This is a genomic window from Lysinibacillus composti, from assembly GCF_016908465.1.
Classification (GTDB): Bacteria; Bacillota; Bacilli; order Bacillales_A; family Planococcaceae; genus Ureibacillus; species Ureibacillus composti_A.
Genome location: NZ_JAFBDY010000020.1, coordinates 1 through 57,671, shown reverse-complemented (window position 1 = coordinate 57,671; position 57,671 = coordinate 1). Strand labels below are relative to the sequence as shown.

50 protein-coding genes, 1 tRNA gene, 1 rRNA gene, 1 pseudogene and 1 riboswitch (1 of these 54 running past the window's edge) are annotated in these 57,671 nt (G+C 35.1%); of the genes and pseudogenes, 10 read left to right on the top strand and 43 right to left on the bottom strand.

From position 1 onward, the window contains the following. The 5 genes from JOD29_RS16270 to JOD29_RS16250 all read right to left on the bottom strand — a co-directional run. On the bottom strand, positions 1-551 hold the start of the coding sequence (locus JOD29_RS16270) for a DUF58 domain-containing protein (protein ID WP_124766516.1). It extends 649 nt beyond the left edge of the window; the window shows 551 of its 1,200 coding nt (coding positions 1-551); the start codon lies at positions 549-551; its stop codon lies beyond the left edge, outside the window. Beyond that, a complete protein-coding gene (locus tag JOD29_RS16265; RefSeq protein ID WP_124766515.1) occupies positions 548-1,492 on the bottom strand; it encodes an AAA family ATPase in 945 nt (314 codons plus the stop codon). The genes JOD29_RS16270 and JOD29_RS16265 overlap by 4 nt, the downstream gene beginning before the upstream one ends. Positions 1,493-1,788: 296 nt before the next feature. Further along, entirely contained in the window at positions 1,789-2,127 is a 339-nt protein-coding gene (locus JOD29_RS16260; RefSeq protein ID WP_124766514.1) for a hypothetical protein, read from the bottom strand. A 134-nt stretch (positions 2,128-2,261) separates the two neighbouring features. Beyond that, entirely contained in the window at positions 2,262-3,089 is an 828-nt protein-coding gene (nadE, locus tag JOD29_RS16255; RefSeq protein ID WP_124766513.1) for an ammonia-dependent NAD(+) synthetase, read from the bottom strand. Between the two features lie 12 nt (positions 3,090-3,101). After that, complete coding sequence (locus JOD29_RS16250) at positions 3,102-4,571, bottom strand: nicotinate phosphoribosyltransferase (RefSeq protein WP_124766512.1); 1,470 nt, start codon at positions 4,569-4,571, stop codon at positions 3,102-3,104. Positions 4,572-4,802: 231 nt separating this feature from the next. Here JOD29_RS16250 and JOD29_RS16245 point away from each other — a divergent pair. Then, positions 4,803-5,333: pseudogene (locus tag JOD29_RS16245) on the top strand (ABC transporter permease); the annotation flags it as partial. Positions 5,334-5,418: 85 nt separating this feature from the next. After that, complete coding sequence (locus JOD29_RS16240) at positions 5,419-6,396, top strand: proline dehydrogenase family protein (RefSeq protein ID WP_124766510.1); 978 nt, start codon at positions 5,419-5,421, stop codon at positions 6,394-6,396. 192 nt (positions 6,397-6,588) lie between these two features. On the opposite strand, the gene JOD29_RS16235 is transcribed toward JOD29_RS16240, so the two are convergent. The 10 genes from JOD29_RS16235 to JOD29_RS16190 all read right to left on the bottom strand — a co-directional run bounded on the left by JOD29_RS16235 (position 6,589) and on the right by JOD29_RS16190 (position 20,688). Continuing rightward, complete coding sequence (locus JOD29_RS16235; RefSeq protein ID WP_124766509.1) at positions 6,589-7,200, bottom strand: response regulator transcription factor; 612 nt, start codon at positions 7,198-7,200, stop codon at positions 6,589-6,591. Position 7,201: 1 nt separating this feature from the next. Further along, positions 7,202-8,332: a sensor histidine kinase gene (locus JOD29_RS16230; protein WP_124766508.1), complete on the bottom strand. Its 1,131-nt coding sequence runs from the start codon at positions 8,330-8,332 to the stop codon at positions 7,202-7,204. Between the two features lie 131 nt (positions 8,333-8,463). After that, a complete protein-coding gene (gene desA / locus JOD29_RS16225; RefSeq protein WP_192894254.1) occupies positions 8,464-9,513 on the bottom strand; it encodes a Delta(5) desaturase DesA in 1,050 nt (349 codons plus the stop codon). 193 nt (positions 9,514-9,706) lie between these two features. Next, positions 9,707-10,219, bottom strand: coding sequence for a GNAT family N-acetyltransferase (locus JOD29_RS16220; RefSeq protein ID WP_124766522.1), 513 nt, complete (start codon positions 10,217-10,219; stop codon positions 9,707-9,709). Between the two features lie 41 nt (positions 10,220-10,260). Then, on the bottom strand, positions 10,261-11,397 hold the full coding sequence (locus JOD29_RS16215) for a M20 family metallopeptidase (RefSeq protein WP_124766506.1): 1,137 nt from the start codon (positions 11,395-11,397) through the stop codon (positions 10,261-10,263). Between the two features lie 292 nt (positions 11,398-11,689). Beyond that, complete coding sequence (gene metH, locus JOD29_RS16210; RefSeq protein WP_124766505.1) at positions 11,690-15,121, bottom strand: methionine synthase; 3,432 nt, start codon at positions 15,119-15,121, stop codon at positions 11,690-11,692. Then, positions 15,114-16,961, bottom strand: a complete 1,848-nt coding sequence (locus JOD29_RS16205) for a bifunctional homocysteine S-methyltransferase/methylenetetrahydrofolate reductase (RefSeq protein ID WP_124766504.1) — start codon at positions 16,959-16,961, stop codon at positions 15,114-15,116. The genes metH and JOD29_RS16205 overlap by 8 nt, the downstream gene beginning before the upstream one ends. 110 nt (positions 16,962-17,071) lie before the next feature. After that, positions 17,072-17,171: riboswitch (SAM riboswitch) on the bottom strand. A gap of 78 nt (positions 17,172-17,249) precedes the next feature. Continuing rightward, positions 17,250-18,647: a protoporphyrinogen oxidase gene (gene hemG / locus JOD29_RS16200; protein ID WP_124766503.1), complete on the bottom strand. Its 1,398-nt coding sequence runs from the start codon at positions 18,645-18,647 to the stop codon at positions 17,250-17,252. Positions 18,648-18,893: 246 nt separating this feature from the next. Continuing rightward, positions 18,894-19,766: a tetratricopeptide repeat protein gene (locus tag JOD29_RS16195; protein WP_124766502.1), complete on the bottom strand. Its 873-nt coding sequence runs from the start codon at positions 19,764-19,766 to the stop codon at positions 18,894-18,896. A gap of 37 nt (positions 19,767-19,803) precedes the next feature. Further along, positions 19,804-20,688, bottom strand: a complete 885-nt coding sequence (locus JOD29_RS16190; protein ID WP_124766501.1) for a LysR family transcriptional regulator — start codon at positions 20,686-20,688, stop codon at positions 19,804-19,806. 193 nt (positions 20,689-20,881) lie between these two features. Between JOD29_RS16190 and JOD29_RS16185 the strand changes: the two genes are divergently transcribed. Continuing rightward, on the top strand, positions 20,882-21,628 hold the full coding sequence (locus tag JOD29_RS16185) for an alpha/beta hydrolase (protein ID WP_124766500.1): 747 nt from the start codon (positions 20,882-20,884) through the stop codon (positions 21,626-21,628). 276 nt (positions 21,629-21,904) lie between these two features. On the opposite strand, the gene JOD29_RS16180 is transcribed toward JOD29_RS16185, so the two are convergent. From JOD29_RS16180 to JOD29_RS16165, 4 genes are all read right to left on the bottom strand, one after another. Further along, a complete protein-coding gene (locus tag JOD29_RS16180; RefSeq protein WP_124766521.1) occupies positions 21,905-23,068 on the bottom strand; it encodes an endonuclease Q family protein in 1,164 nt (387 codons plus the stop codon). A gap of 276 nt (positions 23,069-23,344) precedes the next feature. Next, positions 23,345-23,716, bottom strand: a complete 372-nt coding sequence (locus JOD29_RS16175; protein ID WP_124766499.1) for a DUF423 domain-containing protein — start codon at positions 23,714-23,716, stop codon at positions 23,345-23,347. 148 nt (positions 23,717-23,864) lie between these two features. Beyond that, positions 23,865-24,407 carry a YusW family protein gene (locus JOD29_RS16170; protein ID WP_124766498.1) on the bottom strand — a complete coding sequence of 181 codons (543 nt, stop codon included), beginning with the start codon at positions 24,405-24,407 and terminating at the stop codon, positions 23,865-23,867. Between the two features lie 169 nt (positions 24,408-24,576). Next, positions 24,577-25,200: a GntR family transcriptional regulator gene (locus tag JOD29_RS16165; RefSeq protein WP_124766497.1), complete on the bottom strand. Its 624-nt coding sequence runs from the start codon at positions 25,198-25,200 to the stop codon at positions 24,577-24,579. Positions 25,201-25,443: 243 nt separating this feature from the next. On the opposite strand from JOD29_RS16165, the gene JOD29_RS16160 reads away from it, so the two are divergent. Continuing rightward, entirely contained in the window at positions 25,444-26,481 is a 1,038-nt protein-coding gene (locus JOD29_RS16160; protein ID WP_124766496.1) for a PTS sugar transporter subunit IIC, read from the top strand. Between the two features lie 428 nt (positions 26,482-26,909). Here the strand turns inward: JOD29_RS16160 and ku are convergent, their stop codons facing one another. Further along, positions 26,910-27,746, bottom strand: a complete 837-nt coding sequence (gene ku / locus JOD29_RS16155) for a non-homologous end joining protein Ku (protein ID WP_124766495.1) — start codon at positions 27,744-27,746, stop codon at positions 26,910-26,912. 168 nt (positions 27,747-27,914) lie between these two features. Between ku and JOD29_RS16150 the strand changes: the two genes are divergently transcribed. After that, the gene (locus JOD29_RS16150; protein ID WP_124766494.1) at positions 27,915-29,750 is read left to right on the top strand and encodes a DNA ligase D; all 1,836 of its coding nucleotides are present in this window, start codon (positions 27,915-27,917) and stop codon (positions 29,748-29,750) included. A 68-nt stretch (positions 29,751-29,818) separates the two neighbouring features. Here JOD29_RS16150 and JOD29_RS16145 read toward each other — a convergent pair whose 3' ends face one another. From JOD29_RS16145 to JOD29_RS16105, 9 genes are all read right to left on the bottom strand, one after another. After that, entirely contained in the window at positions 29,819-30,619 is an 801-nt protein-coding gene (locus tag JOD29_RS16145) for a cytochrome c oxidase assembly protein (protein ID WP_420844560.1), read from the bottom strand. After that, on the bottom strand, positions 30,597-31,067 hold the full coding sequence (locus JOD29_RS16140; RefSeq protein WP_124766492.1) for a DUF2243 domain-containing protein: 471 nt from the start codon (positions 31,065-31,067) through the stop codon (positions 30,597-30,599). The genes JOD29_RS16145 and JOD29_RS16140 overlap by 23 nt, the downstream gene beginning before the upstream one ends. 116 nt (positions 31,068-31,183) lie before the next feature. Then, positions 31,184-32,146 (bottom strand): cation diffusion facilitator family transporter, encoded by a 963-nt coding sequence (locus JOD29_RS16135; RefSeq protein ID WP_124766491.1) that lies wholly within the window; start codon positions 32,144-32,146, stop codon positions 31,184-31,186. Positions 32,147-32,213: 67 nt separating this feature from the next. Continuing rightward, entirely contained in the window at positions 32,214-32,537 is a 324-nt protein-coding gene (locus JOD29_RS16130; protein ID WP_124766490.1) for an ArsR/SmtB family transcription factor, read from the bottom strand. A 241-nt stretch (positions 32,538-32,778) separates the two neighbouring features. Next, a complete protein-coding gene (locus JOD29_RS16125) occupies positions 32,779-35,028 on the bottom strand; it encodes an S-layer homology domain-containing protein (protein ID WP_124766489.1) in 2,250 nt (749 codons plus the stop codon). Positions 35,029-35,354: 326 nt separating this feature from the next. After that, a complete protein-coding gene (locus JOD29_RS16120; RefSeq protein ID WP_124766488.1) occupies positions 35,355-36,644 on the bottom strand; it encodes a LysM peptidoglycan-binding domain-containing protein in 1,290 nt (429 codons plus the stop codon). A gap of 144 nt (positions 36,645-36,788) precedes the next feature. Continuing rightward, positions 36,789-37,982: an EAL-associated domain-containing protein gene (locus JOD29_RS16115; protein WP_124766487.1), complete on the bottom strand. Its 1,194-nt coding sequence runs from the start codon at positions 37,980-37,982 to the stop codon at positions 36,789-36,791. A gap of 212 nt (positions 37,983-38,194) precedes the next feature. Continuing rightward, entirely contained in the window at positions 38,195-38,506 is a 312-nt protein-coding gene (locus JOD29_RS16110; protein WP_124766486.1) for an MGMT family protein, read from the bottom strand. 283 nt (positions 38,507-38,789) lie between these two features. Then, complete coding sequence (locus JOD29_RS16105) at positions 38,790-40,166, bottom strand: LLM class flavin-dependent oxidoreductase (protein WP_124766485.1); 1,377 nt, start codon at positions 40,164-40,166, stop codon at positions 38,790-38,792. A 401-nt stretch (positions 40,167-40,567) separates the two neighbouring features. Here JOD29_RS16105 and JOD29_RS16100 point away from each other — a divergent pair, with 401 nt between their 5' ends. The 3 genes from JOD29_RS16100 to JOD29_RS16090 all read left to right on the top strand — a co-directional run bounded on the left by JOD29_RS16100 (position 40,568) and on the right by JOD29_RS16090 (position 43,988). After that, positions 40,568-41,620: an LLM class flavin-dependent oxidoreductase gene (locus JOD29_RS16100; RefSeq protein ID WP_124766484.1), complete on the top strand. Its 1,053-nt coding sequence runs from the start codon at positions 40,568-40,570 to the stop codon at positions 41,618-41,620. A gap of 19 nt (positions 41,621-41,639) precedes the next feature. After that, positions 41,640-42,590 carry an ATP-grasp domain-containing protein gene (locus tag JOD29_RS16095; protein ID WP_124766483.1) on the top strand — a complete coding sequence of 317 codons (951 nt, stop codon included), beginning with the start codon at positions 41,640-41,642 and terminating at the stop codon, positions 42,588-42,590. A gap of 93 nt (positions 42,591-42,683) precedes the next feature. Beyond that, positions 42,684-43,988, top strand: coding sequence for an O-acetylhomoserine aminocarboxypropyltransferase/cysteine synthase family protein (locus JOD29_RS16090; RefSeq protein ID WP_124766482.1), 1,305 nt, complete (start codon positions 42,684-42,686; stop codon positions 43,986-43,988). Positions 43,989-44,498: 510 nt separating this feature from the next. Here JOD29_RS16090 and JOD29_RS16085 read toward each other — a convergent pair. The 4 genes from JOD29_RS16085 to groES form a co-directional block, all read right to left on the bottom strand. Next, positions 44,499-45,086 carry a 50S ribosomal protein L25 gene (locus JOD29_RS16085; RefSeq protein WP_124766481.1) on the bottom strand — a complete coding sequence of 196 codons (588 nt, stop codon included), beginning with the start codon at positions 45,084-45,086 and terminating at the stop codon, positions 44,499-44,501. A 344-nt stretch (positions 45,087-45,430) separates the two neighbouring features. Continuing rightward, a complete protein-coding gene (locus JOD29_RS16080) occupies positions 45,431-46,189 on the bottom strand; it encodes an SDR family NAD(P)-dependent oxidoreductase (RefSeq protein ID WP_124766480.1) in 759 nt (252 codons plus the stop codon). 341 nt (positions 46,190-46,530) lie between these two features. Continuing rightward, positions 46,531-48,159, bottom strand: coding sequence for a chaperonin GroEL (gene groL, locus JOD29_RS16075; RefSeq protein ID WP_124766479.1), 1,629 nt, complete (start codon positions 48,157-48,159; stop codon positions 46,531-46,533). A 107-nt stretch (positions 48,160-48,266) separates the two neighbouring features. Further along, positions 48,267-48,551 (bottom strand): co-chaperone GroES, encoded by a 285-nt coding sequence (gene groES / locus JOD29_RS16070; RefSeq protein ID WP_124766478.1) that lies wholly within the window; start codon positions 48,549-48,551, stop codon positions 48,267-48,269. Between the two features lie 248 nt (positions 48,552-48,799). On the opposite strand from groES, the gene JOD29_RS16065 reads away from it, so the two are divergent. Further along, on the top strand, positions 48,800-49,537 hold the full coding sequence (locus JOD29_RS16065; RefSeq protein ID WP_124766477.1) for a CPBP family intramembrane glutamic endopeptidase: 738 nt from the start codon (positions 48,800-48,802) through the stop codon (positions 49,535-49,537). A 130-nt stretch (positions 49,538-49,667) separates the two neighbouring features. On the opposite strand, the gene tatC is transcribed toward JOD29_RS16065, so the two are convergent. From tatC to JOD29_RS16050, 3 genes are all read right to left on the bottom strand, one after another. Next, positions 49,668-50,501: a twin-arginine translocase subunit TatC gene (tatC, locus tag JOD29_RS16060; protein WP_124766476.1), complete on the bottom strand. Its 834-nt coding sequence runs from the start codon at positions 50,499-50,501 to the stop codon at positions 49,668-49,670. A gap of 19 nt (positions 50,502-50,520) precedes the next feature. Further along, positions 50,521-50,739: a twin-arginine translocase TatA/TatE family subunit gene (locus JOD29_RS16055; RefSeq protein ID WP_124766475.1), complete on the bottom strand. Its 219-nt coding sequence runs from the start codon at positions 50,737-50,739 to the stop codon at positions 50,521-50,523. Between the two features lie 79 nt (positions 50,740-50,818). Then, positions 50,819-51,454 carry a redox-sensing transcriptional repressor Rex gene (locus JOD29_RS16050; RefSeq protein ID WP_124766474.1) on the bottom strand — a complete coding sequence of 212 codons (636 nt, stop codon included), beginning with the start codon at positions 51,452-51,454 and terminating at the stop codon, positions 50,819-50,821. A 130-nt stretch (positions 51,455-51,584) separates the two neighbouring features. Between JOD29_RS16050 and JOD29_RS16045 the strand changes: the two genes are divergently transcribed. After that, a complete protein-coding gene (locus JOD29_RS16045) occupies positions 51,585-53,531 on the top strand; it encodes an ABC-F family ATP-binding cassette domain-containing protein (protein ID WP_124766473.1) in 1,947 nt (648 codons plus the stop codon). Positions 53,532-54,085: 554 nt separating this feature from the next. On the opposite strand, the gene tsaD is transcribed toward JOD29_RS16045, so the two are convergent. The 7 genes from tsaD to rrf form a co-directional block, all read right to left on the bottom strand. Then, a complete protein-coding gene (tsaD, locus tag JOD29_RS16040; protein ID WP_124766472.1) occupies positions 54,086-55,102 on the bottom strand; it encodes a tRNA (adenosine(37)-N6)-threonylcarbamoyltransferase complex transferase subunit TsaD in 1,017 nt (338 codons plus the stop codon). Further along, entirely contained in the window at positions 55,095-55,544 is a 450-nt protein-coding gene (gene rimI, locus JOD29_RS16035; protein ID WP_124766520.1) for a ribosomal protein S18-alanine N-acetyltransferase, read from the bottom strand. The genes tsaD and rimI overlap by 8 nt, the downstream gene beginning before the upstream one ends. Position 55,545: 1 nt before the next feature. Further along, positions 55,546-56,250 (bottom strand): tRNA (adenosine(37)-N6)-threonylcarbamoyltransferase complex dimerization subunit type 1 TsaB, encoded by a 705-nt coding sequence (tsaB, locus tag JOD29_RS16030; RefSeq protein WP_124766471.1) that lies wholly within the window; start codon positions 56,248-56,250, stop codon positions 55,546-55,548. Further along, the gene (gene tsaE, locus JOD29_RS16025; protein WP_124766470.1) at positions 56,247-56,699 is read right to left on the bottom strand and encodes a tRNA (adenosine(37)-N6)-threonylcarbamoyltransferase complex ATPase subunit type 1 TsaE; all 453 of its coding nucleotides are present in this window, start codon (positions 56,697-56,699) and stop codon (positions 56,247-56,249) included. Before tsaE ends, tsaB begins: the two co-directional genes overlap by 4 nt. A gap of 157 nt (positions 56,700-56,856) precedes the next feature. After that, entirely contained in the window at positions 56,857-57,210 is a 354-nt protein-coding gene (locus JOD29_RS16020; protein ID WP_124766469.1) for a hypothetical protein, read from the bottom strand. A 194-nt stretch (positions 57,211-57,404) separates the two neighbouring features. Further along, a tRNA-Asp gene (locus JOD29_RS16015) sits at positions 57,405-57,480 on the bottom strand. A 98-nt stretch (positions 57,481-57,578) separates the two neighbouring features. After that, a 5S ribosomal RNA gene (gene rrf, locus JOD29_RS16010) occupies positions 57,579-57,671 on the bottom strand; the annotation flags it as partial.

The following is a 57,671-nucleotide window of genomic DNA, read 5'->3' as shown; positions in this document are numbered from 1 at the left end:
AATTGAAGTGGTTTGTAGTTAACCTCCGTCATTTTAGGATAAATAAGGACAGTTTGTTGAACTTGATGAACTTTACGGCGAACAGTCCATCCGAAAAAATCTGTGAATGTAAATAAAAAGCCATTAAACCGCAACTCGCCACGTTCTAATTTAGAAAGTTCATATGTCCATTCAAAATTCCTTCTCCATCCTACAAAGAAGATATTACTAGAACGACCATTTGTTTTTTCGTAAAATCGCTGGTCCATCCCCATTTCTTGAATCGTAACAAAGATGAGTGGAAACCATGTTTTATTACGGAAACTCACTTTCACCGAAGCGGAATCACCACGGGTAAGAGTCAGTGGGAGAATTTCACGATGAACATTCGAAATGTTGATTGGTAGGAATGCTAATAACAAAGAATAAAGTAAAAATGGAATCAATGTGAAAAAGAGAAACCAACTAACAAACCCCCCCTGAAACATTGCAAATGAAAAAGTTGCAGCGATTAGAAGGAGAATTAAAGTAAGACGGCCACTATTACTTAAAAAAGCTTTTATTCTATTCATTCTTGAGCATACCTTTTAATAGGCACAACAGCTTTTTCAATAATATTTCCTAAGATTCCATCAGTCGTAATTCCTTCGTACCTAGCTTCAGGCTTTAAAATGATGCGATGTCCAAAAACAAACGGGGCTAAATATTGAACATCGTCAGGTTTCACAAAATCTCGATCTTGCATTTTGGCGTAGGCCTGCGATGCTTTCATCAGTGCAATTGAAGCTCTAGGGCTAACCCCCAAGTAAATATGTTGAATGCTTCTAGTGGCTCTAGCAATTTGTACAATATAGCTTTTAACTGAATCATCTACATAAACACTCTTTACCTCTTCTTGCAACTCTAAAAGATCTTCAATTGAAATAACAGGAGATAATTGATGAATGGCTTCATTATGCTGTGTGCGACGTAGAACCTCAACTTCTTCTTGTGCTGTTGGGTAGCCCATTTTGATTTTTAATAAGAATCGGTCAAGTTGCGCTTCAGGTAATGGATATGTACCTTCATACTCAATTGGATTTTGTGTCGCCATTACAAAAAACGGCTTAGTGATTTGTAATGTTTCACCATCGATCGTGACAGAGGCCTCCTCCATACTTTCTAATAAAGCAGATTGTGTTTTGGGTGAAGTACGATTGATTTCATCCGCTAAGATAATATTTCCTAAAATGGGGCCAGGTCTGAATTCAAATTGAAGTGTCTTTGGATTATATACGGATACACCAATTACATCAGATGGTAGTAAATCTGGTGTAAATTGAATCCGTTTAAACTGAGCGCTTACAGATTTAGCAAGCGCACGTACCATCATCGTTTTCCCGACTCCGGGTACATCTTCTAATAAGACGTGCCCTCCAGCAAGTAATGCAACAACACTCAATTCAGCAACTTCACGTTTTCCTATCATTACTTTTTCTATATTCTCAATAATTGCCTCTATTTGTTTATGCATACTCGTACAACCTCCAGATTCAAACCAACTACGGTAATCAGAATTTACATAATACTTCTTCAAGCATAAACGATAATCAATTATGAATACAAATAATTCAAATACCTAATGTTAATATTTGTAATCCCCAGTCCCCTATTATTCTATTTAATGCTTACTTCAAATCTATTTGCAAACTTTTCATGACTTTGGTGGTAGGCTATGCTTTTTAAGTAAGGTCAGTTTTTTTGTAATTCATAGTTTAATTCCCTTTAGAATAATAAAAAAAACGAAGGATTCCCTTCATTTTAGGTTCTTTAAATAGAAGTACGGTAAGTGTCAATACGTGATATTCTATTTTGGCTCATTTTTATTTTCCTTGAATATTCAACTAGTGACTTTTGGGTTAACATAATAGAATCCCCATCCATTAAAATCCCCTTTACAATCAAATGCCCACTACTATTTTTTAATACACTATTCTTTTTCTCTCGATTATTTTTAATATTTTTGGAGCTTTTTCTTTGTTGTTGACCGGAGGAGTACGACCTCCCCCCATCATGCATCACACGGTAAAATTGGTCGTTTGCATGTAAGTACTGCCGCGAATTACGAAATATGCTACTAGTAGTCGGATTGACTCGGGATGTTTTCATTCAATACTCACCTCTACAATTCATTAAACAAATTCACAACTATTTACCCATTACACTACCATTTAAATGGTAGTGTATGTGTATAAGAAAACCAGACAATAAGCAAATCGTCTGGTTTCCTACCGTATTGGTTATTATTTCCAAAAGTCATCAAAAATAGTAATAGGTAAATGGCGTTTATGCTGAGAGCGTAAATAATGACCTTCAATTACTTTTCGTAATTCTTCAGGCACTTCTTTTCCTTCTAAATAATCATCAATTACTTCATAAGAAACTCCTAAAGCTGATTCGTCAGGCAATGATGGACGTTCTTCTTCTAAATCTGCTGTTGGAGTTTTTAAGTATAGATGCTCAGGACAACCTAAATACGCTAATATTTGTTTACCCTGTCTTTTATTCAGACGGAATATCGGCGTCAAATCTACACCACCGTCGCCGTATTTTGTATAAAAACCAGTGATTGCCTCGGCTGCATGGTCCGTACCGACAACTACTCCACCGTTCATGGCTGCGATAGAGTACTGTGCCTTCATTCGTTCTCTCGCTTTTTCATTGCCTTTTGCAAAGTCACTCAATTCGATGCCAGCTTCTTTCAGCGTCTGTACACTTGCATCTACTGCTTTTTTTATATTAATTGTATAAACTTTTGTTGGTTTGATAAATTCAAGAGCATCCTGACAATCTTGCTCATCTGCTTGTGTACCATAAGGAAGTCGGACTGCCCATAGCGAATATCGCCCTTGTCCATGCTCTTGATTTAATTCATCAACCGCAAGCTGACATAGTTTACCCGTTAGCGTTGAATCTTGTCCTCCACTTACTCCAAGTACAAAACCTTTAACGAAGCTATGTTTAGCAGCGTATTCTTTAAGAAAATCCACAGATTTACGAACTTCATCTTCTGGGTTAATTTCAGGTAGTACTTTTAACTCTTCAATAATTTGCTTTTGTAGCTCTTCCATATTACCCACTCCTTAACGACGTCTGATTTCTTCAACCATATCACGCACTTCTTGAATATTACTCATTTTGTTATCCCAACATTTTTGACTGAGGTCAACCGGATATTCTTCAGGATTTAATGAGCGTTTGTATTCATCCCATAATAGATCTAAGGTAGAAGTTGCATATTTTTGCATATCCAAAACAGAAGGACTTTCGTATATAACGTTTCCATCTTCAATCACTTTACGATGTAATTCTCTCGCTTCAAAGTTTGTGACAAATTTAGAAATAAATGTATGAATTGGGTGGAACATTTTAATGCGTTCTTCCGCTTCTGGTCTTTCATCAGCTAATGCAATGTAATCGCCTTCTGCTTTCCCATTATCACGGTTGATAATACGATAAACTTTCTTCAGACCTGGAGTTGTAACTTTTTCAGCATTGGCGGATATTTTAATTGTGTCTTCCATCTCACCGTGTTCATTTTCGATTGAGACCATTTTATAAACCGCTCCTAAAGCCGGTTGATCATATGCTGTAATGAGCTTTGTTCCAATGCCCCAAGAATCCACTTTAGCTCCTTGTGATTTAAGATTTAAAATTGTATATTCATCTAAATCATTTGAAACAACGATTTTAGCATTCGGAAAACCTGCTTCATCTAACATGCGTCTAGCTTCTTTTGATAGAAACGAAATGTCCCCACTGTCTAAACGAATCCCAATAAAGTTAATTTTATCTCCCAATTCTTTTGCAACGCGTATTGCTGTTGGCACACCTGATTTCAACGTATCATATGTGTCTACTAAAAATACGCAATCTTTATGTCTTCTAGCATAGGAATGAAAAGCATCGTAATCATTTTTGAACGTTTGAACTAATGCATGTGCATGAGTTCCTGCAACTGGAATATCAAATAGTTTACCTGCTCTTACATTTGAAGTAGAATCGAATCCTCCGATAATTGCTGCACGCGCCCCCCAAATCGCTGCGTCCATCTCTTGTGCACGGCGCGTACCAAATTCCATTGCTATTTCATCCTTAATGATTTGCTTAATTCTGCTTGCTTTTGTTGCAATAAGTGTTTGGAAATTGACGATATTTAAAATAGCTGTTTCAACTAATTGTGCTTCCGCTAAGGGAGCTTCTATTCTGATTAGCGGCTCATTTGAGAAAACCACTTCTCCTTCAACCACAGAGTAAACAGATCCAGTGAAACGAACCCCTTTTAAATAGTCTATAAAATCATCCGAATAGCCTACTTCTTCTTTCAAATATGTAATATCAGATTCACTAAAACGGAAATTTTTTAAATAATCCAACACTCTGTCTAGCCCTGCAAAAATTGCATAACCATTGCCAAAGGGCATTTTTCTAAAATAAACTTCAAACACCGATTTACGGTTGTGTAATCCATCTGCCCAATAACTTTCTGCCATATTGATTTGATAAAGGTCAGTGTGTAAAGTTAAGCTGTCATCTGTGAATTTCGATTTCATTACTAGGCACCCTCTTCTTCGGTTTCATAATTTAGTATAGTATACACCATTTACCATGTAGACGTATCAATTGGTGTCTTAGCGCTCTATACCCCCTGAGTTTTTTCATCTCTTAACACCGTTAGCAATCTCTTTGTCTTTACATTTTCATCGTTATAATTATTAGTAGTATTCAATTCTTTTATAGGAGATAAACATGACACAAATAAATGAAACTACCGCTATTCGTTTGCTCGAAAGAAAGGAAGGGAAATTGGGGGTATTACTTGGAAAATTGCGGTTACACTTATAATTGTTGAGTTGGTGACACAGGGAATTTTACTCGGTCTACATATAGTTCCACCCACAGCTCAATACATTATCCCGATTAGCGGTATGTTAATAAGGAATGCCATGATATTATCTATACTATTCTTAAATAGATTTTCCGCAGAAATTAATTCTAGCAATGATGAAATTGAGCCTCTTCTGTCAATTGGAAGAACACCAAAACAGGCTATTCATAAACAATTAACATGTTGTATTCGAGCAAGTATGATTCCCACGATTGAAAGCCAAAAGACAATTGGTTTAGTTCAATTACCTGGGATGATGAGATGTCAAATAATTGGAGGAGCAGACCCAATTCAAGCCGTCCAATTTCAAATATTAATCATCTTCGCACTTCTAACAACTGCTGCGTTATCAAGCATTTTAATTGAATTTTTAAGTTATCAAACTCTATTTAATGAACGAATGCAGCTTATAAATGCTCGAAAATGACAATATTTTAACTATTGTTAATTTACCACAAATTGATTATAGTGTATGATATAAGCACTTCATAAAGAGGAAAGAGGAGTCAACTATGCCTTTATTACGTGACATTTTTATTAACTTATCTGAAAACCAATTACTAAACAGTGCAGCACAAAAATACGGTTTAAGACTCGGAGCTCAAAGCGTTGTGGCTGGAACAAATATTCCTGAAGTAATTAAAAGTATGAAAGAGTTAAATGCTCAAGGTATCTCTTGTACTGTAGATAACTTAGGTGAATTTGTATATGAAAAATCTGAAGCAACAAAAGCAAAAGAAAATATCCTAGCAGTTATTGAAGCTATTCATGAAAATGATGTAGATGCACATATTTCATTAAAACCTTCACAGCTTGGTTTAGATATTGACTATGATTTCTGTTACGAAAACTTGGTGGAAATCGTAGCAAAAGCTGCAGAATATAATATGCATGTTAACTTTGATATGGAAGACTATGCGCGTCTTCAACCATCATTCGATTTATTAGAAACAATTTCTCAAGAATATAATAATGTTGGTACAGTAATTCAAGCATACTTCTTCAACGCAAAAGAAAATATTGAGAAATTTAAAGATTATCGTTTACGTATCGTTAAAGGTGCTTATAAAGAACCTGCAGATGTTGCTTATCAGGACAAGCATGATATTGATTTAAACTTCATCGAGTTAATTGAATATCACTTATTAAATGGTAAATTTACATCGATTGCAACACACGACCATAACGTAATCAATCATGTTAAGCAATTTGCAAAAGAGCATGATATTCCTACTGATAAGTTTGAATTCCAAATGCTTTACGGATTCCGTAAAGAAATGCAATTAGAACTTGCAAGAGAAGGCTATAATTTCTGTACTTATGTACCATTCGGTAGTGACTGGTACGGCTACTTCATGCGTCGTTTAGCAGAACGTCCACAAAACCTAAACTTAGTGACAAAACAAGTATTCACTAAGAAAAACAATACAGTAATCGGTTTAGCAGCTGCTGCATTCGCTCTTGGCCGTTTAACAAAAAAATCTAAATAATAAAAAGAAGGAACCTCGTGCAATGCATAAGGTTCCTTCTTTTTATTTAAACAACTCTGCTAAGACTAAGCCCAACGAAATGTTCAACTCCTGCGGTTACTTATCAAAGAAAACATTGCAACCGTTGCCACAGGACGTGGCGTTCTTAGGTTGCTTCCTTAATGTCTAGTTGCGGCGGCTAGCTGCTCTTTTCTATTTATTCCATCCCTTCTCTTTAAAACGCGAGATGGCTTCGATACGATTTCCTACTCCAAGTTTATCTAAGATTGTGGAGATGTAATTACGAACAGTACCTGCTGATAAATATAACTCCGCTGCAATTTCTTTTGTTGTCTTGCCTTCTGCTACTAATTCTAGTACCTGACTTTCACGTTCAGTTAAAGGGTTTTCACTGTCATCTTCGTAAACAGAGTCAACAAGTTCGGGTGCGTAAATTCTTCGCCCATCCATAATGACACGAATGGAATGAACTAATTCTTCAATCGGACTATCCTTTAATAAATAGCCGCGCACCCCCGCCTTTCGCGCACGTTCAAAGTATCCTGGTCTTGCAAACGTTGTAAGGATTATGATCTTGCATTCGCTACTTGCTGCATGGATTACTTCAGCAGCATCTAATCCCGTTTTTACAGGCATTTCAATATCCATGATACATATATCCGGGTTAAACTCTTCCACTAGTTTAATTGCTTCCTCACCATTTTTAGCTAAGCCGACTACTTCCATATCGTCTTCCATATTTAACAATGACTTCATTGCACCAAGTAACATTCCTTGATCTTCCGCAATAACTATTCGAATCATTTTAATGATCCCCCTTCTGATGGGTAATTGCTAAAGGTATTTTTATAACAAGTTTCATTCCCTTATTATTTTCGAACGTAACTGTACCGTTAATAAAATCCAATCTTTCATTCATTCCTTTAAGGCCATTGCCAGTAAAGTCCGACTTACTTTCCTCTATCCCTTTTCCATTATCTTCTATGATCAATACTACTTCATTATCATTTCGTTTAATTTCAATTATGCATTTCTTTGCATTACTATGTTTCACGACATTTGTTACCGCTTCTTTCAAACACATACTAAGCACATTTTCAACTAGAACAGGAACAACTAATTGATTGGAATCCCCTTTAATTTCGACATCAATTTGCGCTGCACACAATATTTGTTTAACTCTTAACAACTCTTCTTTTAACTTTACAGCACGCATATCAGTAACTAGTTCTCTAACCTCTTTCAAAGCAATGCTAGCTGTATGACGAATATCTTTAATTTCTTGTATTGCAAGTTCAGGATTTTTCGTTACAAGGCGACTTGCTAAATCACTCTTTAAACCAATCATTGACAACTTTTGGCCAAGTGTATCATGTAAATCACGAGCAATTCGTTGACGCTCTTCGTAAATCACAAGTTCTGCAATACGTTCTTTAGCGGTTTCAAGTTCACCCTCGAGATTCTCTCGCTTATTTCTGCTATATAATGTAAACGGAAGCAGCACTACCCCTACTACCGTTATAATGATAAAAGGTGTTTGTGAAATAAATAAGTCTAAGTCAATAAAATATCCTCCAACAATTGATACAATGGTAAATCCAATATGTAACCCATACATAATGAAGAACCCAACTGTGTTTCTTATATTACCAATGAAAAATGCTGTAAATAGCGATAAATAAACATAACCAAACATTAATGTCATCGCGATGTTTAACACCATTTCAAAGCTGATCCACATATATACTAATCCGTTTTTAGATTGAAATGAAAAACGATGCGACAAAAAGTAAAGAAGGATCATGACAACACCAATGATGATTTGTACAAATGAATATGATTTTATAATAAAGTAAAAAGGCATTATACAGAAAATAACCCAAACATAAATACTTATCCATGGGTTTTTTGGTAAGATTGTATACCAACTATGCATGTAAACTCCTCACTGCTCTCATGTTTTCTTTTTATTATAACAGAGTACAATTTCACTTCCCTTAACCTCGGTTACCAAAAATAAAGGAGTGTGACAAACATAAATGTCACAACTCCTTTATTAGTCCCTACTTAGAATGTCTCTTTCGATCGTGACTTCAATGGGATTGACTTATTTCTTACAAGTATACTTTTCTCAACTTCTTTAAATGAAACAAATTTCTTATTTTTTGGGTCATATAATTTATAACGAACCGATTCAAGGCTAGTCTTTAAAGTAATTGTAGTTGCTTGCTGTAAAGGTGGGATTGATTCATGCGCTGCTTCCAAATTATAATTTGGTACTCTTGGCGCTAAATGGTGAACATGGTGATACCCAATGTTACCAGTCACCCATTGTAAAAGCTTCGGTAATTTATAGAAAGAACTGCCCTCAACAGCAGCTTTCACATAATCCCACTCTGGGTCAAACTCAAAATAAGAGTCTTCATACGTATGTTGGATATAGAATAACCAAATCCCTAATGCACCTGCAACAAATAAAGTTATTCCATGCACTAGTAAAAATGTCTGCCATCCGAAAATTAAAATCAGTGTTGCACAGATTACGATTAAAGCAACATTAGTGAAATACGTATTCAAACGTTCTTTCTTCTTTGCATCCTTACGGTTCATTCGATTTAATACTAACACCAAAAATAGTGGTCCTAAACCAAACATAACAATCGGGTTACGATATAAACGATAGCCTAATCGACCCAATTTAGACTTTTCTAAATACTCATCAACTGTTAACATATCGATATCACCGATACCACGTTTGTCTAAATTTGAACTTGAGGCATGATGGATCAGATGTTCACGTCTCCATTTTGCATAAGGGAAGGAAGTTAAAATTCCCGTAATATTACCAACAAGATCATTAGCTTTTTTGCTTTTGAAAAAAGAACCATGTGTACAATCGTGGAATATAATAAATGTTCTTACTACAAATCCAGCGGCAATTACGCTACATGCAACTGTCCACCATGGTGAAAATTGTAGTAAATAATAACCTGCCCCCCATATAAGGAAGAGCGGAATAATTGTGTTAAATATTTGTATGATACTAGCTTTTAGTTCAGATTTAGCAAATGGTTGGACTTCTTTTCTAAGCATTTTTGTTTTTTCTGCATCAGTCATCGTCAAAGTAAACCCTCTTTTCACGTGCTATTTGATAGTACTATCATAAGTAAATTTTCAGAATTCAACTAGAAGCAAACATCACTACTTTCATATTACATATGTCATATGACAGCAATGGAATAATGTGATAATGCAATTCGCAAAAAAAGCTATCCTGATAATAATATTTTTCAGGATAGCTTTTCTTATACTATTTTTCCATAGGATTTGTCGGGCCTTTAAAATCAAGTTGGTAAAACACCAAATCTAACCATCGCCCAAATTTATAACCTGTATTTTTGAGAGTGCCACGATACGTAAAACCAAGTTTTTCATGTATTATAATACTGCCTTTATTTTCAGCGTCAATACAAGCAATCATTGTTTTTACTTCACGTTGTTTAGCTTCCTCGATTAGGAACTTCATAAGCTTGGAGCCAATACCTTTTCGATGGTGATTATTATGAATATAAACAGAATGTTCAACAGCATATTGGTATGCAGGATAGGGTTTAAATTGGCCATATGTAGCATAACCAACTACTTCTCCATCTTCCTCGTACACAAAAAGCGGCTCCCCATTCTCATGCTTGTTTTTAAACCATTGTTGTTTTTCTTCCAAAGTTTCAGGTTGATATTTATAGATTGCAGTAGTATGTAGTATTGCATCATTATATATTTCTAAGATCTTTTTTACATCTTCTAATTTCATTTCTCTTATCATCATTAATTTCCCTTCATCAAACATGTTGCACTTAACTAGCTTCATTCACTTAATTTTTTAATTACTTTTGCTAACAATAATGCTCTTTCAACTAGTGAGGGTATTTCAATATATTCGTCCTCACTATGTGCATTCCCTCCAATAGGTCCTAGCCCATCTATAGTAGCTACACCTACAGTTGAAGTAAAAGAAGCATCTGAATTTCCACCTGTCGAAACATCTTTTATTTGAATTCCGATTTCTTCACCAGCTTCTTGAATTACATTAAGAAGTCGAACCGTTCCTTCATCTTTAACCATTGGATTTCGATTAATGCTACCTTGCAATTCTAAGATTGCTCCAGGTACATTTGCAGTTGCACAGATTTTACGAATTTCTTGATCAATAAGTATGCCTTGTTCCATTTTATCAATTCGCACATCAATATAAGCTTCTGCATATGGACAAATAACATTTGCTGATTCTCCCGCTCGGACGATCCCTACATTCACATTAACCCCATTCATAAACTGATTTAATTGTTGAAGTTTTATAATTTTATGCGAAATTTCTTCAATAGCACTAATTCCATCCTCAGGAGAGATCCCAGCGTGGGCTGCTTTACCATATACTCTTAACGCGTAATTTCCACCACCCCTTCTACTACTTACAATCGATCCGTCCGGGCGGGCTGGTTCCATTACAAGCGCATAACGTTTACCTAAAGCCATATTTTCAATAAGTACATTGGAAGTAGTAGAGCCTATTTCTTCATCACTATTTAGTAAGATGTGCACATTATGATAAGCTTTTTCTTCTCCAACTTCAATTAAAGCCTTTAGTGCATAAAGAAGAGTAACTAGGCTCCCTTTCATATCAATTACTCCAGGACCATACGCTCTTGAACCACGAATGGTAAAATGCCGATCCTTAGCCGTTCCTTCACTAAAAACTGTATCCAAATGACACAAAATAATAATTTGGGGTGTTTTTGCTTCTTGATGTCGAATTAATAAATGATTACCTACTTCAGTTTGTTCAACAGTATTCACAACAAAATTTAACAGTTTATACTCATGGCTTAATATTTTCCCGATGGCATCTACACCTTTTTTATAATGACTACCGGAATCCTTGTTAACAAGCCTCTCCAACAGAAATAACATTTCTTGTTCCTTCGATTGCAAATACTCTAACAAAGAACCAAATCCCTTCCGTATATTGAAAATCCACTTACCATTGTAAAAATTCCCCTATGTTAATCCCCTTTTCTTTACTTTTAACTATTATTTGTATGTCTACGTACTCGTTCACTTAAAAATTCATTGATCCGACAATAACTCTAATTAGAACTAAGTAAAAATTGGTGAGAAGTGCCATTAGTCATGTTCTATCGTTTAGGGTTAACCCATAATAAAAAAATCTCCGTAGAATAAGAATTTCTTCTTAAATCTACAGAGATATCGTCAATCTTATGGAATGAGTATACTTTTAAACATTAAAGTATCTTGCTTGAGGATGGGCAAATACGATAGCTGATACACTTGCCTCAGGTTGCATCATAAACCCATCTGTTAGTTCAACACCAATTTGTTCTGGCTTTAATAATTTAAATAGCTTTTCTTGGTCTTCTAAATTTGGACAGGCAGGATAGCCAAATGAGAATCGTTGCCCTTGGTATTTCGCTGCAAAACGATCACGCATTGTGAAATCAGTTGCATCTGGGAAGCCCCATGCGTCACGAATTTCTTGGTGAATTCGTTCTGCAAAACCTTCCGCTAATTCAAGTGCAGTTGCCTGTAATGCATGGCTTTCTAAAAACTTCCCATCATTTTTATATTGTTCCGCTTTTGTCTTCACACCATGACCAGCCGTCACAACCATTAATGCTACATAATCCATTTCACCGCTATCAACAGATTTTAAGAAATCTGCTAAACATAAAAACGGCGCTTCTTGTTGTCGTGGGAAGTGGAATCTTTCAATCTCCGTTTTTGAATCTTCTGGATCATAAATGATTACGTCATCCCCGTCAGCTTGTGCTGGGAAGAATCTGTACATTCCAGCAGGATTCAAAATATTCGACTCTAGGAAACCAGTAACTAATTCATGCAGTTCTGTTGCACGTTGATCGCCTTCTGACAGAAGTTTTTCCACACTTCCTTTTAACCCTAAATGATGTCCAATTAAAGTTCTCATATTTACATAAGGATGTAAGTGGGATACTGAATATTGTTTGTGAACATGACTTCTCAAATCCTTTGGTACGTAAACAGATGCATCTTCAACAGTTCTTACAGCTCTTTCAGCTACATCTTTTTTCGGACGTGCTGCTCGTTTTTCATCTGCTAACAAGCGTTTTTCGCGTGACTCATTTAATTCTTGAATTAATAGTTCACGCTCATTCGGATCCATTAGTCGGTTCGCTTGCTCTAATCCTTGCATTGCATCTTTGGAATAAATGACTGGTCCATCATACTCTGCTGCAATTTTTGTTTCTGTAAAACGCTTTGATAATGCCGCACCACCAACTAAAATTGGTACATCGATATCCGCAGCTTTAAAATCTTGAGCTGTTAGCACCATTTGTTGAGCTGATTTAACCAGTAGACCAGATAACCCTACAAAATCCGGCTTTTCTTTTCGAATTGCTTCGATTAATTGAGCAGGTGTTACTTTGATCCCTAGGTCAACAACTTTAAATCCATTATTACTTAAAATAATGTCAACTAAGTTTTTCCCGATATCATGTACGTCACCTTTAACGGTTGCAAGTACAATTTTCCCCTTACCAGCACTATCATCTGATACTTCCATGTACTGTTCAAGATGAGCAACAGCTGCTTTCATTACTCCTGCACTTTGCAATACTTCAGCAACAATTAATTGATTGTCATTAAATAGTCGACCTACTTCTGACATACCATCCATCAATGGACCATTAATAATATCTAAAGGAGTATCAAAGATTTTTCGTGCTTCCTCTAAATCAGGAATCAACCCTTCTTTAGTTCCTTCCACAATGTAGTAAGCTAGACGTTCTTCTACCGTGTCAGGGATATTAGCCACTTTCTTTTCTTTTTTCATATCACGATAAAAATCAGTAAACTTCGCAAGTGTTTCATCGTTGGTATTAAAAATCAAATCATTAGCTAATTGGATTTCTTCTTCAGGAATTGAAGCATAACGTTCTAACTTCTCAGTATTTACAATGGCATAGTCTAAACCAGCCTGAGTACAATGATATAAATATACAGCATTTAAGACTTCACGCCCTACTGGAGGTAGTCCAAATGAAACATTACTAACACCAAGAACAGTTAATGTTTTTGGGAACTTTTGTTTAATTAATCGAATTCCTTCAATTGTTTCCTCAGCCGCACCGATATATTGTTCATCCCCTGTTCCAACTGGGAAAACAAGTGGATCGAAAATAATATCTTCTGGTGCTAATCCCCATTTTTCTGTCAGCAGTTTATAAGAACGCTCTGCAACTTCTAATTTCTTTTCTCGTGTTACGCCCATTCCTTGTTCATCGATTGTTCCAACTACAACAGAAGCCCCATATTTTTTCACAATCGGCATAACTGCCTCAAAACGTTCTTCTCCATCTTCTAGATTAATAGAGTTGATGACAGCTTTCCCTTGTGAATATTTTAATGCTTCTTCTATTACACGTTCATCCGTTGAATCAATAACAAGAGGAACCTTTACTTTTTTAACAACCTCTTGCATAAAGTTCCGCATATCTTCTAGTTCATCACGGTCTGGATTTGCTAAACAAATATCTATAACATGTGCACCATTTTTCACTTGTGCTCTTGCTATTTCTGCCGCTTCCTCAAACTTTCCATCGATAATTAACTGTTTAAATTTACGCGAACCAATTACATTAGTTCGTTCCCCAATAAATAGTGGGCGCATTGAATCATCATAAACTAATGGATCAATACCGGAAACGACATGACCATGTGTAGCCTGTGGACGTGGTCTTGGTGCATGGTCTTTCACAGCTTCACGGATTGCTTGGATGTGGTCTGGAGTTGTTCCACAACAACCACCAACAATATTTAACCAACCCTTTTCGGCAAAACCTTTTAATTTTTTTGATAATGATTCTGGCGATTCATGATAGTGCCCTTCTTCATCTGGTAATCCAGCATTTGGATAACAACTAATAAAACTTGTTGAAAGCTCAGATAAAGAACGAATATGATCCGTCATAAACTCTGGGCCGGTTGCACAGTTTAACCCGATTGAAATCGGTTGAATATGTTCAATTGAAATATAGAAAGCTTCAATTGTTTGTCCAGCAAGTGTTGTCCCCATCGGTTCAATGGTAGCAGAAATCATTACAGGTAGTTTTTTGCCTGTTTCATTAAAGGCACGGTTCACCCCAAGTGATGCTGCCTTTACGTTCAACATATCTTGGCTTGTTTCTAATAATAGAAGGTCTGCTCCCCCTTCAATAAGTGCTTTTGCTTGGACATAGAAGTTTTCTGATAGTTCATCGAATGTAATACCACCAGTTACAGATAGTGTTTTCGTTGTTGGTCCAATAGCCCCTGCAACAAAGCGTGGCCAATCACTCGTAGAATAATCTTTCGCAGCAGCAATGGCTAACTCAACTGCTGTTTTATTAATTTCTTCTGCTTTTGATCCTAAACCATATTCGTTTAATACAAGTGGCGTTCCACCAAATGTATTCGTACAAATAATATCTGCACCTGCCTCTAAATATTGACGGTGTATTTTAGAAATTACATCAGGACGAGTTAAAACTAAATTTTCATTACAGCCTTCCAGTTCTTCTCCACCGAAGTCGCGAGCACTTAAATCTTCTCTTTGAAGCATTGTCCCCATTGCACCATCGATAACTAGTATTCTCTTTTGCAATTGTTGTTCTATCGAATGGTTATACATTTACATTTACTCCTTTATTCTGCTCATCAAGTAACTTGATATATTGCATTAATTGAACTGTCATATCGTAACGTAAAAACGGTGTAATTAAGTAAATACCGTTAAAGTGTTGAGCTGCTGTATCAAGTAGCTCTTTAGCAATGGCCACTCCTTCTTCAGCTTCACGTGCTTTATCACCTTCACAAGCCTTCATTCTTTCTAACACTTCATCAGAAAGCTTGATACCTGGAACTTCATGGTGTAAAAACTCAGCGCTTCTAAAGCTTGTTAACGGCATAATTCCAATATAAATTGGTGCTGATAAGTGTTTTGTAGCTTCTGCAATCTCTTTAATTTTTTCCTTTGAATAAACCGGTTGGGAGATAAAGTAATCTGCCCCATGTTCGATTTTCTTTTCAAGACGACTTACCGCTCTGTCTAGCACTCGAACATTCGGGTTAAAAGCACCTGCAACAGAGAAGTTTGCCTTTTTACGCAATGTTTTTCCTGAGAATGAAATTCCCTCATTTAATTGTTTTATTAATGAAATTAATTCCATCGATGAAACATCATATACGCTAGTCGCACCAGGGAAATCCCCCACTTTTGTTGGGTCTCCTGTTACAGCTAAAATATCATGTAGCTCTAAAGCATTAAGCCCCATTAAATGTGATTGCAAGCCAATTAAATTTCGATCACGGCATGTAATATGTGGCATTGTCCGGATACCATATTGCAATTTTAAAATCGAACCCATTGCAATATTACTAATGCGTGGAGATGCTAATGAGTTATCCGCCATCATAATTATATCGGCACCCTCGTCGTAAAGAGTTTTTGCTCCTTCGACAAATGCAGCAATTTCTAAATGACGTGGAGTATCAAGTTCAACGATGATTGAACGTTCGCGTTTTACCTTTTCATGAAGTGGTTCTAAATTTCTAGGCTCGGGTTCACGAATTTGAATTGCTTCTTGTAGTTTTGCCTCTTTTTTCTCAACTGGCTGTAATTTTGAAAGGCGATTTTTTACTTCCTTAATATGTTTAGGAGTCGTGCCACAACAGCCACCAATTAAACGCACACCTTGATCTCGCAACTCAACAGCTGCACGTGCAAAATAATCAACCTCAGATTCATAAATAACGCGACCCTCTTCAATATCTAATAGGGATGCATTTGGATATGCAGACATAAATGAGTTTTCTGGAAGTTCCACTCCTTCAAACGCTTGAATTGTATGGTAAGGACCTAGTCTACAGTTCACCCCTACAACATCTGCACCTAATCTCTCTAATTCTTGTAATGCTGCATTTAGAGACAATCCATTTTGCAATACACCAGGCTCATGCATAGAGACTTGGGCAACAATCGGCATATCCGTTAATGTTCGTATCATTTTAATTGTTTCAGTTAGCTCTTCGAAGTCATAGTACGTTTCAAGAAGTAATCCATCTAATTCTCCTTCAATTAAAAGTTCTACTTGCTCCCTAATAGCAATTAATATCTCATCAAGTGTAAGATCAGTTTTTCGTACACCTCGTATACCACCAATAGAGCCAAGAATAAATTGTCCACCTTGTGATACTGCCTCTTTAGCTAATTGAATTGCTGCTTTATTAAACTGGGCGACACGTGATTCATGTCCGTAGCGGGCAAGCTTGATGGCATTCGCCCCATATGTATTTGTCTGAATGATATCTGCTCCAGCATCAATATACTCTTTATGAATTTTTTTAATGATTTCTGGTTTACTAACATTCATTTCTTCATGACAATAATCAAGACCATATGAATATAACAGTGTCCCCATGGCTCCATCGGCTGTTAATACTTTTGTCTTTAATGATTCTAGTAGCCCCATTTAATTCTTCCTCTCTATTGGCTCTTCTAATTTACTCTATTTTCAGTCTATTTCACTAATATAAAAAGCCTTCTTTTGATAGAAGGCTTAGCATTTGCATACAGATTCCCTTCTCATCTTTAGGCCTACGCCTACTGGATTTAGCACCTTACATACTAGTTGGTTGCTGAAGCTTCATCGGGCCAGTCCCTCAACTTCTCTTGATAAGAATTTTTAAAATATTTTTTTTATTATGTTGAATCATATCTTGAAAAGGGGCTTTAGTCAACACTATTAAAAGATTTTACTTCATAGATTTTCATTATTTACAAGGTTTATTATTTGATTTGCCGTATTTTTTCCATTTTCAATGCAAGCACCGATTCCAACCCCAAAATAAGAGCATCCAGCAAGTATTAAGCCAGGATACTTATTATTCATTTGATTTAATACCACCTGTAAAGCTTCTTTATGCGCGAGGTCATACTTTGGCATAGCATTAATCCATTTCGTTACATTGAATATTTCTGGCTGTTCATCAATGTTTAAGCTTAATTTAACATCTTGAATTGCAACGCTCTTTAACTCATCATTACTCATTTCAGCTAGCTCTTCATACTTTGGATTAATACTTTTATAAAATAATCGTACGAGTAGATTACCGTTTGCCGAAGTATGCTTCCATTTACGGCTTGTCCACGTAGAGGCATTACATACTAAATCACTATTTTTAGATACGATAAAACCAGTACCGTCAGCTGGAAGTACTTCATCTGGTACATTAAACCCTAAATACATAGTAATAGCTGAAGCATTTGTAAACTTCTCTAATTGCTTTTCAAGATTTTGATCTTTTAACAGCTTGCGTACAACATTGTTTGGTACAGCTAGAACAACGACATCTGCTTGTATTTTTTTGCCATTGTCAAAAGTCACATCGTAATATTCTCCATTTTTCGTTACGTTTGTTGTTTCTGTATTTTTATAAAACTCAACTTCAGGCAATAGCTCTTCAAGTCGGTCAATTAAAGAGGATAATCCTTTTCGGAATGAAATAAATTTTTTATTGGCTGTTTTTTCAAATTGCTCGCGATTTGCTTCAAATCCTTTCATAATGCTTCCATATTTATCTTTATAATCAACTAAATAAGGGAGCGTTGAAGCAAGAGATAAATCATAAAGGTTACCTGAATAAACTCCAGAAAGAACAGGGGTAATTTGCTTTTCAACAATTTCTTTACCTAAAAAGTATTCCAAAAACTCACCAATTGAGCTTTCTTTTGTAAATTTTGTATTTGGTATTTCAGAATCTTGTAGTACTCGTCTTTTTGCTTCATCCGAAATTAATGTACTTGCGTTTAATGAGGCTAAACTCATTGGAATTCCAAAAGTTGAACCTGCAGGAATTGCATGTAATTCGTTATTTGTATGAATGTAAGAAATACCCGTTTCGTTATATACCAATTCTGATTCAAAATCCAGTTCCTTTACAAGGTTAAGTACACCTGGGTGACGTGCAACTATTGAATCCGCCCCCGTCTCCATAATGAATCCATTTTCATGTGTACTATGAATTTTTCCACCTAAATAAGCATTCTTTTCGACTAATACAAGACGTAAAGGCACATCTTCTTTCATGTGTCTTTTTAAGTAATGCATCGTACATAAACCTGTAATGCCTCCGCCAACTACGACAACTGTTTTCATATGGACAACTCCTATCAATGCCATTTAACTAAATATAGAGGATCATTTATATTCTTAGTATAATCCTTTTCATTCTATATGAACTGTACGGTCTTTTACAAAATTCGCAAATAATACTTTCACTTAATTTAAACGTTTACATAAGAAGGTTACAATATTTTAATTTCCTAAACAAAACAAAAAGACAAACCCCTGTAGAGTTTGCCTTTAATCCAATATTCATAAAAATGGTATGGTATTAAAAACTTAATCTAAGCCGTTCATTTGTCGCATTGCTGCGTTACGCCATCTAGCAGCTTCTTTTTTATTCTTTTCTATATCAATTCCATTTTCATAAATATATGCAATATTTAATTTAGCCTGATAGTCACCTAGAAGTGCTGCTTGTTTATAATAATGTAGTGCTTTTTTTCCGTTTCGAGGAACTCCAAGTCCACTCTCATATAAAAAACCTAAATTATAAATGGAATCTACATGATGTCCTTTTGCCGCTTTTTCAAAATAGTTGATTGCTTTTCTAATGTCTTTCTGCTGACCTAAAAACCCTTCTAAGTAAATCGTACCTAGTCTAAATAACGCATCACCATAGTCACCTTCAGCAGACTGTTTATAATATTCATAGGCTTTTTCTTCATCTATTTCAGTACCAATTCCTTGTTCATACATTATTCCCAAGGTAAACATCGCTTCCACTACATGTTTGTCAGCAGCGATTGTGAACCATTTTAATGCTTCTTCTTCGTTTACATCGACACTTTCACCATTTAAATACATGTCAGCTAAATTATTCGCTGCATCCGCATGACCCTGTTCAGCTGCGGATTTATAAAGTTGAAATGCTTTTGCCTCGTCTTCCTCAACTCCAAGTCCTTCTATTAAGCAATTGGCAAGTTCATATTGCGCCGTACAATTGCCTAAATCCACACCCTTTTTCAACCAGTAAACAGATTGTTCATAATGCTCTACTTTTCTGTAAATACTAGCAATATGGATGATTGCTTCTTGTTGTTCTTGAAGTGCAAGCTGATAAAATCTTACCCCTTTAAGAATTTCCTCTTCATTAAATACATGTGAATGCTCTCGCAGTAATTGTTCAAATTTTTCATGATCTTTTACCAATCACATCTACACCTTTTTTAATTTATTTTAACTCCGACTATTGTTTTTTAAAGTATTCTACCAAGTAATTTTTAAACTGATTTGCCGCTGGAGAAATGTATCGTCCCCCTACCCAAGAGACACCTATTTTACGTTCACATATTGGTTCACTCACTCGTATTTTACAAACATTATATTCATTAATCCCTTTAATATTTGGAATAAGGGAAACACCAAGTCCAGCTCCAACGAAGCCAGCAACTGTATGCATTTCTTCTCCAGCGAAAGTAGTATTTGTCGTCACGCCTGATTGTTTTAATAATTCATCGACAATTTTACGCAATGCATTTCCTCTTTTAATAGAAATAAACGGTTCATCTTTTATTTCCTCTAGACGAATCGATTCACGATTTGCAAAGCGATGTGTTTTAGGCACAATGACAAACAACTCTTCACTCCAGAGTTCAATCCATTGGATATCCACAACTTTTGACTGAAGTTTTTGTGCTAAACATAAATCAATTGTTCCTTCTTCTAACCCTTTCGATAAATTGTAAGATGTGGCTTGAGTTAAAGAAAATTTCATATTAGGGTATTTGTTTGGAACATGAGCCATCAATTCGGGTACCACTTCCATTCCAAGTGTATGAATAAAGCCAAATGCTACATCACCAAAACCTGGCATGACAAGCCCTACTATTTCTTCTTTTGCTTTCTCATATTCATTTAAAATAATATTTACACTTTCTAAAAAAAGCTTACCATAACGATTTAAACTAATTGAGCGGCCTTGTCGGTCAAAAAGAGGAACTCCAATTTCTTGTTCTATATTTGAAACTGACTTACTTAAAGCCGGTTGTGAAATATTCAGTGTTTCTGCTGCTTGTGTCATATGTTGCATCTCTGCAACAATTTTAAAATACTCAAGTTGTTGAATTTCCATTTACTTACCTCTCTTTTTCAATTGATAACCTTTTGGAATGGAAATGATAGAAATAATAAATTGTACTTATTTATCTTTATCACTATAATAAGCTTAAACCTTAAGACTTCATATCAAAATTTAAATAAAATTACAACGGTTTTCAAAAAACATTCTTAATTTTGTCACTAAAATAAAAAGGGGTTCATTAACAATGAAAATCATTCCTCCAAAACCATTTACAATCGAAAAGGGTAACCGTGCTGTATTATTGCTCCATGGGTTTACTGGAAATACAAACGATGTAAAGCGTTTAGGTCGATATTTATCAGAGCGTAATTATACAGTACACGCTCCATTATATAAGGGTCATGGCGGCGATCCGAAAACTTTAATTTCAACTAATCCAATTGAATGGTGGAATAGCGTTTTAGAGGGTTATGATGAGCTTCGTAAACTTGGCTATGATGAAATTGCTGTTGCTGGAGTTTCTCTTGGAGGAATTTTCTCTTTAAAACTTGGAGAAGAGCGTCCAATTAAAGCAATCGTTGCAATGTCTGCACCCGCTTTAGCAAAAAGTGTTGATAGTCTACAGGACCGTATCGTAGATTATACAATTAAATACAAAAAATTATCTGGTACTTTTGATGAGCAAAATGACAGTCCATCAACAATTGCAGATAGTGTGCGCATGCCAGCACTTCAATATTTGCAAGGTATGATTAATGATACTAGTGCAAAATTAAATCAACTTGAAACACCAGTTCACATTTTACGTGGATTACGTGATGATGATTATTACTGTAAAAGTGCCGATTTAATATATAACGCTGTAAATTCACGTATTAAGTCTGTAAAAAGTTTCATTAACTCTGGTCATATTTTAACTCTTGACCAAGAAAAGGAACTTGTTTTCGAAGAAGTATATCGTTTCTTTGAAGGACTTCAGTGGAAAGAATAAACAATACACCTTGGCGTAATTGTGCATTCATAACAGAGCTCTATAAATGAATGCAGATAAATTTAATAAATGAAGTATGAAACAACTTTAAGTTGGTCATATTATTAGTGTATCCCCTAGCAAATTTTGTAGCAAAGGCAATAGCCAGTAGCTGCATATTCCCCAATTTGCTATAAAATATGTCCTTGTGACATTACATCCCTTTTAAACAAGCTACGGTTAAGATCCCCGTCTTAATTTGTAGCTTGTTTTTTTATGCCAACGAATAAAGGAGAATTACGTAGTAAATTTCCCGTAAACTCCACCACCACCTACTTTAATCGCTAGTTCCCCTCTCCTTGCCAAATCAAGTGTATGGGCAATCTTCTCTGGTACTACTTGTTCCAATTGTTCAACTGAAGTTGCATGTAGTATGTTCATTTCAGTACCAAATGCATTTAATAATCGCTCAATCGTTTTAGGTCCAACTCCCGGGATAAAGTCTAAGGGTACCTGGTGAATATACGGTGGTCGTTTTCTTGTTGGTTCATTTAAATTCGAAAGCTCTTCAATACGTAAAGACACACCTTTTACAAGATGCTTTCCCCCACAATTTGGGCATTCGGTCAATTGCCCAACTACTTGTTCACCACAGTCGGGACAAGCAGTTTGGTGGTACTTACCTAAAAGCGGATTTAACCCAAAATTAGTTTCAATTCCTCTTCCTTCTTTTTCGTGTAATGCTAATTGAAGCTCTTTAAAGTTTGCATCAGCAAGAACCATTTTTTGATACTCTCTTGCTAACTTTCCTAACGAATGGGCATCTGAATTTGTCACAAAAGTATATTGTTCCAGTTCCCCAATCCTTTTTACCATATTCGTATCAGAACTTAGGCCAAGCTCAATCCCATCAATTAAATCAGGGTTAAATACTTCAGTTAAACTTCTTTTCACTCCCTTACCATACAAACTTTTAAACGGAGTAAACACATGGGCCGGAATAAAGAGTCCACCTAGTTCGTATACTTTATTTTGTAACACAACACCTTCACAATAAATTCTTTGTGAACTTAATTGTATATTTTTCAAATGAGAACTCATCCAACTTGAAAATTGCTTCATTAATGAAATCGTCGGAAAGTAAGCAAGCACATGAATAGGTCCATGACAATTCTCATCGTAAATTTCAATTTCCGAACCAGGAATAAGCGTCGTATTTTGGTAACGTAACCCTCCATCCGGTAGTTCTCTTATTTGTTCATCATTAATTAACTGCTCAATTTCAACAATCACTTCCGGTGAGTGGCAATCAATAATGCCTATAATGTCCAAACCTTTTTTACTACTAGCCGTTTCTAAAATGTTTTTCAGCGTAAGATTTCGACTACCTGTAATCTTTACTGGTTTTCCACTTTCTGTTCTTCCAATGTGAATATGTAAATCAACAAAATAATGCTGCAACAACAATGATGTTCACTTCCTTTATTATTTACATTACCTGTTTAGGATGAGCTGAAACTTCAAAAAAAAATCGTAGATATTCACCTTTAAATTAATAATAGTTTAACTATTGAAGGTGTCGGCCTATGGATGAATTTAATACGCCGATAGATGCTATCCCAAGACACAAAACTTACAATAAAATTAGAACAGTTTGTCCAACGCTTAAAATTCAAGATGCAAATAAAAATAAATAAGCCTATCAAAAGTTTCATCTCTTGATAGGCTTTTCTTATACTATAATGCTGCAACAAACACTAATACCCAAGCGATTAAGAATAATAATCCACCAATTGGCGTAATCGCACCTAATTTTTTTACTCCTGTTATAGAGAGGACATATAAGCTTCCAGAGAAAAAAATGACCCCTGTAAACATTAAATACCCTGCCCATGCTAATAAATTAGACGCTCCTAATAGTTGGTCCATCGACAAAATCGAAATAATTAACATTCCTATTGCATGATACATCTGATATTGAACTGCTGTATTCCAAATTTGTTCATATCGGGGTTCAGGGAATTTTTCTTTTAATGCATGTGCACCAAAAGCTCCTAATACCACACCTGAAAACGCTAAAAATGCCCCAATTAACAATATGACATTCATAATATAACGCTCCTTCTATGTATTTACATTTCCTACTATATAGTTCAATAAAAGGAGTTGCAACTTATACTTGTACTTTTTGCCGCTCCATTAAAGAAACATAAAAGCTGTAGAATAAGGAGCAATGATCCTTTTCTACAGCTTTTTATTAGCCCTTAAAGTTATATTCCTTTACTTCTCCATTCGTAAATCGGACTTCAAGGTCAAATTCAGTAAAGTTTTCATCTAAATCAAATGCTGAAATTACTTGACTTCTAATTTCTTCAGGGTCAGAATTTGCATCAAATGTTAGTAATTCTAAATACTTTTCGATTTTATTCATTGCATCATCGCCTGTTAAATGTTCTCCATTTATTTCATCATCGTATTCTGCAGACATTCCTTTTTCATTATTTGCAAACTCAACGTCATATGATTTGTCATTGGCATACTCAACATCTAAATCAAAGTGAGTGAAGTTAGAGGGTGTATCAACATTGGCCCCTGCATTTTGATCTGTTGCTCCATTTGATTCATCTTTTAGAGTTTGGCCTTCGGTTTGAGTATCAATACCCTTATCATCCTCCGTACCATCAGTTTGCTCATTTTCCTTATTATCAATGGTTACCTGATCACCTTCATTTGGATTACATCCATATAGTAAACCAATTAATAAGGATACACTAAAAATTCCCTTTAGGTACTTTTTCATCTTTTACACTCCTTCAACAACTTGTTAATTACTATTATTTTCTCAATGTTGAGGAATAATTCATTTTAAACAAGGAGTATTAATATTTGTATATAGATTAGATAAAAGCAAAATGAAGGTATCTATAATTTAAATGTTCTGTGAGTTCTACTCCAATATGTATAACTTTCTATAATACCAGCTTACTTAATTCACTTATTGTAAAGTCCGTATCTCTTTCTAAATGTTTTACCATCAATTCACTTGCTAGTGCTTCATTTCGATCCTTAATGGCCATATAAATAGCTTCATGCTCATCTATTATTTGAGGCCGTTTATAAAAATCAATTGATAAACTAACTAAATAAAAGACAGTACGAACTCTAAGTAATGTCTCCGTTATTACTGGGTTTTGACACTCATTGGTAATTAGATCATGGAAACGTTGATTTGCAATATATATACTCTCACCCTGTGCTTGGCGAGCTTTTTCAATTGTCTTCTTTAATTCATTTAATGTTTCATTTGACATATTTCTTGCTGCCTTTTTAGCAGTATAGCTTTCTAATAAAACACGCATTTCATACAAATATAGTAAATCTTGTTTGGTCGGTTTATATATACGCTTATTCTTTATCAAACCTTCTTGCTCTAACCTTCTAACAGCTTCTCGAATCGGCGTACGACTAACACCTATTTCCTCAGCAAGACGTTCTTCAACTAATTTTATACCACCCTTATAAGAACCATCCAATATTCGATTACGAATATATTCATATGCATAATTATGTGCATTTTTCGCTTCTAAAGTCATATGTTCACCTCAACAGTTGTATAACATTTACCGCATTTAACATTATCATTAAACCTTAATAATTTTAACACTTAAGTTAGTAAATTTACTTTTCTCTTATTATTCAAATATCTTGTAGAAATTGCACAAATTTTTTAAACACTATACTTCACCGCGTTGAATCACTAAAATTCTTATTGCTTCGACAATTCTATCACTATATAATGACACTACAAAATAAACGTATGAAAGAGGTACCTGATAATGAAAGACTTCTTCAGTAAACTTTTAAACGGTATGAGCATTGCAATTGTAGTTGCACTTATTCCAAATGCATTACTAGGTGAAATACTAAAACTAATCATTCCATCTGTGCCTGCATTGCAACATTTATTAGATGCTACCGTAATTGTTATGAGTATGTTACCAATTTTAGCAGGTGTATTAATTGCAATGCAGTTTAAATTAACACAAATTCAAACAGCAAGTGTTGGGATTGCAGCAATGGTAGGTAGTGGGGTTATAAACAAAACTGCTGAAGGAATTTTTACAATTGGTGGAATAGGTGTTGTTATTAATACTGGCATTACTGCTGCATTAGCAGTCATCTTTGTTCAATTAGTTGGAGAAAAATTAAGAGAGTATTCTATTTTAGTTATTCCAATGTTAACGGTATTAATTCCAGGGATGATTGGTTTTATGATTTTACCTTATGTGAAAACAGGTGCAGGATTAATTGGTAATGGCGTTGCTTACTTAACAAACTTACAACCAATTCTGATGGGTGCATTAATAGCAGTTGTATTTGGAATTATTATTCTCTCGCCGATTTCTACCGTTGGAGTTGCAACAGTTATTATGTTATCAGGTATCGGATCTGGTGCGGCAAACTTAGGTATCGTTGCTGTGGGTATGGGATTATGTTTCGCTAGTTATAAAGCAAATTCTCTAGGCACTGCTCTAGCGCATGTTTTAGGATCACCTAAAATTCAGATGCGTAATTTCTTTATGAAACCCAAAATTGCACTCCCAATGTTAATTACGGCTGCAATACTTGGTGGACTAGCAGGTGCGTTAAATATACAAGGGACTCCATACAGTGCTGGGTTTGGCTTATCCGGTTTAGTTGGACCGCTTAACTTCATTAACTTAGCTGACGGTGGATGGTCAGCAAAAAATATATCCATTATGTTAGGTATGTTCTTGATATTCCCTTTAATTTTGAATCTATTCTTTATCTACTTATTTAAAAATAGACTTAAAGTGATTAAAGACGAAGATTATAAATTGGAGTTTGAATAATTAAATAAACGACTCGTAAATTAACTTTTACGAGTCGTTTCACTCTATATTAATAAAACAATCGACTATTGTTAGTGAACTTTATAAATATAATTTACATTTTTAACAGTAACTCTTCCTATCCGTATAACTTCTGCTCCTCAACTACACTTTTTCGTCAATTCAGTTTACATAAAGCTATTTCTTTTATTTATAAGAATAGTCAACCATATTGACAAAAAATTAAAACTTCCCCTCTTGTTTCACAAGATGAAACAGATTCCTTTGTTATAAAATTGAAATAAAAAATACCAATATCTTTCATTTAAATTTTATTTTTTATAAATTAACCAAAAACAGTGTAAAGATTTATTCTAATAAAACTCTTTTGTTTCAGTATTCAGTTAAAAAAGCAGACTCCTAAATCATAGGAATCTGCTTTAATTTTTTTATGCTTCTTTCTTTTCTTTCGTTTTACGTTTCCGTGTCGTTGTTTTCTTTTTAGGTGTAGCTGTTTTATCAAGCGACGCTTGCAGTGCAGCCATTAAATCTGTCATGTCCGAAGGTATTACAGGATCCTTTTCGGTTGCGGTTACAGTTGCCTCGCCATTTTTCTTTTGTTCAATTAATTCTAATAATGCTGTACGGTAATCGTCAGTATACTTTTCTGGATTAAATTCAGTCGTTAGTTGGTCAATTAATAAAAGAGCAGTATCTAATTCCTGCTGCACTAACTTTTCATCACTAGGAATATTTGGGACCTCACTGTGACTTCGAACTTCATCAGGAAAATGTATGGTCTCCATTAGCAATGTATCCTTATAAACACGAACTATGGCTAATTGTTCTTTAGAACGGATTGTGATTTTCGCAACACCAATTTTACCTGAATCACTAAGAGCTTTTCTTAATAGGGCATAGGCTTTTCCTCCACCACTATCAGGTGCCAAAAAGTAACTTCTTTCAAAGTAAATAGGATCAATTTCCTCTAGTTTTACGAATTCAATAATTTCAACGGCTTTATCTTCATTCTCTTTTTTTAGTTTTTCTAACTCCTCATCATCTAACACCACAAATTTATTCTTACTGTATTCATAAGCTTTCACAATTTCCTCATTCTTTACTTCTTTATCGCAGACAGGACAAGTTTTTTCATAATTGATTGGACTATGACATTCTTTATGCAATTGTCTAAGCTTGATATCTTTATTTTCCGTCGCTGTATGGAGTTTAACAGGTATATTAACAAGGCCAAAACTAATACTACCTTTCCAAACTGTATGCATATCATCACCCGCTTTTTTCTTATTATGTAACAACCATATCGTTCTATGTATAACTAAAAAATTTACTCAAAAAATAAGAAAAGCAAAAGAGCGCCGTTTAGCTTCGCAATGTCACAATACGTTATTGATGGCATTCCCAACAACTCTGTAAAAAAAGAGGTTTAAATTATGAAACCGATGTTACTGACTCCTGCTGAAACTGTTCCAGTAGGAAATGATTGGATTTACGAAACAAAGTATGATGGTTTTCGATGTTTGTTAGTTTGGGAAAAGGAAATTCCTAAATTAATTAGTCGTAACGAAAAAGAACTTACTCCATACTTTCCTGAAATTATTGAATCTTGTTCCGAAATCTATGAGGACATAAAACCTTTCCTTCCTATAATGCTTGATAGTGAAATGGTTTATTTATCAAATGATTTTAAAAGCGAGTTTTCTATTGTTCAAACACGGGGTAGAACGAAAACAAAGCAAAATGTAAAAGTATCAAGTGAAAAGTATCCATGCAATTTAGTTGTTTTTGATCTCCTTCAATTAAATGGAAAAGACTTAACTCAAACCCCCTTGGTAAAAAGAAAGGAAAAGCTTCATCAACTATTTGAGCAAATCAACCTCCCCACAACAATTGATGGTGCAAGAAAAGGGCAAATTCAAACTATAGATGTTTTTGAAGACGAACAAAAAATTTGGAACCTCGTTTACAAAAACCACGGAGAGGGCGTCATTGCAAAAAGAAAATCAAGTATATGGGAAAGTGGCACTCGCTCAGGTCAATGGTTAAAAGTTAAAAACTGGCGATTTATATCCGTTATTTTGACTAGTTATGACCAGGTGAATGGCTATTTTAACGGAGCTGTTTATTTAAATAAGGATTTAGTAGAAATTACAATATTCCGTCATGGGCTATCAGAAGAGGAGCTAACCACTTTAGTATCCTTTTTTCAAACAAAGGGGAACCAAGAAACCAAGAATATTTGGACTATACCGCCTTCAATCTGCGTGGATATAGCTTGTATTGATTTTGATGGAAAAAAACTTCGTGAGCCGCGCTTCCATCAATTTAGGTTTGATTTGTCGCCAAGTGATGTCACTTGGAAAAGTATGATCAAACAGCTCCATCCTTTGCCCGAAAGCATACAAATAACTCATCCGGATAAACCTATTTTCCCAGCCATAGATATTAATAAAGATGATTATTTGCTTTATTTACAGGAAATTGCTCCTCAATTTCTACCCTTTTTAAAAAATCGTTTATTAACAAATATTCGTTTTCCCCATGGAGTTCCTGGAGAAAGTTTTTATCAGAAAAATGCACCAGACTATACACCTGATTTTGTTTTAACTAAACAGGAGGAAGATATTCATTATATTGTTTGCAACGACATCGAGACGTTACTTTGGTTAGGAAATCAGCTAGCTATTGAATTTCATATTCCTTTCCAAACAATTGATACAAACTGCCCTACAGAAATTGTAATGGACCTCGATCCTCCATCTGTTGAGGAATTTTCGTTAGCTGTCGAGGCTGCCATCAGAATGAAGGCCATTTTTGATAGTTTCAAATTAAAGTCTTTTGTGAAAACTTCGGGAGGAAAAGGACTACAAATCTATATACCTTTACCTAAAAACAGGTTTACGTATGATGATACGCGGATCTTTACAGAATTTATTTGTAAGTTTATAATTCAGCAGGAACCACAGTGGTTTACGATTGAACGTCTAAAGAAAAATAGAAATAATAAGCTCTATTTGGATTATATTCAACATGCAGAAGGCAAAACAATCATCTCTCCCTATTCCCCACGAGGTAATGAAAATGGGCTGATTGCAACACCGTTATATTGGGATGAAGTAAATGACAAATTAACACCACGCCAATTTCCAATTCCGGCCGTATTAGAAAGAATAAAAAACAAAGGTGATCCATTTAAGGACTACTTTGATGTGGGTGAACAACAAAATTTTGAACCTGTTCTTACTAAATTAAAAGAATTGATAAAATAGACTAACAAGTAAAAAACATACTAACTTTAGGACTGACAAAATTACTCGCCATCCAAGTTAGTATGTTTTTATCGTACAATCGATTTTTCAACCATCGTTTGTTTGTTTCTAAAATATTGATAACACAATGCGATTACCATAACTAAATCTATGAGGTCACCACCGTAATACATAGTCATCCCGCCTTGCTGTGCATCATTTATCTTTATACCTGCAGGTGGATGAGCGTAAATCCATTTTGACAGAATACCGTGTCCAGCCATAGCTAGTACTAAAACAGTTGCTCGCATTGTAAACGACGTGCGATGTGCTGTCGGGTCAATGTATAACAACGAAATTGTAAAAAGATACCCAGCTAAAAAAACATGTATGTGAATGAGCAAATAAAGCAACTTGGAATCATGCATCGCTGAGTACAGATCCGTTGTATAGAGCAACCATAACCCACCCATGTTTAATAAAGATGCAGTTATTGGATGACTAACCGTTCGTACATAGGTAGACTTTAAAAACTTACTTACAAGTCTTGCATAGTTAGTCGGCAGCGTTCTTAAAAGAAGTGTTGTCGGTGCAGCAAATGCAATAAATAAAGGTCCTAACATACCAAGTAATAAGTGTGTATACATATGAGCATTAAAGTTAGTATGTGCCCTATCTGCGATTGGACCGATTAGTGAAACTGCAATAGAAAGTAACCCTAAAATCCAACATAGAATTCGATAGAGAGGCCAAGTCTTATATGATTGATTTGTATAATAAACCGAAATCAGATAGACAAATATTAATAATAAGAAAGGGACAATCCCTCCGATTAATTCAACTACCTGAATTTCAGCAGCAGAATGCTCATGTAAGTGCATTGTCCTCACCAGCCTTACGGGAGGAATTACTTGGATTTTTCTTTAAAATATATAGTCCAATAACTAAAATAAGGGCTGCTATTACATTCCATACAACATCATAATAGATTATTTCAACATCGTATCGTATCTGATGAATTCTCATCATTTTATGTTGAATAATTCCATCATATAAATTAAATATCCCTGCCCCTACTAGTTCCGCACCAAACCATCTTTTTTTATTCCAAGCATTCCGTTTACGAAGATCCGCAACCAAAAATAATGCAAATACAGTAGCAAACCAACTAAAGGCATGAAATAACCCATCCGAAACAAGACCAATTGAAGGGGTGGATAAATCATAAAAATGATGCCAATGTAGAAGCTGATGAAAAACTACTTCATCTATGAAAGCAACCGTCCCTAATCCAAATAAAATACCCGACCAAAAATTTTTTGAGGCATCGTTTTTCATTTTCAATCACCTAATTTAATTTTAATACTAAACATCATTTCCAATTGACATAAAAGCTATAAGTGACATTAGATTAAATAAAAGAAGGTCACCCTATTTAAGGTGACCTCGTCTAATTAATGGTGATGATCATGATGATGATGTGTTTCATTTTCATGTTTACAAAGTACTGAATTTTCATGAGCGTGATCTTGGCTTTCTATTTGTACAGTCATATGGCCGATTCCCAAATGTAGTAGTTTATGTTCAATCGACTTTAATAACTGTTGACTTTCCTGTAGTGATAGATTTTCATTTACTACTGCATGACAAGATAAAGCGTTTTGACCACTAGTAATACTCCAAACATGCAAATCGTGAATATCTAGAATTCCAGGAGTAGTTTTGAACATATTGACGATTTCATCAAGCTTAATATGTTGAGGCGTTCCCTCCATTAAAACGTGGATCGAGTCTTTTGTAACTCTGTAACCGCTAACTAAAATGAGGATTGATACGATTACACTAGCAACTGGGTCTGCCCACCCCCATCCAAATAACATGACGAGTAATGCAGCAACAATCGCTCCAACTGAACCAAGCATATCCCCTATTACATGTAAGAACGCTGCACGCATATTTAGATTTTCCTTTGTATCGCCACCGCGCAAAAGAATCCAAGCAACAAGGATGTTCACAAGCAAACCAATAATCGCTATTACTAGCATCCCTGTGGAAGCAATTTCTTGTGGTTCGGCAAAGCGTTGCACCGCTTCAAAGCATATAAATACTGCGATTAAAACAAGTGTTACACCATTAAAAACAGCTGCTAATATTTCAAAGCGCTTATACCCATATGTTTTACTATAATCGGCTACTTTTTCGCCAAATTTAAAAGCTAATACTCCAACGCCAAGTGAAATCGCATCACTTAACATGTGCCCAGCATCAGATAAAAGCGCCAGACTATTTGTTATAAATCCACCTATGACTTCAAGAATCATAAACGCAGAAATAATAATAAAAGCAATCAGCAAAGTCTTTTTATTTACCCCATGTGTATGGTTATGACTATGTCCATGGTGATGATCGTGCCCCATTTTATCCCCTACTTTCATATATCAATATATGTTCATATAAGAATATTTGTGATGCATTAATGCACAATTAACTATGGCTAGAATGGTCAATTGTTAACTTCAACATATTCATTACGTGATCGTCATCGTAAGAATAGTATAACGTCGTGCCCTCTCTTCGATATTTAACTAAACGTAAATTTTTTAAAAACCTAAGTTGGTGAGAAACAGTTGATTGGCCGAGGTTTAATGAATCCGCAATTTCATTCACCGAATACTCCCTACTAAAAAGTAAGTTTAATATTCGAATGCGAGTTGGGTCACTTAACGCTTTAAATGTTTGTGACACAAGAAATAGTGTCTCTTCATCTAATTCTACATACTCATCCTGTTCTTTCTTTTCAGAGTTCATGTTAGTCCCCCCCTATTGTTATATATATAGTTTATTCAATATATGATTAAATGTTCATATATTAATATTAACATGTAAATTTAATTAATAAAACCCATCCGACAAAGCTTTACAGTTCGGGTATTGCATAACAATTACTGTTGAATTCTTTTTATTAAAAAAACTATAAGAAAGCCCAATAAATTTTTTGAGCTTACTTATAGTTTGTAGTTTGAATCAATAATATGTGATGTTTTAACAATTAGTAATGTCTATACATTAAAGAGCCATTTTCATAAGCTGCATGAGCTAGCAAAATAGTTGAAGCAGCTAATTCCGCATATGTTACATCACGATTCGGACTAAATTGATTGCTTTCAGCCTTTATTAAACCTAGAGAATTCGCTAATGCTACGTAACCGATATATTCTTTTTGGACACTGTTTGCATCTGAAAAATTCAGTTTATAAATGTCATGGAATTTACCAGCTTGCTCTAGCCCTAATACTCTAATATACCAAGAAGCTAACTCTTGTCTTGTAATTTTTGCATCCGGGTTAAAGCTATGTTCAGAAGGATTTAGCACCCCTAAACTTACTGCACGTTCTACAATCGAGTATAGTGGATGTTCTGGCGAAATATTTTCGAATGATTGAGTACTATTTTCTGGCTCTGTTATTGGCTGTTCATAAAAGTATGTTAATGATGTCATGAGTACCTTTAATGCCTCCCCTTTTTTCATTGGGGCATCTGCATTAAATGTTTTTACATCTTTTACTTCTAAGATATCAGCGTTAATTAAATAATTCAGTTCATCTTGAGCCCATGGATGTGATATGACATCCTTAATTACCTCATCTGTATACGGGCTATACCATTTCCCTGTAATTGCATCTAAACTATTATATACACTTCCATTATAATAAGGAGTATAAACTAATGAATAATAATTTTGTTTTACGTTTGGTAAATGTACATAATTCAACTTCAAACTAAGTGCATCCTTAATAATAGTTTCCGCCTGTTTTTCAGCAATTACTTTGTCTAAAGATGGCCATTCACCGATTTCTTGATAGTTTACATATAAATTCATTAGCGTTCCATCTTTGCCTATTGAAACACTAATTTCATCTCCTGATACAACAATATTATTCACTACTCGAGGGAAAGAAAAATAGTAAACTCCTTGGTTTTCATCAATATACGGTTCATTAATTGGCTTAGCATAATTGTGAGTATAGGATGGTACCCATTGTTTCACATAGCTAATAGCCTTTGTCAACGCTTCAGCTTGTGTAATTTCCTTTGTATTTTTTGGTACTTCCCCAACTTCTTTTAATATTTCATTTTTTATATTGTGATATTGAATTATTTCTCCAGTATTTTTGTCGATTTCAATATTCGTACCATATCCACCATTTTTATATTCATACATATAGTTAATACTAATCACTTGTTGACCATTGAAATTTTCAAGTTCTTCAATCGATTGAATTACTAATTTTACTTTCTCAGAGTCAATTTTCAAAGTCTGTTCAGCGATTTTTTTTGCTTGTTCGATCGTAACTCCATCTTGTTTTGGAGGAAGTGGATTCGATGCAAGCTTTTCGATTTTAGCTTTTGCTGGATACGTAGAAGTAAAGCCATTTGTTGTTTGCCAGTCACCTGTTAAGGCTTGTACACCTTGTACTTTTGCCATTGGCTTATATATTAGTTGAACTGTACGGTCATTCGTTGCGTAATCATATTCAATTTGGTACTGTAACTCTACTTCAAGATTGTCTTTCACATTCTTCAACACATCTTTTTCTGCTTTTATCTTTTTAATGTCATCGAATGAATAAGATTTCTTTTCTACTATATTGCGATAAAAATTAATTACTTCTCCGTTACCTAAAACAGTTACTTCAATTCTTTCATCAGAAATAGGTACATCGTTTTTCGTTAAAACATATGAAAACGTATATCGAACTGGCTCCGTTAAAATCTTACTAGAGTAATAATTAATTACATCTTCTTCCAATTGGTATTTTTCACCTTCTGGGAATTTTTTGATCAGTTCTGTTGCTTTTTTTTGGGCTTCTTCTTTAGATACTTTTGCTGGGAATAGTGCATCTGCCTGGTTAGGTGGCTCATAATAAAAATTCTCTAACTCTAAATCTTTTCCTACAAAACTAGCATAACCATGTACCATTTTCCCACTGACAGTTTTATTAAAGCTTAAGTCATAACGAATTGTTTCATTTTCGGGATAATAAACACTGCTATTTAATGTAAAATCTTTGTTAGATAAAAAATCAAACTTTTTAGGGAAAAGCTCTTTAAGTTTTTTGATTAACTGATCTTTTGATACAACACTATTTGTATCCGCTACTTGAATTTGCAATTTTTCTGGTTGTCCATTATTTTGAATACTTTCATAACCTACAGAAGCCTGCGTGACGGAAGAAAATAATCCAATCGATAAGGCTGCAGAAGTCAATACAATGCCTAATTTCTTTCGCTTTTTCAAATGATCACTCCTAAGTTAGATATTCTACTAGTTAATAGTGGAAATACTAACAAGATTTTTGGTTTATGAAGTTTATAAATCTAAGTCGCCATATATATTCTATGCTTCTTAAATTTCAGTTAATCCAAAAATCATAGATTAAAATTTTACTTAGAAAGACGAAAGAACAGAATCGCTGACGCGTTAGGATCTTTTTATATTAAAAGATTATTGTAGAAAGAGCGGCTTTAAAGACGCTCCTAACTAAAAAAACCACTAACTTCTAGTTGGAAGTTAGTGGTCAATCCGCTATTGTTTTTTCCATATTTGTATACATTAAATAACTTCTATCTTTTTACCACATTAAAGTTATTTTGAATTAATAACCAGTTTTGAGGGAAGGCCAAACCTAGTTTCCAATAACTAATCCCTCTCAGTCCTAGCCTTTTAAGTAAGTCAAATTTTGCTTGAATGGAGCGTGCATCCTCAAACCACACTTTATGTGATTTTCCTTGAGCATCAACATAATCAAAAAAAGGTGCCTGTGCTGTTGTGTCGTATTGAATCGCCGCATTATTTTCTTTAGCTATTTCTATCGCTCGTTGCGGACTTACAGTACGTGCATATTCCCCTCCAGGTACAAATGGAAGTGTCCAATCATATCCATATAAGTTTTGACCCATCATAATTTTATTAGCAGGAATTACAGTTACAGCATAATTGAGCACTTTTTCCACCTCATTGATTGGAGAAACAGCCATAGGAGGTCCACCAGAATAACCCCATTCATATGTCATTAATACCACAAAGTCCACGATCTCTCCATGAGCTTGATAATCATGGGCCTCATACCACTGCCCTGCTTGTTCTCCACTTGTTTTTGGCGCAAGGGCACTTGATACCATAAATCCTTCAGCATGTAATCGCTCCACAGCTTTTCTTAAAAAATTATTATATGCTTCTCTTTGATCACCAGGTAAGAATTCAAAGTCAAAATGAATATCTGAAATATTCCCTATCCTTTTTGCTTCTTCCACAATGTTATCGAGTAACACATCTTGTACTGCTGAGCTTTGTAAAATCGCCTTACCTAGTTCTCCGCTGAATTGACCATTCTCAAGATTTGAAACAACCATCATTAAAGAAGCCCCTGCGGTACGCGCAACTTCTGGTATTCCATTTGTCGGCATTGGCTCTAAGCTGCCATCCCTTCTAGCCTCAAAACTAAACATTGCTAAGTAAGTTAGGTGTGGCGCTGCTTCTCGTGCAGAGTTCAATAAATTTTCACTAACGGTTTCACCCGAAGGTTCAATATAGGCATTGATTTCTGCATTTGTCTTTTGTCTTGGCGGGATGTATAATCGGAAGCCTGTATTTAAAGGTTGAGTCGGGTTAATCCCATTGATTTGGGCAAGTGTTAAGTAATTAATCCCAAATTGTTGTGCAATTGAAAATAAACTATCTCCAGGTTGAACCCAATAAAAACTACCCACAATCGGGATGACAAGCGCTTGCCCTAATACTAATCGATTCGGCTCTGGAATCTGATTCGCTTGGACAATTGCCTCCCCACTAATTCCAAATTCTTGAGCAATTCCCCAAATCGTCTCACCTTCACGAACAACATGGATTTGAATATCATTTCCTCCCTCTTGATTTCGTACAGGACCCTACACCTATCATTCTATGTACAACAGCATTAGGTAAGAACGCCATATAAAAAAGAAGAAAAAAGAAGGGGTTAAAATCCCCTTCTTTTCTTTATTTAATAGTGGTTGTCATTAATTTAATATATTATGCTCAAATAGATAATCGTACGAAATATCAACAAAGAGATATTCATGTTCACTAATTGCCATAGAGAAAGTACGAGTTAATTCTCCCGTTTGGATATCACTGTACATAGCCGATAATTCACCTTTTACCCCGTTACGAAGTTTAATAATATTAAACAGGAAATAAGGACGCCAACTCCAGTTCTTACCAATATGTTTATCGCGAACATTCCATACCCCATTTTGTTTTACAATGTTTGGAGATGTTTGGAACCCTTCTTCATTACAAATATAAAAACGGACGGCATAAGTCTCTAGTTTTTTCGCTAATTCTAATAACTGTTCTATATTTTGACTAGAGGGTTTCGTATAATCCACTATTGTCGTGATCGCCTTTTGGAGCTTTGTCATTTCATCATACTTGATTTCTAATTGTTTCATTTCTGTTGAGATAAATTGCTTACATTCATTGCGAAATTTATTTTTAAGCGTGTCTTTTGGAATAAACGTGCTTGATGGTGTTTGTAAATATGGGCCCTTAAAATATCGTGCACCATTTTTCCAAGCATGATGTAATTGATAGTCCGTTTGGATATTATCGAACATTAATGTTGCCCCTATCTTTACGGAAAATGCCTGAATGGTTGCAAACACATGACTCTGTGCTCCCCAAGCGTTGTAATTTAATTGGCTCACATTGATTTTAAGTACTGCTGGTTCTATCATTAGTATTTGATCTAAATTACTTTCTGGCCCAATATGGTCTAGCATAACTTTTACCCCGTAAGTTCTTATGTATCGAACTGGATGCTGCAACTGATTAAAATCCCCATGATACTTACGAACTGAGATTGCTAAATATATATGTGATAAAAGCTCTTCATCCACTAAATCTTTAATGATTTCAAAATAGGATTCACCGAAATCTTCCATTAATAAATTGGGATTACACGGTAAATATAAATTTACATCTTTTAATACATCTAAAGACTTTTCAATTGCTTTACTAATAAAGAATTGTTCAACCTCTACTCGTATGTCTGTAGGAATTGATTCATTATATGTAAATTCTACTACATCAATATTTGAAATTTGACCAATGACTTCATAGGCAACAATTATATGCTCATCCGCGCTATATACAGGTTCAAATAAGATTTCTATTTCATCTAAATGATCAATAATTTCTAGTACATCCATCCGTAAAACCCCCGATGTAAACATTTTGGAAAATTTGAATAATCCATATTTATTATATATTAAAACTAAATATAGAAGAAGTTACATTCTCCTTTTTTTGTACTTTTCAGATAAAACCATTTCATTAAAGGTTATATGATTCTAATATGTACCTAGTTCATTACCCGTTTTGAATGAGGGTCAATCTTCGTTCTTTTTAAATGTCTTGACGATTATTCATCAAATTTTACTTGATACTTTTCTAAATCAACCCTACCATTTTCCCTAACTTTGACTCCTTCTATTTCTAGGTTCATGATTTGTTCATTATATAATTCATCATCTTTAATAGAAATGAGTCCTTTTCCGTTAATTACTCTATGCCAAGGGAGGCGATGCTTTTTACTCATGGAATGCAAAATGCGTGCAACTTGACGGGCAGCTCTTGGGTTTCCTGCAGTACGTGCAATTTGTCCATATGTCATCACTTTACCGACGGGAATGTTCTTTATAATTTCTATTACTTTTTCGGTGAAAGGTGTCAATATTATATCCCCCTACTTCATTGAATGATTATATGCATTTAAAGTACTCCGATCTAAAGATGTTATTAAAGTAATAAATAGATTCGTCTATGTGAGTATAAGTTATAGCTCAAACTTTAGTGTACAGAAAAAGCCTAATTTCTTAAAAGAAATCAGGCCTTTAATATTAAGATTTTTCGTTTAGCTAATTGTTAGTTCGTTTTATGGAACAATCTTCATACATAATTGATTTACTTTCAGCAATTTTAGTTAAATTTCTAAATAGATTTCCAACTTCATCTGCTCAGTTCAATTGTAATACTTTAGTTTGTTTACCTGGGTGGTGATTAGGGAGTCGATCACCTTTTCCGAATAGGTTATCACGGAATGTGTTTCCTTCATATTCTTCTGGGACTAAGCCTCTTTCCCGTAAAATTGGAACAACTAATTCCCCAAAATCCTTGAAAGTACCAGGAGTAATAGCGTAAGCGATATTAAAACCATCCACTCCCGCCTCATTGACCCATTGCTCCATTGTATCTGCTATTTGTTCAGGAGATCCGATTGCTGCAGCACCCATTCCACCAATACCAACAGCATCAATAACATCTTGTACGGTAGACGGTCGATCAAGGTTAATTTTTGTGAAGTTTTCTAAAGTAGAACGAATCGAGTCATTTTCTATATAACTGATTACTTGATCTGGGGCATAACCAGAAACATCTACCCCTGTCCAACCTCCAAATAACGCTAATGCCCCTTCTTTACTGATATATTGTCTGTAATCTTCGTATTTCTGTTTTGCTTCCTCTTCAGTTCTTCCTACGATTGGCACAAACATTGTAAGAATTTTCACTTCATCCTGAGATCTTCCCGTCTTCTGAATGTCTTCACGAATTTTTCTTACGGTTTCCTTCGCCGCAGCTATATTAGGTGCACCTATAAAAATTAGTTCTGCATTTCTAGCTGCAAAAGCTCTTCCCTTTGTTGATGCTCCAGCTTGAAAAAGCACTGGTGTCCGTTGTGGAGAAGGTTCACTCAGATGAGCGCCAGGTACCTTATAATATTTTCCTTCATGACGGATATCGTGAACTTTCTCTGGATCTGCATAGATTCGATTTAATTTATCGACCTTAACCGCATCATCTTCCCAGCTCGCTTCCCATAATTTATAGCAAACCTGTAAATACTCCTCGGCGATATCATATCTTTCATCATGTTTAATCTGATCTTCTAGGCCCATATTCACTGCAGCACTTTTCAAATAGGAAGTAACAATATTCCAGCCAACACGTCCGTTTGTTAAATGATCTAATGTACTCATTTTTCGTGCAAATGTGAATGGATGTTCATGTGTAACAGAGGATGTCACACCAAACCCAAGATTCTTCGTTACAGCAGACATTAGCGGCACAATTTGAAATGGATCATTAACAGGTGATTGAACACCATGACGAACTGCTGTATCCCTGGATCCACCATAAACATCATAAGTCCCTAAAACATCAGCTATAAATATTCCATCAAAGCGCCATTTTTCTAATAGTTTAGCAAGTTCAATCCAATATTCACTATCTTTATATCGATGTGACCGATCATCTGGATGTGCCCATAATCCAGGGGACTGATGCCCTGGCGTATTCATGTCAAATGCATTTAAATAAATTCGCCTTTTACTCATATTTGATTCCTCCTAATTTTTAGTATTACTTGAACTTTTGGATATTTTTTTATATTCAATTTGAATTTAGAGTTTACTTTCTTCGAATCAAAGTAAAGCAGAGGTTACCGACACTTCATTGGGCGAGTTTCTCTCTGAGTCATATAAAATTGCAATAGTTAGATTTTTCTATAATCTTATTCCAACTATACCTACAAGTCAAGTAAGAATTAAATATTGACAAACTATTCAGATTATTCTACGATTGGAAATATTATAAAACATCTCTTACTAACAAGTTGGTGAGAAATGTCCAATGGAAATTGTTTGATTAAGGTTCCAATATGCAAACAGTGTATTCCATCTATACTGGGTGAATGCGCAATCTACTAATATGTTAAGGATATAGAGGAGTGAATCAAATGAAGTACGGATTTTGGTTACCAATTTTCGGTGGATGGTTAAGAAATGTAGAAGATGAAAATATGCCTCCTACATTCGATTATGCAAAAGAAGTGATCCAATCAGCAGAAAAATGGGGTTATGATACTACATTAATTGCTGAATTATATCTAAATGATGTTAAAGGTATAGAAAAAGATTCTATAGAGGCTTGGTCAACTGCTGCTGCATTGGCTGCAGTTACTGAAAAAATTGAGATTATGACAGCCGTTCGTCCAGTATTTCATAATCCAGCTGTTACAGCAAAAATGGCAGCTAATATTGATCATATAAGTAAGGGTCGTTTCACACTAAACATTGTCTCTGGTTGGTGGGCTGAAGAGGCTAAACAATACGGCGGTGAATTTAGTGAGCATGATGAACGCTATGAACGAACAGAAGAGTTCATTGAAGTTTTAAAAGGGCTATGGACGGAAGATACATTTTCATTCGATGGTAAATATTATCATATTGAAAATACAAACCTATCACCAAAGCCCGTGCAAAGACCAAATCCAATTCTTTACGCAGGTGGAGAAAGTGAAAAAGGGAAACAGGTTATTTCATCGCTATGTGATGCCTATGTTCTCCACGGTCATACCGTAGAAGAGGCAAAGGAAAAAATTGATGATATGAGAGCTCGAAGAAGAGAAGCTGGTCGAGAGCCTTTCCGTTCCATTGGGATGGCAGCTTATGTAATTTGCCGTGACACCGAGGAAGAAGCACAAGAAGAATTAAAACGTATTACAACGATAGAAGACCTGAGTGGATATGCTGGGTTTAAGGACTTTACTTCCAAATCTCAGCTAGAGCAACAAATTCAGCTCCAAGATTATTCTGTTTCGAACCGTGGTCTCCGTCCAAACTTAATTGGAACACCAGAGCAAATTGCAAAACAAATTTTGGAATTTGAGAGAGTAGGAGTAGAGCTATTGTTATTACAATGCTCCCCACAGTTAGAGGAAATGGAGCGTTTCTCTAAACAAGTAATGCCAAAAGTAGAAGAACTAAGAGCATCTTTAACGAAAAACTAAAATTAAGGGGAGAAATTCTATGAGTAAAATATATGTATTACATGAAAACGAGGAATGGACAGAGCATTTAATTAAAAGATTAGAAGAATTGAATTTACCATATGAGGAATGGTTTTTAGAAAAAGGCTCGGTTGATTTAACATCTGTTCCACCAGGGGGAATATTCTACAGCCGCATGAGTGCTTCATCACATACACGCGGACATCGGTTTGCACCTGAATTAACAAATGCTGTACTTTCTTGGTTAGAGCACAACAATAGAGTAGTAATTAATGGTAGCCGTGTTTTGCAATTAGAAATAAGTAAAGTTCAGCAATATTTAGAGCTTGAGAAATTCGGAATTAAGACACCAAGAACTGTTGTTGCAGTTGGCAAAGATGAAATTTTAGAAGCAGCAAAGAAATTTGACGGAAAGAAATTTATTACGAAACATAATCGTGCCGGTAAAGGACTGGGTGTTCAACTGTTTGAATCGGTAGACGCTTTACAAAAATATGTGGACAGCGATCAGTTTGAAGAACCTGTGGACGGAATTACCCTACTTCAAGATTATATCGTGTCACCAGAGTCATATATTACACGTTGTGAATTTGTAGGTGGCAAATTCCTTTATGCAGTACGCGTAGACACTTCAGAAGGTTTTGAATTATGTCCTGCTGATGCTTGTTCCATTGGGGATCTATTCTGCCCTGTCGGTGAAGAGAGTTCTAAGCCTGCTAAATTCCAAATTAGAGAAGGCTTTAATCATCCAATCATCGAAAAATATGAACAATTACTTCAAGCAAATGGTATACAGGTTGCAGGTATTGAATTCATCGAGAATGAAGATGGTCAATTATTTACCTATGATATTAATACTAATACTAATTATAACAGCGAAGCTGAAGCAAATGGCGGAACATATGGAATGCTTGAAGTTGCTAAGTTTTTAGGAAACGAACTTAAAAAATTAGAAGTTACTGTTAATTAATGTAAACATGCTCCTGTCTCAAAGGCTTATTAATTAAGAATAATAGTCTTTAAGAATTCGATCTAAAATTTATATCATTAAGGGGATTAAAGGATGGATAAATATAATTTTAATACGGTTGCATTACATGGTGGACAGGAAATGGATGGTCATGTACGCTCTAGGGCTGTCCCAATCTATCAAACTACATCATATGGTTTTGAAAGTATCGATCATGCTGCTGCCCTATTTCAAATGCAAGAAGAAGGCTATATTTACTCTAGAAATGCTAATCCAACCAACCGTGTCTTTGAGGAAAGAATGGCAGAGCTAGAAGGTGGAGTTGATGCTTATGCAGTCTCTTCAGGACAATCAGCGTTAAGTATTGCATTATTAACACTTGCTAAAGTTGGAGACGAAATTGTTACAACTAATGCTTTATACGGTGGAACCTATTCCCTATTTGCCGATACTTTTAAACGTTTTGGCATTACAGTTCGTTTTGTCGATGGGAGAAATCTTTCCGAGTTAGAAAATGCAATCAATGACAAGACCAAAGCTATTTTTACAGAGACACTAGGAAATCCAGGATTAGAAATTGCTGATTTAAGTAAGTTAAGTGAAATCGCACACAAACATGGGTTACCATTGGTTGTTGATTCAACTTTTACGACACCATATTTAATAAGACCATTTGAATTTGGAGCGGATATTGTTATACACTCTACGACAAAATTCATCGGTGGGCACGGTACATCTATAGGAGGAATTATTGTTGATTCCGGAAATTTCCCTTGGGATAATGGTAATTTCCCTGAATTCACCGAAGTTCTACCAGCACTTAATAACCGCTCATATATGGAATTGGCGAGCAAAAGTCCTTTTATAGCTAAAGCTAGATTTGACCTTGGACAAAACTTAGGTACTGCATTATCTCCTTTCCATGGGTGGTTATTTATTCAAGGTTTGGAGTCCTTACCATTTAGAATGAAACAGCATGTTGAAAATGCACAGCAGATTGCTGAATTCTTATCTGCTCATGAACAAGTGGCATGGGTGAATTATCCGACATTAAAGGACGACCCACAATATGAATTAGCAAAAAATTATCTACCGCTTGGTGCTGGTTCTATCTTTACTTTTGGTGTAAAAGGCGGATTAGAAGCAGCAAAACGATTTATACAATCTGTTAAATTACTATCCCATGTGACAAACATCGGTGATGCAAAGACTCTTGTAATCCATCCAGCAAGCACGACACATGCTAGATTGTCCCCAGAAGAACAAGCTCTAACTGGGGTTAACCCTGAGCAAATTCGTATTTCTGTTGGGCTTGAAGATGTGGAAGATTTAAAGAGAGATATCGATCAAGCCTTGATTGCAAGTAAGGAAGGCGCTCTTCAATCCGTTAAGGCTTAATGATTATGAGCATCCCCTACTTCTTTAGTTTTTGAGAAGTGGGGATTTTTTTATTTCCTTTTTTAATTTAGCTCCCCCCCTCTTTTAGGTCCTTTATAATGCGTTAATTTACCCTTATAAAAAAGACTAACATGAATGCTTCAAAATTCATGTCAGGTCTATTAATATTCTATCGTGATTTTGATAGAGTTAATATATAAAGTGGAATTTAGACAAGTCTCCTTTGCTAACTTCCTGCATTTGTTTATACAAAACAAAAAGCCGTTTCCCTTTGTTTAAGGAATCGGCTTTTGTTGATCACTTCTTTTATCGTAGGAAGTAAAGCAGTATACCTTAAGTATTGCTGCTTTGTTTTCCCTATTGGAGAAAAATCTATTTTACTGCAAATATATTTATTGACATAGTTTTTTTGTTTATTTATAATTCTAAACGGTAATTTGGAATTCGCTAAGCTTGGCAGAGCATTAGCGTAGAGGAATATTTGTTGTAGAAAGTATTAAGAAGAAATTTTTATACTTCAACTGCACTAATATCCTCTTCTTCCTCTGTAGATTTCTCATAATCTACCATTACGATCGTTTCTTCATCCTCATGATTAATTGTAAAGTTACTATAATTCTTTTTGAGATCCGCTACCTTTACAGTGCGACCGATTTCAAAATCAGTAATATCAATTTCAATATTTTCAGGGAGATCATTTGCTTTAGCTGTTATATTTAATTCGTGAAGAATTTGCTTCACTATTCCCCCAGTTTTCTCACCAATCGATGTTCCCTTTAGGATTACACTCACTTTAGTGTCAATTTCAGTGTGCTGATTAACTTGAAGGAAATCTACATGTAGGACTTCTTTTGTTATAGCTTTATTTTGGTAATCTCTTAAAATAACATTAGTTGATTCTCCATCAAGATTAAGTGATATAATTCCATTTCTACCAACAGCTTTTAATACTCTTTGTAAATCTGCACCTTTAATAGAAATCGATTTAGTGTTAATTTCCCTACCATAAACAACTGCGGGAATCTCTCCATTATTTTTCAATTTCCTCAAAGAAGCTTTTTTAAAATCTTTTCTTTCATGAGCAACTAACGTATTCATTTTATTTCCACCTTTCTTTTATTAGACTCTTAGACTTTCAAATTTTAATAAAAATATCTAAGAATTGTCTTACTATTCAAGTATATCTAATTATTCCTATTATTTCATTGAAAAGGCCCAATCAAAGTAGCTTGTTCTATTAACCTATAACAGCTATATAAAATATCCCAAAACATAACTCACCAAAACATATTTTCACCTATTAAAAGAAAATGAAAAAGAAGCTTCCCAAAAGTTTTTGCAACTAATGAGAAGCCCCTCTATAATCTTTTTCGTTAGGGGAAAATTTATAACAGAAAAAATCTATGAATATGGCATTTTTCTTCCCCTGTTTACCTCCATATTTATAACGACGTACCACCATCAATGACAATATTACTTCCATTCATAAATGCTGCTTCGTCACAGCTTGCAAATAATATACTATGTGCAATTTCCTCTGGTTTTGCAAGACGATTCATAGGCTGTCTTGCGAGAAACATCGATTTCAATGCTTCTGGATCTTCAGAAGTTTCAATACGATTATGTACACCATCTGTATAAGTTGTTCCCGGGCTGACGCAATTAACACGAATATTGGCATCCAATAATTCCAACGCCATCGATTTCGTAAGAGCTAAGATTGCTCCTTTTGAGGCACTATAAATGCTACGGTCATGATGTCCTTTTATAGAAGCAACAGAGCCAACATGAACAATGACTCCACCACCTTGCTCTCTCATTTGTTTTGCGACATATTGAGATGTAAGGTAAGTACCTTTAATATTAACCGCTAATGTACGATCAATATCTTCTTCACTTGTATTTTCAATGGTTCCAGCTGCAACAACAGCTGCATTGTTAACTAAAATATCAATTCGTCCATATGCCTGTACAGTCTTATTTACCATATTTTCCACATCGGACTTTTTCGATATATCCCCCTGTATAAAGAGAACTTCTCCACCTTTTTCTTTGATTAACTCGGCAGTTTGTTTACCACGTTCATTCCCTATTGCATTTACAACTACTTTCGCACCTTTTGCTGCATATTGAAGTGCTGTTTCACGACCAATCCCAGCACCCGCGCCAGTAATTAACACCACTTTATTTGTAAAATCCATGTGTACTTCCCCCATTAGAATACGTGTATTTATATTAATAATAGCTTTAATATTATCGTATCACAATCATTGCACTTTATATTTTATAAATGGCCGTAACATTGAAACTCAAAATAATCAAATTTACATTTTAATAAATCGAAAAACTAACATGTATGTATTTTCTTGATAGTAACTTAGAATTAGACGATTACTATAGCAAGAATCTTACTAGAATACAAAGAAAAAAGAAGCCTCTCTTAGTTAAAAACTTTAGAGAAGCCTCTTTAAATCCAATTAAGTTTAACTTACTTTTCAGCATGTTCCAAGGATTTTAAGGCAATTAACCTAATCCTGTTATATTACATCATGCCGCCCATTCCGCCCATGTCAGGCATTGCTGGAGCACCTGCTGGTTCTGGAATATCTGCTACTACTGCTTCAGTTGTTAATAATAGAGCAGCTACAGATGCAGCGTTTTGTAATGCTGAACGAGTAACTTTTGCAGGGTCAACTACACCAGCTTCGATCATGTTTACCCATTCGCCATTAGCAGCGTTGAATCCTACGCCAACTTCTTCACGTTTTAAGCGGTCAACGATGATTGAACCTTCAAGACCTGCATTGTTAGCAATTTGACGAACTGGTTCTTCAAGAGCACGTAAGACAATACGTACACCAGTTGCAACGTCAGATTCTTCTGAAACTAGTACTTGTTCTACTGCATGGTAAACGTTTAATAATGCAGTACCACCACCAGCTACAATTCCTTCCTCAACAGCAGCACGTGTTGAGTTTAAAGCATCTTCAATGCGAAGTTTGCGTTCTTTTAATTCTGTTTCAGTAGCAGCACCTACTTTAATAACTGCCACACCGCCAGCTAATTTAGCTAAACGTTCTTGTAATTTTTCTTTATCAAACTCAGAAGTTGTTTCAACGATTTGAGTGCGGATTTGACCTACGCGATTTTCGATTGCATCGCTATTACCAGCACCTTCAACGATAGTTGTGTTGTCTTTAGAAACAACGATTTTAGCCGCACGACCTAAAGATGTTACATCCGCAGTTTTTAACTCTAAACCAAGATCTGAAGTAATTACTTGTCCACCAGTTAGCACTGCGATATCTTCAAGCATTGCTTTACGACGGTCACCGAAGCCAGGAGCTTTAACAGCCACAACGCTGAACGTACCACGTAATTTGTTTAAGATTAATGTTGTTAATGCTTCGCCTTCAATATCTTCAGCGATAATTAACAATGGACGGCTTTGTTGAACAACTTGCTCAAGTAATGGAAGAATTTCTTGGATATTAGAAATCTTTTTATCTGTAATTAAGATATAAGGATTATCTAATACTGCTTCCATTTTGTCTGTATCAGTAACCATGTAGTGAGATACATAACCACGGTCGAATTGCATACCTTCAACTACATCTAGTTCAGTAGTGAACCCTTTAGATTCTTCAATTGTAATAACACCATCAGTACCTACACGTTCCATAGCGTCTGCGATGAATTGTCCAACTTCTTCATCAGCAGCAGAAATAGCAGCTACTTGTGCAATTGCTTCTTTGTTTTCAACTGGACGAGAAATTGATTGAAGTTCATTTAATGCAGCAGCAACTGCTTTGTCAATCCCTTTACGGATTCCTACAGGGTTTGCACCAGCTGTTACATTTTTAAGACCTTCACGAATCATTGCTTGTGCTAATACTGTTGCAGTAGTTGTACCGTCACCAGCAATTTCATTTGTTTTAGAAGCTACTTCAGCAACTAGTTTTGCACCCATGTTTTCATATGGGTTTTCAAGTTCGATTTCTTTCGCAATTGTTACACCATCATTTGTGATTAGAGGTGAACCGAATTTTTTCTCAAGAACAACATTACGACCTTTAGGGCCTAATGTTACTTTAACTGCGTTAGCTAATTTATCCACACCTTGAAGCATGAGCGTACGAGCTTCTTCAGAAAACTTAATATCTTTTGCCATTTTGCTTACCTCCAAATTTTTTTATCCTATTCAAAATCATAAGTAGAAAGCGCTAAGAAATATATATAAGCGCTATATTTGCTAATGATTAACTATTACAATTATGATTAGCCAATAACTGCTAATACGTCAGTTTCTTTTAAAATTAAATATTCGTTACCTTCATATTTCACTTCTGTGCCTGAATACTTTGAGAAGATAATTTGGTCTCCCTCTTTCACTTCAAGCTCGACGCGTGTGCCGTTATCTAGAACACGACCATTTCCCACAGCAATAACTTTACCTTGTTGGGGTTTTTCTTTTGCTGAATCTGGAAGTACAATTCCGAATTGTGATTTTTCTTCCACCTCAACTAGTTCGATAATGATACGATCACCTAATGGTCTTAACAAGTGAAACAACCTCCTATAAATATAAAATTTATATAATCTTTATTAGCACTCTCATCCATTGAGTGCTAACACAATTATTATAATAATGAATTAACTTTAGATTTGCAAGTACGAAGCACAAAAAAATTTTGTTTTCTTTCAATATTCAACTACAATAGAATTGAATTAGCTTGATAAAAGCACCTGTGATAGTTTATCAACTAATCATATGTTTTAAACATTAATAATAGAAAGAAGGATTTACTCTTTTGAATAATTCAAGAAATCTACAAACACAAAAAACCGCTTTCTACATACTTTTAATTTATATTGCTTTCCAACTATCTGGTTTCTTATTTATCATTCCATCTATTAAACAATTTTGTTTAGGCTTAATTGAAGCGGATGGGATGGAGGCTGAACTAATTTTGGCAGGTTGGTGGTCAGCAATCTCTGCTGCTATTGCCTTTATAGCAAGTTTAATTTTAATTAGTAAAAATAAAAGTTTTTGGAAAGTATTTAGTGGAGAAAAAGCATCATTAGGTGTTTCCATTGGTTGGGGAATTATTGGATTTTTCCTTGTTCTATTAGGTCAGTCGATTGGAGCGATGATAGAACAAGCGATTGGAATTGATTATGGTTCAGAAAATACAGAAGCAATTATGAAAGTGACAGAGCTGGCACCCATTATGATTTTAGCTTCAGTATTGTTCGGCCCAGTGCTTGAAGAACTTGTTTTCAGACGTGTTGTTTTTGGCTCACTCGTTCAAACTCAAAACTTTTGGGTAGCAGGTGTTATTAGTGCAATTGTATTTGCTGTCATCCATTTAGATTTTTCACACATTATTCTCTATACAATTAGTGGTTTTGTTTTCGCCTTTCTATATTACAAAACTAGACGCTTACTCACTTCTATCATTGCACATATGCTGTTAAATGGTTATGTTACCTTAATTCAGCTTAATGCAGATAAGATTCAGCAATTTCTAGACTCGGCGCCAAAATAAGAAGTTTTCTTCTTGAATACAGCCAAATTGCACCGAATCAACTCTCGAATTCTGAGTATGTTTCAAACAGTAAGTTTATTAAATTACGCAAAAAATCCTATTTCTCGAGCTTGTCCCGAAAAATAGGATTTTAATTTGTAGATTGATTTTTCATTTCTTCAATTTGACGGCGTTGTTCGGCAAGCAATTCTTCAACTTGCTGTTTTTGAGTTGCTTCCCTTTCTTCTTGTAAACGCAATTCCTCAGCCTGTAAATACTTTTTATACCCAACACGAGCAATGATAATACTTATTTCATACAAAATGAATAACGGTACTGCTATTAGGATATTTGAGATTAAATCTGGCGGTGCTAGGAATACGGCTAGAACAAATAAAACAAAGTACGAGTATTTCCTAAATTTCACCATCAGTACAGGGTTTAAAATACCTAGTCGCGCTAAAAATAACATCACAACAGGTAATTGAAAAATTACTCCAAAAGGTACGACCAATTTAAATAAAAAAGAGAAATATTCATTAATACCTATTGTTTGCTGGATTGCTAAGTCATTTGATAAATCCATCATAAAATTCATAATATTCGGAAATAAAATAAAGTACGCAAACGTTAAACCAGCAATAAATAATAAAAATGAGTATGGAATATATTTCAGAGTTGCGTTACGTTCAGTCTCATGTAAACCAGGGGTAATAAAAGCCCATAATTGATATAAAATAATTGGCGATGTAATGACCAACGCCACAATAAAAGTTACTTCTAGATAAACAGTAAGAGGATCTCCTACATTAAAAGCATTTAATGTTAATTGCTCTGCTTCTCCTCTATGCTGGATATATTTAATAATTGGTTTAGCTACATAAAAGCTCCCAATTAATGCTAAAACAAAGAAAATCGCACATATAAATAAACGTTTTCTTAGTTCTTCTATATGTTCAATAACAGTTAGTTCTTTTGGATTCATATTAATAGACATCCTTAACTTACTTGTTTTCTTGATCTACATCTTTTTGATCAATGATGTTTTTTTTCTTGCTATCTTCATCATCGATTAACCCCTTAGTACCATTTTTGAATTCACGAAGCGTTGACCCAAAAGCTCGTCCAAGCTCAGGCAATTTCTTTGGTCCAAAAATTAGTAACGCGACAATCCCGATAATAACTAGGCTCACTGGTCCAATTGCATTCAAATGCACAACCATGATAGCCACCTCCTCTATTATATGTACATAATAACGCATCTTGTCTTTTTTTGCTAATAGATTATGTGAATAGTTTATGTCACTCTTGATTGTTTCGAATTAAATAAATTAACGCTTGTAATTCTAAAGATAAATCAATATTCATCAGCTTCATAGAATCGGGTACAGAGAGGCGTACAGGCGTGAAGTTTAATATTCCTTTGGCTCCCATGGCCACAAGGCGATCTGTTACATCCTGTGCTGACCTAGCAGAAACTGTAAGTATTGCAAGTTCAGCTTGATACTCTTTAAATTTCTCCTCTAGTCGTTCAGGGCGAAAAACGGGAATGTCATTAATAGTTGTCCCTTCATCCGGGGCCTTTGTATCAAATGCTACAACAATTTTTGTATTTTGATTCTTATGAAAGTTATACTTTAATAAAGCATTCCCCAAGTTACCTACACCTATTAATGCTACATTCGTTGCTTCATCCTGATTTAGTGTTCTTCTAAAGAACTCTAGTAAATAATTTACATCATATCCGTATCCCTTTTTTCCAAGCGCTCCGAAATACGAAAAATCGCGTCGGATTGTGGCTGAATCAATTTTCATTGCCTCACTTAACTCTTGTGAAGATACTCGTTTTTTTCCTTCATTTGCGAAGTTTTGTAAAAAGCGATAGTAAAGAGGTAAACGTTTAGCCGTAGCTTGTGGAATTTTTATTTCTGGTTTCACACAATATCCCCCTATTATCTAATGGAAATCGTTTTTTATCTTACTAAACATGTAGAAATAAGTAAAGCATCCACATTGCGTGACAATTCCTCATCCATTACACTTAAAGTAAGAAATTGAGGTGTAAAAAATGATCGTATTACAAGTAAATCAATTATATAAATCATTCGCCACAGATGAAATACTTAATGGTGTAAAACTAGAGGTTCAACACCGTGATCGTGTAGCTTTAGTAGGGCGTAATGGCGCTGGCAAATCAACTTTATTAAAAATAATTGCAGGCCAAATGTCGTATGACTCTGGTGATATTATCATTCCAAAAGACGTAAAAGTAGGTTATTTAGAACAACATGCAGGGTTGCAATCTACTTTGTCTATTTGGGACGAAATTATGACAATTTTTGAACCATTACGTGCTAAGGAAAAAAACTTGCGTCATCTTGAACAAAAAATGGCAGATCCAAGTGTTTATGAACAGCAAGATGTCTACTCTCGAATTATGTCAGAATATGACCAATTACAGCACGATTTTAAAGATGCTGGCGGTTATCAATATGAAGCGGATGCACGATCCGTACTTCATGGAATGCAATTTTACCCAGAAGATTACGATAAGCTTATTACTTCGTTATCTGGCGGACAACGAACACGTCTAGCTCTTGCGAAATTACTTCTTAGTAAACCTGATTTACTAATTTTAGACGAGCCAACAAACCATTTAGATATTGAAACGTTAAGTTGGCTTGAAAATTATTTAAAGGGTTATGAAGGAGCAATTTTGATTGTATCCCACGATCGTTATTTCTTAGATCAAGTTGTTTCGATTGTTTATGAGGTTTCACGAACACATGTCACAAAGTATGTTGGTAATTACAGTAATTACCTAGATGTAAAAGCGAAAAATTATGAACGAGATGTTAAAACATTCGAACGTCAACAAGATGAGAAGGCCAAACTAGAAACCTTTATCCAAAAAAATATTGCCCGTGCCTCAACGACAAAAATGGCTCAAAGTCGCCGCAAAATACTAGAACGTACTGAATGGATGGACAGACCAGACGGCGACGAGAAATCAGCTAGTTTTGGTTTTACAATTGAACGTCAAAGCGGTAATGATGTTCTTTCTGTAGATAAATTAACTATTGGATATGAAGGACATACGATATCTAAAAATATTAATTTACGTATATTCCGTGAAGATCGAATCGCTCTTGTTGGACCCAATGGTGTTGGTAAGTCTACTCTCTTAAAAACAATTATTAAGGACTTACCCTTATATTCAGGAGACATTCGCTATGGAACGAATGTTCAGATTGGCTACTACGATCAAGAACAAGCTAAATTAACAGGTAATAAATCAGTCCTACAAGAATTATGGGATGAATGGCCGTTAATGAATGAAAAAGATATCCGGACAGTATTGGGCCAATTTTTATTCAGTGGTGATGATGTTACAAAACCAATTAACGCCCTATCTGGTGGTGAGAAAGCAAGACTAGCCCTAGCAAAATTAATGATGCAAAAGGCTAATTTACTTGTTCTAGACGAGCCGACAAACCATCTTGATTTAGATAGTAAAGAAGTGTTGGAAAGCGCGCTAATAGACTACCCTGGTACGTTATTATTCGTTTCCCACGATCGATATTTTATTAATCGAATCGCGACAAAAGTTGTGGAGCTTTCAGGCAATGGTTCCTTTGAATATTTAGGAGACTACGACTATTATGTGGAGAAAAAACAAGAATTAGAAGAGCTTGCCCAAATGGAGGCTGTTACAGTTAATAAGACCGAACAAACACCTTCGACAAAAACATCTACTTCAAAAATAGATAAAGAGGCCAAAAAGCGTGAACGACAAATTCGTCGTACAATTGAAGAAATTGAAAAGCAAACAGCAGTACTAGATGAACAGATAAAAGTCATTGAAGAAAATCTTTGTGACCCCGATATATTTAAGGATCATGAAAAAGTATTAGATCTACAAACAGAACTTGATTCGCTAAAATCCGAACATGGCGATCTTGAACTACAGTGGCTAGAACTAAACGAAGAACTAGAAAGTATTACATTAGAATAGTGGTTTTTTCCTAATATCATGTACATTTTTGTACATGATATTTTTTTCATAATGCCTTTTTCATATATCTAGGTCAATAGACAAAATTCGATAAATTTCTTCCACAAAATTATTCACATCATAAATTCAGTAATATCAACATATCAACAGAGTTATCCACTTTATCCACAATTTAAAAATTATTTATCCACATTAGGTTGTGAAAAATTAACCACAATATATAGTTTTATCACAACTTACACACAAGTTATCCACAAGTTGTGCATAAGTACGAATGTTCGCCTTGACTTTTTCAACAAATTGTCTATAACCTGTGGATAATTTTTCAGAAAAATATAACAATAGAAAGAATACGAAATAACTTAGAAGGATAAAAACAAAAAAGAGTGTATTTAGTTTCCCCTTATTTTGACATAATAAACAAAAAGAGATGTCTATAAAAAGTCATTATTAGACATCCCTTTCAGAGGTTGAACTGTAATTATTTTATTATTTAATTGATAGTTAAAATGACTGCGCAGAATAAGCTCATACTGAACAGGTATTGTAAATTATTATTTTGACCAACTAGTTAATTCTTTTCCTGGTAACCCATTCATCGCCAGATTTCCTCGAACTCCAGCATCATACATATATGTTGCTGCTGCACCAATCATTGCGGCATTATCTGTACAAAATTTTAGTGGTGGTACCGTAAATTCAATTCCCTCTTTTTCAAAGACTTCTTCCAAACTTGTTCTTAGTCCTTTGTTTGCGGACACGCCACCTGCTGCAATAACTTGTTTAACATTAAATTCTTTTGCAGCTCTTAATGTTTTGGTTGTTAATACTTCAACTACACTATCTTGGAATCCCTTAGCTACCTGTTCTGGGATAATTTCCTCACCACGTTGGTCCATATTATGTTTGTAATTAATTACTGCTGATTTTAATCCACTAAAACTAAAATCATAAGAATCCTCTAACCATGCACGAGGGAATTCAACAGCCGCAGTAGCTTCATGTGCCATTCGATCAATATGTGGCCCTCCAGGATAAGGCATATTTAATACACGTGCTACCTTATCGTACGCTTCCCCCGCTGCATCGTCACGAGTTTCCCCAATAACTTCAAAGCTACCGTGCTCTCTCATCAGTACTAGTTCTGTATGTCCTCCTGAAACAACAAGTGCTAACAAAGGAAACTGCATTTCTTGTACTAAAGCATTAGCATAAATATGACCAGCGATATGATGAACCCCGACAATTGGTAGCCCATTTGCAAATGCAAACGCTTTTGCAGCATTAATACCGATTAACAAAGCACCTACTAATCCAGGTCCTTCTGTAACTGCTACTGCATCTAAATCCGACGGTTGCATATTTGCTTTAGCTAATGCTTCCTCAATTACTATTGTAATTTGTTCAACATGATGACGCGATGCAATTTCAGGCACCACACCACCGAACCGCTTTTGACTTTCTATTTGAGACGAGACAACATTTGAAACAATTTCTGATCCATTTCGGATAATTGCGGCTGCTGTTTCATCACAGCTTGTCTCAATTGCTAATATTAATCTTTCACTCATTTAATTTCACCCACATTACAAGAGCATCCTCTTGATTATCTACGTAATATCCTTTTCGAATTCCACCATCTTGGAAACCAAGCTTTCGATATAGATTTTGTGCTACTATATTCGATACTCGTACTTCTAAACTCATCATTTCGATATCATGCTCACGTGCTATTCGCATAGCTTCTCGCATTAGTGTTTCTCCAATTCTCTTGCCTCTCACTTCTTCTATAACCGCCACATTTGTAATTTGTGCAGAATCAATTACTAACCACATCCCACAGAAGCCGACAATTGTACCCTGTTCATTTTCTGCAACTATATAATAAGCAAATTCGTTTTCTCTCATCTCATAATGAAAGGAATCTAAAGTCCAAGGAGTTGGAAATGTGGCCACTTCTATTGAATGTACCACTTCAACATCTTCTGGTGTCATTCTTCTATATTGAATCATACTATTCATGACCTTTCTTCTGCTCCTTAATCCAGGTTGCTTCTGCTTGTGCTATGCGATGGTATTTTGGAACAAAAGTGTGTACCTCATTAACTGAAAGTAATTGCTCCTTTTCTGCAAGTTCAATCATACTTCCAGCTCTTGGTAGTTGGTATGAATATGGTGCAAAATTAGCTTGATTTCCTAATTGCGCTATGATGTCTTCTTTAAACTTATCTACATCTAGGCCGATAAAAACAACTGGTTCATCTTGTTTTTTAATCTCCATTAATAAATCTTCAAGCGAAAGATGTTGGTCTTCTAGCACCGTTTCAAGTTCCTTCCCTTTATAAACACCCGCATAAACGTTTTGTCTACGTGCATCAAAAATAGGGCAGATTAAGCCATTAAAAATTTTTACATTTGCAGCAAGTGTTTTTAAACTTGAAATACCTACTAACGGCTTTTTCATTGTCCAAGCTAATGTTTTAGCAATCGTAACACCAATTCTTATACCTGTATAGGATCCTGGTCCTTGAGCAACTGCAATCGCATCTATATCAGATGGATTCAGTTTAGCCTTTTTAAATACCTCTTCAATAGTAGGCATCGCTGTAACTGAATGCGTTAATTTATTATTTTGTACAATTTCCGCTAATACTTGTCCATCTTTGACAATGGCAATGGAAAGCGGTGAATTTGAAGTTTCAATTCCTAACCAAATCATTTAAATAACTCCTCACACAATCGCACATAACGTTCTCCGATTGGTTTTAATATGAACTTTCTTTGATGATCATCAATTCGATATATTTCAATTGCGAGTCTTTCATCTGGTAAATCTTCCTCTATTAAGTGTGCCCACTCAACTACTGTTACGGCATCACCATAAAAGATTTCTTCCCATCCAAGATCTTCATTACCATCCGAAAGTCGGTAAACATCAAGATGATTTAGCGTTACCCTACCTGTGTACTGTTTCATAATTGTAAAGGTTGGACTATTCACTGTTCTATTAATCCCCAGTCCCTTGGCCAAAGCCTGAGTAAACGTGGTCTTACCAGCTCCTAAATCCCCTTCTAATGTTATTGTATCTTGTACTTCTAATAACTCGGCCAATTTATAAGCCAAGTCTTGCGTATCCTCAAGAGATGTAACAATTTTTTCGAATTCCATGAATAATTATCCTCTCATCATCACATTATCTTAAGTTTACCTAATCAGTAGCAAATGTTCAAAATGTATAGCCTTATTTTTAAAATAAAGGGCACCTATTTTATGTTATTCTTTTGCTTTACTAGTTTTTGAGATGCCCTTTATTATTTTTAGACATTTATCGTGTCGAGTAACCTCTTTTTTCAATAATCTTTTTATCTAACAGCTTTTCGTCATCAAAATGAATCTCATAAGCCATAGTCATAACCCATTCATCGTTCCAAACATAAACACCTTCACTGATAGGTTCTCCCCTGCCTTTTGCCACTTCAACTACTTCTTTATAAGACATTCCTTGTTCAAGTTGATTAAATTCGTCTTCATTCATAAATTTTTGCCATCTAAAATTATTTGATTCTTCTATATCATACATCCCATTCACTTCAGTTATATAGTTGAAAAGCAATAATATAAGATTCATAATGACAATAAAAATAAGGACCAATATACCTCTGCGATAACGTTGTCTCATTCCTATTCACCTCAAGTCAAAGTCACTTGTTATTACTATATTTATGTAAACAGTAAATCATGTGCCTTGACTTTAATGATGCAAATTTTAGATGAATAAAGTGAATATCATATGATTCTAGTAATCAAATAATAACAAAAAAGCTATTCAATAAGTGAATTATCACTTTTGAATAGCTACAAATTCATTTTATATGGCGGTCCCGACCGAGATCGAACTGGAGATCTCCTACGTGACTGGCAGGCATGTTACCCGCTACACCACGGGATCTCATAAATACATCAATATATCATAGTTAATTATCAAATCTAACTTTCAATTGGTTTATTTATCAATAAAAAAAGTCTAAGCCTTTGCTTAGACTTTTTGCGTAGCGACGTCCTACTCTCACAGGGGGAAGCCCCCAACTACCATCGGCGCTAAAGAGCTTAACTTCCGTGTTCGGTATGGGAACGGGTGTG

What these genes read in the sequence shown, in the direction of transcription:
- JOD29_RS16265 (WP_124766515.1), bottom strand. Translation starts at nt 1,492, where the DNA reads ATGCATAAACAAATAGAGGCAATTATTGAGAATATAGAAAAAGTAATG.
- JOD29_RS16260 (WP_124766514.1), bottom strand. Translation starts at nt 2,127, where the DNA reads ATGAAAACATCCCGAGTCAATCCGACTACTAGTAGCATATTTCGTAAT.
- nadE (WP_124766513.1), bottom strand. Translation starts at nt 3,089, where the DNA reads ATGGAAGAGCTACAAAAGCAAATTATTGAAGAGTTAAAAGTACTACCT.
- JOD29_RS16250 (WP_124766512.1), bottom strand. Translation starts at nt 4,571, where the DNA reads ATGAAATCGAAATTCACAGATGACAGCTTAACTTTACACACTGACCTT.
- JOD29_RS16240 (WP_124766510.1), top strand. Translation starts at nt 5,419, where the DNA reads ATGCCTTTATTACGTGACATTTTTATTAACTTATCTGAAAACCAATTA.
- JOD29_RS16235 (WP_124766509.1), bottom strand. Translation starts at nt 7,200, where the DNA reads ATGATTCGAATAGTTATTGCGGAAGATCAAGGAATGTTACTTGGTGCA.
- JOD29_RS16230 (WP_124766508.1), bottom strand. Translation starts at nt 8,332, where the DNA reads ATGCATAGTTGGTATACAATCTTACCAAAAAACCCATGGATAAGTATT.
- desA (WP_192894254.1), bottom strand. Translation starts at nt 9,513, where the DNA reads ATGACTGATGCAGAAAAAACAAAAATGCTTAGAAAAGAAGTCCAACCA.
- JOD29_RS16220 (WP_124766522.1), bottom strand. Translation starts at nt 10,219, where the DNA reads ATGATAAGAGAAATGAAATTAGAAGATGTAAAAAAGATCTTAGAAATA.
- metH (WP_124766505.1), bottom strand. Translation starts at nt 15,121, where the DNA reads ATGTATAACCATTCGATAGAACAACAATTGCAAAAGAGAATACTAGTT.
- JOD29_RS16205 (WP_124766504.1), bottom strand. Translation starts at nt 16,961, where the DNA reads ATGGGGCTACTAGAATCATTAAAGACAAAAGTATTAACAGCCGATGGA.
- hemG (WP_124766503.1), bottom strand. Translation starts at nt 18,647, where the DNA reads ATGAAAACAGTTGTCGTAGTTGGCGGAGGCATTACAGGTTTATGTACG.
- JOD29_RS16190 (WP_124766501.1), bottom strand. Translation starts at nt 20,688, where the DNA reads ATGGAAATTCAACAACTTGAGTATTTTAAAATTGTTGCAGAGATGCAA.
- JOD29_RS16185 (WP_124766500.1), top strand. Translation starts at nt 20,882, where the DNA reads ATGAAAATCATTCCTCCAAAACCATTTACAATCGAAAAGGGTAACCGT.
- JOD29_RS16175 (WP_124766499.1), bottom strand. Translation starts at nt 23,716, where the DNA reads ATGAATGTCATATTGTTAATTGGGGCATTTTTAGCGTTTTCAGGTGTG.
- JOD29_RS16170 (WP_124766498.1), bottom strand. Translation starts at nt 24,407, where the DNA reads ATGAAAAAGTACCTAAAGGGAATTTTTAGTGTATCCTTATTAATTGGT.
- JOD29_RS16165 (WP_124766497.1), bottom strand. Translation starts at nt 25,200, where the DNA reads ATGACTTTAGAAGCGAAAAATGCACATAATTATGCATATGAATATATT.
- JOD29_RS16160 (WP_124766496.1), top strand. Translation starts at nt 25,444, where the DNA reads ATGAAAGACTTCTTCAGTAAACTTTTAAACGGTATGAGCATTGCAATT.
- ku (WP_124766495.1), bottom strand. Translation starts at nt 27,746, where the DNA reads ATGCATACAGTTTGGAAAGGTAGTATTAGTTTTGGCCTTGTTAATATA.
- JOD29_RS16150 (WP_124766494.1), top strand. Translation starts at nt 27,915, where the DNA reads ATGAAACCGATGTTACTGACTCCTGCTGAAACTGTTCCAGTAGGAAAT.
- JOD29_RS16140 (WP_124766492.1), bottom strand. Translation starts at nt 31,067, where the DNA reads ATGAAAAACGATGCCTCAAAAAATTTTTGGTCGGGTATTTTATTTGGA.
- JOD29_RS16135 (WP_124766491.1), bottom strand. Translation starts at nt 32,146, where the DNA reads ATGGGGCACGATCATCACCATGGACATAGTCATAACCATACACATGGG.
- JOD29_RS16130 (WP_124766490.1), bottom strand. Translation starts at nt 32,537, where the DNA reads ATGAACTCTGAAAAGAAAGAACAGGATGAGTATGTAGAATTAGATGAA.
- JOD29_RS16115 (WP_124766487.1), bottom strand. Translation starts at nt 37,982, where the DNA reads ATGGATGTACTAGAAATTATTGATCATTTAGATGAAATAGAAATCTTA.
- JOD29_RS16105 (WP_124766485.1), bottom strand. Translation starts at nt 40,166, where the DNA reads ATGAGTAAAAGGCGAATTTATTTAAATGCATTTGACATGAATACGCCA.
- JOD29_RS16100 (WP_124766484.1), top strand. Translation starts at nt 40,568, where the DNA reads ATGAAGTACGGATTTTGGTTACCAATTTTCGGTGGATGGTTAAGAAAT.
- JOD29_RS16095 (WP_124766483.1), top strand. Translation starts at nt 41,640, where the DNA reads ATGAGTAAAATATATGTATTACATGAAAACGAGGAATGGACAGAGCAT.
- JOD29_RS16090 (WP_124766482.1), top strand. Translation starts at nt 42,684, where the DNA reads ATGGATAAATATAATTTTAATACGGTTGCATTACATGGTGGACAGGAA.
- JOD29_RS16085 (WP_124766481.1), bottom strand. Translation starts at nt 45,086, where the DNA reads ATGAATACGTTAGTTGCTCATGAAAGAAAAGATTTTAAAAAAGCTTCT.
- JOD29_RS16080 (WP_124766480.1), bottom strand. Translation starts at nt 46,189, where the DNA reads ATGGATTTTACAAATAAAGTGGTGTTAATTACTGGCGCGGGTGCTGGG.
- groL (WP_124766479.1), bottom strand. Translation starts at nt 48,159, where the DNA reads ATGGCAAAAGATATTAAGTTTTCTGAAGAAGCTCGTACGCTCATGCTT.
- tatC (WP_124766476.1), bottom strand. Translation starts at nt 50,501, where the DNA reads ATGAATCCAAAAGAACTAACTGTTATTGAACATATAGAAGAACTAAGA.
- JOD29_RS16055 (WP_124766475.1), bottom strand. Translation starts at nt 50,739, where the DNA reads ATGGTTGTGCATTTGAATGCAATTGGACCAGTGAGCCTAGTTATTATC.
- JOD29_RS16045 (WP_124766473.1), top strand. Translation starts at nt 51,585, where the DNA reads ATGATCGTATTACAAGTAAATCAATTATATAAATCATTCGCCACAGAT.
- tsaD (WP_124766472.1), bottom strand. Translation starts at nt 55,102, where the DNA reads ATGAGTGAAAGATTAATATTAGCAATTGAGACAAGCTGTGATGAAACA.
- rimI (WP_124766520.1), bottom strand. Translation starts at nt 55,544, where the DNA reads ATGATTCAATATAGAAGAATGACACCAGAAGATGTTGAAGTGGTACAT.
- tsaB (WP_124766471.1), bottom strand. Translation starts at nt 56,250, where the DNA reads ATGATTTGGTTAGGAATTGAAACTTCAAATTCACCGCTTTCCATTGCC.
- tsaE (WP_124766470.1), bottom strand. Translation starts at nt 56,699, where the DNA reads ATGGAATTCGAAAAAATTGTTACATCTCTTGAGGATACGCAAGACTTG.
- JOD29_RS16020 (WP_124766469.1), bottom strand. Translation starts at nt 57,210, where the DNA reads ATGAGACAACGTTATCGCAGAGGTATATTGGTCCTTATTTTTATTGTC.